This window comes from Flavobacterium chungangensis, assembly GCF_042654045.1.
Lineage (GTDB): Bacteria > Bacteroidota > Bacteroidia > Flavobacteriales > Flavobacteriaceae > Flavobacterium > Flavobacterium chungangensis.
The window spans coordinates 1-57,671 of the sequence record NZ_JBHSFY010000011.1 but is presented as its reverse complement, the minus strand read 5'-3'; the positions used below and the strand labels follow the sequence as shown (position 1 = coordinate 57,671).

The 57,671-nt window shown below is 34.3% G+C and carries 51 protein-coding genes (1 of these 51 running past the window's edge); 33 read left to right on the top strand and 18 right to left on the bottom strand.

Going from position 1 to position 57,671, the window contains the following annotated elements:
* Both ACFO3N_RS16880 and ACFO3N_RS16875 read left to right on the top strand, forming a co-directional pair.
* On the top strand, positions 1 to 1,530 hold the 3' portion of the coding sequence (locus ACFO3N_RS16880) for a hypothetical protein (RefSeq protein ID WP_379799645.1). It extends 807 nt beyond the left edge of the window; only the last 1,530 of its 2,337 coding nucleotides appear in the window; the start codon falls outside the window, past its left edge; the stop codon is at positions 1,528 to 1,530.
* 476 nt (positions 1,531 to 2,006) lie between these two features.
* The gene (locus ACFO3N_RS16875; protein ID WP_379799643.1) at positions 2,007 to 4,412 is read left to right on the top strand and encodes a histidine kinase dimerization/phosphoacceptor domain -containing protein; all 2,406 of its coding nucleotides are present in this window, start codon (positions 2,007 to 2,009) and stop codon (positions 4,410 to 4,412) included.
* Positions 4,413 to 4,415: 3 nt separating this feature from the next.
* Here ACFO3N_RS16875 and ACFO3N_RS16870 read toward each other — a convergent pair whose 3' ends face one another.
* The 8 genes from ACFO3N_RS16870 to ACFO3N_RS16835 all read right to left on the bottom strand — a co-directional run bounded on the left by ACFO3N_RS16870 (position 4,416) and on the right by ACFO3N_RS16835 (position 15,870).
* Positions 4,416 to 5,198, bottom strand: coding sequence for a hypothetical protein (locus ACFO3N_RS16870; RefSeq protein ID WP_379799641.1), 783 nt, complete (start codon positions 5,196 to 5,198; stop codon positions 4,416 to 4,418).
* A gap of 82 nt (positions 5,199 to 5,280) precedes the next feature.
* Positions 5,281 to 6,690: an efflux transporter outer membrane subunit gene (locus tag ACFO3N_RS16865; RefSeq protein WP_379799639.1), complete on the bottom strand. Its 1,410-nt coding sequence runs from the start codon at positions 6,688 to 6,690 to the stop codon at positions 5,281 to 5,283.
* 2 nt (positions 6,691 to 6,692) lie between these two features.
* Entirely contained in the window at positions 6,693 to 9,848 is a 3,156-nt protein-coding gene (locus ACFO3N_RS16860) for an efflux RND transporter permease subunit (RefSeq protein WP_379799637.1), read from the bottom strand.
* A 27-nt stretch (positions 9,849 to 9,875) separates the two neighbouring features.
* Positions 9,876 to 11,009: an efflux RND transporter periplasmic adaptor subunit gene (locus ACFO3N_RS16855; protein WP_379799635.1), complete on the bottom strand. Its 1,134-nt coding sequence runs from the start codon at positions 11,007 to 11,009 to the stop codon at positions 9,876 to 9,878.
* Between the two features lie 482 nt (positions 11,010 to 11,491).
* Complete coding sequence (locus ACFO3N_RS16850) at positions 11,492 to 12,247, bottom strand: LytR/AlgR family response regulator transcription factor (protein WP_379799633.1); 756 nt, start codon at positions 12,245 to 12,247, stop codon at positions 11,492 to 11,494.
* A 5-nt stretch (positions 12,248 to 12,252) separates the two neighbouring features.
* Positions 12,253 to 13,347 carry a sensor histidine kinase gene (locus tag ACFO3N_RS16845; RefSeq protein ID WP_379799631.1) on the bottom strand — a complete coding sequence of 365 codons (1,095 nt, stop codon included), beginning with the start codon at positions 13,345 to 13,347 and terminating at the stop codon, positions 12,253 to 12,255.
* Between the two features lie 38 nt (positions 13,348 to 13,385).
* A complete protein-coding gene (locus ACFO3N_RS16840) occupies positions 13,386 to 14,432 on the bottom strand; it encodes a beta-ketoacyl-ACP synthase III (RefSeq protein ID WP_095929132.1) in 1,047 nt (348 codons plus the stop codon).
* Positions 14,433 to 15,036: 604 nt separating this feature from the next.
* Positions 15,037 to 15,870, bottom strand: coding sequence for a universal stress protein (locus ACFO3N_RS16835; RefSeq protein ID WP_250835919.1), 834 nt, complete (start codon positions 15,868 to 15,870; stop codon positions 15,037 to 15,039).
* Between the two features lie 215 nt (positions 15,871 to 16,085).
* Here ACFO3N_RS16835 and ACFO3N_RS16830 point away from each other — a divergent pair, with 215 nt between their 5' ends.
* The 7 genes from ACFO3N_RS16830 (at position 16,086) to ACFO3N_RS16800 (ending at position 20,633) form a co-directional block, all read left to right on the top strand.
* Positions 16,086 to 16,670, top strand: a complete 585-nt coding sequence (locus ACFO3N_RS16830; protein WP_379799628.1) for a Crp/Fnr family transcriptional regulator — start codon at positions 16,086 to 16,088, stop codon at positions 16,668 to 16,670.
* A gap of 85 nt (positions 16,671 to 16,755) precedes the next feature.
* On the top strand, positions 16,756 to 17,289 hold the full coding sequence (locus ACFO3N_RS16825; RefSeq protein WP_379799626.1) for a YceI family protein: 534 nt from the start codon (positions 16,756 to 16,758) through the stop codon (positions 17,287 to 17,289).
* A 12-nt stretch (positions 17,290 to 17,301) separates the two neighbouring features.
* On the top strand, positions 17,302 to 17,520 hold the full coding sequence (locus tag ACFO3N_RS16820) for a tautomerase family protein (protein ID WP_379799624.1): 219 nt from the start codon (positions 17,302 to 17,304) through the stop codon (positions 17,518 to 17,520).
* Between the two features lie 19 nt (positions 17,521 to 17,539).
* On the top strand, positions 17,540 to 18,277 hold the full coding sequence (locus ACFO3N_RS16815; protein WP_379799622.1) for an SDR family NAD(P)-dependent oxidoreductase: 738 nt from the start codon (positions 17,540 to 17,542) through the stop codon (positions 18,275 to 18,277).
* Between the two features lie 20 nt (positions 18,278 to 18,297).
* Complete coding sequence (locus ACFO3N_RS16810; RefSeq protein ID WP_111290579.1) at positions 18,298 to 18,672, top strand: nuclear transport factor 2 family protein; 375 nt, start codon at positions 18,298 to 18,300, stop codon at positions 18,670 to 18,672.
* Between the two features lie 6 nt (positions 18,673 to 18,678).
* A complete protein-coding gene (locus ACFO3N_RS16805; protein WP_379799620.1) occupies positions 18,679 to 19,740 on the top strand; it encodes an NAD(P)H-dependent flavin oxidoreductase in 1,062 nt (353 codons plus the stop codon).
* Positions 19,741 to 20,237: 497 nt separating this feature from the next.
* Positions 20,238 to 20,633 carry a DoxX family protein gene (locus ACFO3N_RS16800; protein ID WP_379799618.1) on the top strand — a complete coding sequence of 132 codons (396 nt, stop codon included), beginning with the start codon at positions 20,238 to 20,240 and terminating at the stop codon, positions 20,631 to 20,633.
* Positions 20,634 to 20,841: 208 nt separating this feature from the next.
* On the opposite strand, the gene ACFO3N_RS16795 is transcribed toward ACFO3N_RS16800, so the two are convergent.
* The 7 genes from ACFO3N_RS16795 to ACFO3N_RS16765 all read right to left on the bottom strand — a co-directional run bounded on the left by ACFO3N_RS16795 (position 20,842) and on the right by ACFO3N_RS16765 (position 29,167).
* On the bottom strand, positions 20,842 to 21,609 hold the full coding sequence (locus ACFO3N_RS16795; protein WP_095929122.1) for a LytR/AlgR family response regulator transcription factor: 768 nt from the start codon (positions 21,607 to 21,609) through the stop codon (positions 20,842 to 20,844).
* Positions 21,590 to 22,606 (bottom strand): sensor histidine kinase, encoded by a 1,017-nt coding sequence (locus ACFO3N_RS16790; RefSeq protein ID WP_379799615.1) that lies wholly within the window; start codon positions 22,604 to 22,606, stop codon positions 21,590 to 21,592. The genes ACFO3N_RS16795 and ACFO3N_RS16790 overlap by 20 nt, the downstream gene beginning before the upstream one ends.
* 261 nt (positions 22,607 to 22,867) lie before the next feature.
* Positions 22,868 to 23,602: a DUF1223 domain-containing protein gene (locus ACFO3N_RS16785; RefSeq protein WP_379799613.1), complete on the bottom strand. Its 735-nt coding sequence runs from the start codon at positions 23,600 to 23,602 to the stop codon at positions 22,868 to 22,870.
* A 90-nt stretch (positions 23,603 to 23,692) separates the two neighbouring features.
* Positions 23,693 to 24,103: an organic hydroperoxide resistance protein gene (locus ACFO3N_RS16780; RefSeq protein WP_379799611.1), complete on the bottom strand. Its 411-nt coding sequence runs from the start codon at positions 24,101 to 24,103 to the stop codon at positions 23,693 to 23,695.
* Positions 24,104 to 24,219: 116 nt separating this feature from the next.
* On the bottom strand, positions 24,220 to 25,206 hold the full coding sequence (locus ACFO3N_RS16775) for an alpha/beta fold hydrolase (RefSeq protein ID WP_379799609.1): 987 nt from the start codon (positions 25,204 to 25,206) through the stop codon (positions 24,220 to 24,222).
* Between the two features lie 567 nt (positions 25,207 to 25,773).
* Positions 25,774 to 26,184, bottom strand: coding sequence for a cupin domain-containing protein (locus tag ACFO3N_RS16770; protein WP_379799606.1), 411 nt, complete (start codon positions 26,182 to 26,184; stop codon positions 25,774 to 25,776).
* A 451-nt stretch (positions 26,185 to 26,635) separates the two neighbouring features.
* Positions 26,636 to 29,167 (bottom strand): hypothetical protein, encoded by a 2,532-nt coding sequence (locus ACFO3N_RS16765; RefSeq protein ID WP_379799604.1) that lies wholly within the window; start codon positions 29,165 to 29,167, stop codon positions 26,636 to 26,638.
* A 521-nt stretch (positions 29,168 to 29,688) separates the two neighbouring features.
* Here ACFO3N_RS16765 and ACFO3N_RS16760 point away from each other — a divergent pair.
* Both ACFO3N_RS16760 and ACFO3N_RS16755 read left to right on the top strand, forming a co-directional pair.
* A complete protein-coding gene (locus ACFO3N_RS16760; protein ID WP_379799602.1) occupies positions 29,689 to 30,105 on the top strand; it encodes an OsmC family protein in 417 nt (138 codons plus the stop codon).
* A 180-nt stretch (positions 30,106 to 30,285) separates the two neighbouring features.
* Positions 30,286 to 31,047 (top strand): alpha/beta hydrolase, encoded by a 762-nt coding sequence (locus ACFO3N_RS16755; RefSeq protein WP_379799600.1) that lies wholly within the window; start codon positions 30,286 to 30,288, stop codon positions 31,045 to 31,047.
* Between the two features lie 238 nt (positions 31,048 to 31,285).
* On the opposite strand, the gene ACFO3N_RS16750 is transcribed toward ACFO3N_RS16755, so the two are convergent.
* Entirely contained in the window at positions 31,286 to 32,254 is a 969-nt protein-coding gene (locus ACFO3N_RS16750) for a hydrogen peroxide-inducible genes activator (RefSeq protein ID WP_379799598.1), read from the bottom strand.
* 484 nt (positions 32,255 to 32,738) lie between these two features.
* On the opposite strand from ACFO3N_RS16750, the gene ACFO3N_RS16745 reads away from it, so the two are divergent.
* The 11 genes from ACFO3N_RS16745 (at position 32,739) to ACFO3N_RS16695 (ending at position 42,465) form a co-directional block, all read left to right on the top strand.
* Positions 32,739 to 32,996 carry a hypothetical protein gene (locus ACFO3N_RS16745; RefSeq protein ID WP_379799595.1) on the top strand — a complete coding sequence of 86 codons (258 nt, stop codon included), beginning with the start codon at positions 32,739 to 32,741 and terminating at the stop codon, positions 32,994 to 32,996.
* 189 nt (positions 32,997 to 33,185) lie between these two features.
* Complete coding sequence (locus ACFO3N_RS16740; protein WP_379799593.1) at positions 33,186 to 34,988, top strand: type VI secretion system Vgr family protein; 1,803 nt, start codon at positions 33,186 to 33,188, stop codon at positions 34,986 to 34,988.
* Positions 34,989 to 35,000: 12 nt separating this feature from the next.
* Positions 35,001 to 35,171, top strand: a complete 171-nt coding sequence (locus tag ACFO3N_RS16735; RefSeq protein ID WP_379799591.1) for a hypothetical protein — start codon at positions 35,001 to 35,003, stop codon at positions 35,169 to 35,171.
* A complete protein-coding gene (locus tag ACFO3N_RS16730; protein ID WP_379799589.1) occupies positions 35,155 to 36,033 on the top strand; it encodes a hypothetical protein in 879 nt (292 codons plus the stop codon). Before ACFO3N_RS16735 ends, ACFO3N_RS16730 begins: the two co-directional genes overlap by 17 nt.
* A 7-nt stretch (positions 36,034 to 36,040) precedes the next feature.
* Positions 36,041 to 36,718 (top strand): hypothetical protein, encoded by a 678-nt coding sequence (locus ACFO3N_RS16725; protein ID WP_379799587.1) that lies wholly within the window; start codon positions 36,041 to 36,043, stop codon positions 36,716 to 36,718.
* A 40-nt stretch (positions 36,719 to 36,758) separates the two neighbouring features.
* Entirely contained in the window at positions 36,759 to 37,475 is a 717-nt protein-coding gene (locus tag ACFO3N_RS16720) for a hypothetical protein (protein ID WP_379799585.1), read from the top strand.
* Positions 37,476 to 37,489: 14 nt separating this feature from the next.
* Positions 37,490 to 37,897, top strand: a complete 408-nt coding sequence (locus ACFO3N_RS16715) for a hypothetical protein (RefSeq protein WP_379799583.1) — start codon at positions 37,490 to 37,492, stop codon at positions 37,895 to 37,897.
* An 84-nt stretch (positions 37,898 to 37,981) separates the two neighbouring features.
* Positions 37,982 to 38,449, top strand: coding sequence for a hypothetical protein (locus ACFO3N_RS16710; protein WP_379799581.1), 468 nt, complete (start codon positions 37,982 to 37,984; stop codon positions 38,447 to 38,449).
* 372 nt (positions 38,450 to 38,821) lie between these two features.
* Positions 38,822 to 39,055 carry a hypothetical protein gene (locus tag ACFO3N_RS16705; RefSeq protein WP_095931884.1) on the top strand — a complete coding sequence of 78 codons (234 nt, stop codon included), beginning with the start codon at positions 38,822 to 38,824 and terminating at the stop codon, positions 39,053 to 39,055.
* 264 nt (positions 39,056 to 39,319) lie between these two features.
* Positions 39,320 to 41,416, top strand: coding sequence for an AAA family ATPase (locus tag ACFO3N_RS16700; RefSeq protein WP_379799579.1), 2,097 nt, complete (start codon positions 39,320 to 39,322; stop codon positions 41,414 to 41,416).
* Positions 41,413 to 42,465, top strand: a complete 1,053-nt coding sequence (locus ACFO3N_RS16695; RefSeq protein WP_379799576.1) for a hypothetical protein — start codon at positions 41,413 to 41,415, stop codon at positions 42,463 to 42,465. The genes ACFO3N_RS16700 and ACFO3N_RS16695 overlap by 4 nt, the downstream gene beginning before the upstream one ends.
* Positions 42,466 to 42,553: 88 nt before the next feature.
* On the opposite strand, the gene ACFO3N_RS16690 is transcribed toward ACFO3N_RS16695, so the two are convergent.
* Entirely contained in the window at positions 42,554 to 43,297 is a 744-nt protein-coding gene (locus ACFO3N_RS16690; protein WP_379799574.1) for an SDR family oxidoreductase, read from the bottom strand.
* A 326-nt stretch (positions 43,298 to 43,623) separates the two neighbouring features.
* Between ACFO3N_RS16690 and kaiC the strand changes: the two genes are divergently transcribed.
* The 7 genes from kaiC to ACFO3N_RS16655 all read left to right on the top strand — a co-directional run bounded on the left by kaiC (position 43,624) and on the right by ACFO3N_RS16655 (position 49,592).
* Positions 43,624 to 45,297: a circadian clock protein KaiC gene (gene kaiC / locus ACFO3N_RS16685; protein ID WP_379799572.1), complete on the top strand. Its 1,674-nt coding sequence runs from the start codon at positions 43,624 to 43,626 to the stop codon at positions 45,295 to 45,297.
* A 5-nt stretch (positions 45,298 to 45,302) separates the two neighbouring features.
* Positions 45,303 to 45,596 (top strand): circadian clock KaiB family protein, encoded by a 294-nt coding sequence (locus ACFO3N_RS16680; RefSeq protein WP_095927489.1) that lies wholly within the window; start codon positions 45,303 to 45,305, stop codon positions 45,594 to 45,596.
* A gap of 2 nt (positions 45,597 to 45,598) precedes the next feature.
* Positions 45,599 to 45,898, top strand: coding sequence for a circadian clock KaiB family protein (locus ACFO3N_RS16675; protein WP_379799570.1), 300 nt, complete (start codon positions 45,599 to 45,601; stop codon positions 45,896 to 45,898).
* Between the two features lies 1 nt (position 45,899).
* On the top strand, positions 45,900 to 47,153 hold the full coding sequence (locus ACFO3N_RS16670; RefSeq protein WP_379799568.1) for a sensor histidine kinase: 1,254 nt from the start codon (positions 45,900 to 45,902) through the stop codon (positions 47,151 to 47,153).
* 1 nt (position 47,154) lies between these two features.
* Positions 47,155 to 47,559, top strand: a complete 405-nt coding sequence (locus ACFO3N_RS16665) for a response regulator (protein WP_379799566.1) — start codon at positions 47,155 to 47,157, stop codon at positions 47,557 to 47,559.
* A 91-nt stretch (positions 47,560 to 47,650) separates the two neighbouring features.
* The gene (locus ACFO3N_RS16660; RefSeq protein WP_379799564.1) at positions 47,651 to 47,986 is read left to right on the top strand and encodes a winged helix-turn-helix transcriptional regulator; all 336 of its coding nucleotides are present in this window, start codon (positions 47,651 to 47,653) and stop codon (positions 47,984 to 47,986) included.
* Between the two features lie 529 nt (positions 47,987 to 48,515).
* Positions 48,516 to 49,592 carry a calcium:cation antiporter gene (locus tag ACFO3N_RS16655; protein ID WP_379799562.1) on the top strand — a complete coding sequence of 359 codons (1,077 nt, stop codon included), beginning with the start codon at positions 48,516 to 48,518 and terminating at the stop codon, positions 49,590 to 49,592.
* Positions 49,593 to 49,692: 100 nt separating this feature from the next.
* Here the strand turns inward: ACFO3N_RS16655 and ACFO3N_RS16650 are convergent, their stop codons facing one another.
* Positions 49,693 to 51,456, bottom strand: coding sequence for a hypothetical protein (locus ACFO3N_RS16650; RefSeq protein ID WP_379799560.1), 1,764 nt, complete (start codon positions 51,454 to 51,456; stop codon positions 49,693 to 49,695).
* Positions 51,457 to 51,888: 432 nt separating this feature from the next.
* Between ACFO3N_RS16650 and gndA the strand changes: the two genes are divergently transcribed.
* The 4 genes from gndA to ACFO3N_RS16630 all read left to right on the top strand — a co-directional run bounded on the left by gndA (position 51,889) and on the right by ACFO3N_RS16630 (position 57,567).
* Positions 51,889 to 53,298, top strand: coding sequence for an NADP-dependent phosphogluconate dehydrogenase (gene gndA / locus ACFO3N_RS16645; protein ID WP_379799558.1), 1,410 nt, complete (start codon positions 51,889 to 51,891; stop codon positions 53,296 to 53,298).
* Between the two features lie 27 nt (positions 53,299 to 53,325).
* Positions 53,326 to 54,858, top strand: coding sequence for a glucose-6-phosphate dehydrogenase (gene zwf, locus ACFO3N_RS16640; protein ID WP_379799556.1), 1,533 nt, complete (start codon positions 53,326 to 53,328; stop codon positions 54,856 to 54,858).
* Positions 54,839 to 55,555, top strand: a complete 717-nt coding sequence (pgl, locus tag ACFO3N_RS16635) for a 6-phosphogluconolactonase (RefSeq protein ID WP_379799554.1) — start codon at positions 54,839 to 54,841, stop codon at positions 55,553 to 55,555. The genes zwf and pgl overlap by 20 nt, the downstream gene beginning before the upstream one ends.
* A 338-nt stretch (positions 55,556 to 55,893) precedes the next feature.
* Positions 55,894 to 57,567: a tetratricopeptide repeat protein gene (locus ACFO3N_RS16630; RefSeq protein WP_379799552.1), complete on the top strand. Its 1,674-nt coding sequence runs from the start codon at positions 55,894 to 55,896 to the stop codon at positions 57,565 to 57,567.
* Positions 57,568 to 57,671: the final 104 nt, after the last annotated feature.

The following is a 57,671-nucleotide window of genomic DNA, read 5'->3' as shown; positions in this document are numbered from 1 at the left end:
GAAAAAATCTGGCAAATGGTTGGAAAAAAAGTAACAAATTTAAAAGGAATGCTTTTAGAACATTCTGATTATTTTCTAACAGAAATATTTAGTCATAATTCCAATGAAATATATAATCACATTTCGAAAAAAATTCCAGAAAAGGAAATATCAAACATTCTTGATAAAATAAGCTACAACTTTGGTGATCTTTCCGATTTTAATAAAGATTATATTTTTCTTGATAATCCAATACATTCAAAACCTTTCATTAAAATTGAAGAGAATACATATTTTTCAATAATTGCACATATGTTCAGTCATTTAGGAGTTAATTTATTGGAAAAATTCATACAAAATGATATTGATCTTAATAAGGAATATACACTGCAAAAAGGTAAATATCTTGAGAATAAAGTTGAAAAACTCTTTAAAGATGCATTTGCAAATGCCCAGGTATTATCTGGTAGCTTATGGAGATGCCCTATTTTACAGAAGGATTTTGAAAATGATTTAATTGTATTAATTGAAGACTTTGCAATAATTATAGAATGCAAATCAGGTATAGTTTCTTCTCCTGCAAAACGAGGGGCAACTGATCGATTATTCAAAACTTTAAAAGAATTAATTGTAGAGCCTTCTGAACAAGCAATTAGGTTTGAGAATTATCTAAAAAATGAAAAGAGAACACATCAATTTCAAACTAAATCAAAAAACATAAATGTTATTAATAGCAACAAAATTAAATATTATGTCCCAATTGGAATAACCCTATCTAATTTGGGTTCAATAGGTTGTAACCTAAAAAAATTAATTAACTCAAAAATAATATCACACAAACTAAATGAATTAGCCCCTTCTATCAGTTTAACAGATTTAGAAATTATATTTGAATTACTTCCTTTTGAAGCTGAAAAAATTCACTATTTATCAAGGAGGCGCGAATTTGAAGCTCATTTAGATTTTCAAGGTGATGAAATGGACTTGTTTGGATTTTATTTAGATAATGGATTTAATATTGGAGAAGTAGAATATAATGGTTCAAATTATATCAATATGACGCTAAAATCGAAAGAAATTGATCCGTATATTATTGGAAAACATAGGGGGGTAAAAGTTAAAAAACCATATTTACAAAAAACAAAATATTGGAACGACATCTTAACAAAATTAGAAAACAAAGGCAATAATTGGTTAGTTTCATCATATATTTTATTGAATCTTCCTAAAGAAGATCAAATTAAGTATGAAAAAAACTTAAAAATACTCATGAAAATGATAATTGAAGGCAAATGTGAAAAAAAACACAATTGGATGGAAATGTTTTGTGGTCCAGAAAGGAGAAAATATGTTATTGTTGGTTTTCCCTATTTAAATATTGATAAAACAACAAGAAATACAGTAATAAATGAAATAGTTGCTTCATTAGAAAATAAAAATGTTAGAGGTATTCTTATACTTGGATATGATTTAAATTCGTACAATTATCCATATTCAGTAATTGCTGGTAGCCTAAAAACAGAACTCTTTGATAGTTTAGAATTAAATTAACAAATCCCGTATCACCAACAACGCGCATTTGCAATCTGTACCCGTAAATTTTGTCTATTTTCTGTAAATACAAAAATTACATATTTAGTGTTGAGTTTGTTTTTGATAATTTGCATTATGTCTCACTGTTGCGGGTTACTCATGCCGAAATTGCAATAATTCAAAAATAGAAGAAGAGTGCTACTAGAATTTTCTATACTCCCTTTCTCTGCAATGTTCCTTCCGAAACGTTAGTCAAATCTCAAAGCTTTACAACATACAATTAAAAAATATCAATAGTAGAAAATTGCGCAAATAAAATCAAAAACAACAGATTTATCCCAAACACATAACACAATAAAGCTGTCTAAATTCTAGACAGCTTTTTTATGATTACTTTGTAACATAATTCTTCTTCGGAGCAATAAATTATCTATAAAAATGTTTTTTAAACACTTTTAAATCCCTTAGTTTTACTCCTCCAAACAATCCTAAACATGAAAAAAGTAATTTTCTTACTTTTACTAACTTTCTTTACCACAACCACTTTTTGCCAAAACGAAACCAATAAACTTAAGCTTCAGAAAGATAGATTGATGCTGCATAATGTCGCTATTTATCTTCGTAACGTTAATCAAGGTTCGATAGATATTGACAGCGCGATGATTTTGGCTAGCAAAGCGCACAAACTTCCGTACACGCTTGCCAATGATGAAGGTTTTAATGATGGATCTAACTTTCCGGGAAATAATTTAATTACCAATAATTACGCCCGCGGAGCAGAATTGCTATTGCCAAGATTAAATACAGTCGATCAAATTAGACTGTCCTTGCAAATTGGGAGTTTTTACCTTTTTAAAGCTGGCGCGAAAAAAGATGATCTAAAAAATGCGCTTTTGTATATTAATAAAGCCCAAAAACTGGCAGAAAAATCTAAAATTCAAAAGTGGAATTTTCAATCCAAATATCTTCTTGCCAAATATTATTACCAAGCAGACAAACCACAACTGAGCAGCACCATTTTTTCGCAACTGGTTAATGCCGCAAGAAAAACACAAAACGAACAAATATTAGCAGAAGCTATTGACAATCAAGGCACGTTTATGCCAGATAGCAACAAAGAAAAAGCAGTTATTCTAGCTGAGGCTTTGGCTATTTATAAAAAATTAGGCAACAAAGAAAAAGAGCTTGAAACCTATATGAAAATAATTCCGGTTCATTTTTGGACTGGTAAAATGAAATTGGCCAGACAAGAACTCCTTACAAGTCTTAATCTTCAGAAAAAAATTGGTTTTCTATATACACAATATACCGAAACGACTATTTCGTATATCGATTTATTCAACAATAATTTTAAAGATGCACTATATTACGCTTTAAGGAGCGTTAGCTCGATGGAGAAAACAAAAGATTATGCTTTTGCGGATAGTTTTTACATACGCCTCGGCAATATATACAACAGCACGGGCTATTATGACGATGCCATTAAATTTTATCAGAAAGGAATTGAGTACAATCAAAGAGAAATTAATGCGGGGACTTGGTACAAAAGTTTTTTTGGTTCTGTAAGGGCATTAATGGATAATTCTAAATACTCAGAAGCATTAAAATATCTGGAAAGCAACTCTAAAAAATACCCTCCAAAAAACGATTTGGACAATATGATCCTGAATCAGCTTAAGGCGCGCTGTTATGAAGAATTAGGAAAGTTAAAAGAAGCCGAAGCCTGTTATGAAAAACTTGATTTTTTTGCAAAAAAACTAAATTCAGCAGAAACACTCAAAGATGTCGCGACTTGTACTTCGATTATGGCGCTATTTTATGTCAAAATTCATAAGCCAGAAAAAGCAGAAGAAATAACCAATCGCATCCTTGCTACAACTCATCATACTGAGGGTTTTAACCGTTATGTTTTGGAGCTTACTTTATTCAAAATTGATTCCTTAAATGGAAAATATTTCTCTGCGATCGAACACATGAGAAATTATACTCGAATTCAAGATTCGATGGATAACATGCGTAAAAACCTTGATTATGAAAATTTGAAATTCAAGTTTGAAACAAGTGCCAAAATACAAAACATAAAATCTTTAAAAGAGCAGACCGATCTTCAGAAACGTGAATTGCATTCTTCCAAACTTTTAAATACAATCTCTGTAAGCAGTTTACTTTTATTACTGATTATCATCATTTTATTGTACAACAGAGCCAAAATAAAACAGCGCAGCACGAGCCGAATTCAGTTAAAAGAAAAAGAAATTAAGCTTAAAAATGTAAAATTGGAGCGTTTGGTCGAAGAAAAAGAATGGCTTTTGAAAGAAATTCATCATCGTGTAAAAAACAATCTTCAAACCATCATTAGCCTGCTTAATTCTCAATCTTCTTATTTAAAAGATGATTTGGCGATTTCTACCATAAAAAACAGCCAAAACAGAATTTATGCCATGTCATTGATCCATCAAAAATTATATAAGGAAGACAATGTTTCTATGATTGATATGCCCGATTATTGCAATGAATTGGTTGAGTATCTAAAAGAGTCTTTTAATGCCGAATACATTCATTTTGAAGTGAAAATTGATGCGATAGAATTGGATATTTCGCAAGCCATTGCATTGGGTTTAATTATCAACGAAGTAATTACCAATTCGATAAAATATGCTTTTAAGGATACGCAAAATTGCATTATCAGACTTTCATTATCTGAGATTTCAGAAAACTGCTATAAGTTATTTATTTCTGATAATGGAATCGGCATACAGGATATTGTAGAGTTGCAAAATAGCAATTCGTTCGGAATGACACTTATAAATGGCTTAAGCAATACGCTTGAAGGAGATTTAGCGATTAAAAATGAAAATGGACTTAGCTTTGAGTTAGTATTTAAAAAGGAATTTAGATAAAAACTAATCTTCGGCGCCCATTAATTCTATTTTAGCCATAATTAATGCAAGATTATTTTCTAAAGTAATCTTGCCATCGCGCCATTCTTTTTTATTAGATCCTCTTGAAATTCTAAAAATGAAATCGCCTGTAAAAATGTAGCCAGAAGTTTCTCTTAAACCTGTTTTGGTTATTCTTTTCTGGGCTTCTCTTAAATCGATTTTTATTTCATTTTGATTTCTAAAGACGATGGTATCCAAACCATCAAGACCTTTTCTAAATTCATGACCGCGATATTGAATCAGTTTGATTAAAGCATTCATAAACAGCAAAGCACGATTCAGGTTTTCTTTAGAAACATTTAAATCTAAAATCTCCAATTTATCTGGCCGAATATCTTGATTTAAAGTTTTGTCTTCCCAATATTGCTTGGTTGCCGTAATAATCTCAAACGGATTTTCTAGCTTATCGCTAATGGTCAACGGAGCATCGACATCGTTTTTGATGCTTTGAGCCAAATCAAGCAAAGGTGTAGATTTTGAAGGAACTCTAAGTTGCATTTCGTACGTCTTTTTTAAAATGGCAATTTCATTATTTCCTTTAAAATCCGATGAAAGTTGAGGAACATTTTTCCTCTTATATGCGGGTCCAATCCAGTGTCTGCTTTTAGGAAGCGGAATATTCATTTTTTCGCAAGCATTTTTAATTCCCATACTAGAAACTTCATAATGTTTTGCAATCTGTGGAATTGGAAATTTCCAAACCAAGCTATAAAGTTCTGATCGGGTAAAAGTAATTTTGTCCATAAATCAGATAAAATCAATTCAAAAGAAAATTCACCATCTCTATAATTTCTTATAGCAATGGTGAATTAAGAAAAATTAAGTACTACTCTACTCCGCCTCCTAAAGCACGGTACAGGTTAATTGCTGCATTCAGTTTTTCGAGTTTTATGGTTACCAGATCCAATTCGTTTTGAAGCGAACTGTTCTGCGCTGCGATTACTTCAAGATAATTGGCCATTCCGCTTTTATAAAGCAAAGAAGCATCTGAAGTCGCTTTATCTAGAGATTCTGCTTTATCTTTTGCTAAAACAATGCGTTCGTCTGCATACTTCAATCTAGACATGGCATCATTTACTTCGCCAACTGCTGTTATAAAAGACTGTTTGAATTGTACAACCGCTTTTTCTTGTTCTAAAACCGCTACTTCATAAGCTGTTCGCAAGGCTTTTTTTCTAAAAATAGGCTGCGCTAAATTGGCCGCAATTGTTTTGGTAACAGAACCTGGAAAATTAAACCAGTTTTCAAATTCAAAAGAGTTCAAACCAATCGACGGACTCAGACTTAAAGTCGGATACATCGTTGCTTTTGCTAATCCCGTTTTAGCATTGGCAGACATTACCGCATATTCGCTCGCTTTTACATCTGGCCTTCTGCTTAAAAGTGAAGCTGGAATTCCTGTTGGAAAAAGTACCGAAACTTCGGCAGCATCAATATTCCCAGCTCTTTCAATCTTATCTGGATATTCTCCGCATAAAATCTGCAAAGCATTTTCTTGAACTGCAATATTCGCTTTCGCTAAAGGCACTAGCAATTCGGCCGTTTTTTTCTGAGCCTCAGTTTGGTTTACTGCCAAAGAACTAATAGAACCTGATTTGTATTGCAATTGCATCATGCTCAACGTATTCGTGCTCAACTCGATGTTTTTTTCTGCAATTTTCAGCTGTTCATCTAAACCTAAAAGATTATAATAAGACTGCGCTACCTGAACAATAATTCGAGTCTTTAATGCCGAAAGGTTTTCTTTTTGAGCAAAATAAGCCGCTTTAGCATCTCTTTTCTGCATGGCTGCCTTTCCCCAAATATCGACTTCCCAAGAAAGGCGAAGATTAGCGCTGTAGTCATCCATATAATCTTTACCAATAAACTGTTGGCTCAAAGATCCATTCAAAGAATTTTTTGATGGATAAGAACGGCTCGCTCCAGCATCGAAATCTAGTGTGGGTAATAACGATAATTTGGCTTGTTTATAACTGAGGTCGAGCTGTTCCATGCTTTTCATGGCAATGATAACTTCATTGTTTTTGACTAAAGCTTTTTCAATCAAAGCAACCAGCAAAGGATCTTTGTAATAGTTTTTCCACGGAAGCAAAACTGTATCTCCAGTAACCGCGACTTCTTCGCGGTACTTTTCTGGAGCATTTAAATCTGTACGAGAATATTTTTTGCCTACCACACACGATGTCATGATCGCTCCGGTAAGTAAAACCATTCCGATTTTATATAATGTTTTCATTCTTATTCTTTTATCGTTTGAACTTGAGTTGCGATCTTTTTTCTAGATACTTTTTCCTGTAAATATTGAAATACAATGAAAAGTAACGGAATCACAAAAACGCCCAGTACAACACCGCTAAACATTCCGACAGCCGCACTCACACTGATTGATCGGTTTCCAACTGCAGTTCCTCCAGAAGCAAACATTAGCGGAATCATACCGACAATAAAAGCTAGCGAAGTCATGATAATTGGTCGTAATCTTGATCGTGAACCTTCAATTGCAGCTTCAACTATCGTTAATCCGGCCAGACGTCTCTGCAAAGCAAACTCCACAATCAAAATGGCATTTTTAGCTAGAAGTCCGACAAGCATGATTAATCCGACCTGAACATAAATATTGTTATCTAAACCAACCGCTTTAATTCCCGCGAAAGCGCCTAAAATTCCTGTAGGTATAGAAAGCAATACCGCAAGTGGCAATAAATAACTTTCGTATTGAGCAGCAAGCAGGAAGAATACAAACAATAAACACAACCCAAAAATGGCAACTGTCTGGCTTCCTCCTGCTTTTTCCTCCAAACTTAAACCTGTCCATTCGTACGTATAATCAGATGGAAGTTTATCTAAAACTTGTTCCAGATTTCCCATAATTTGTCCGTTACTATAACCTGGCAATGCCATCGCTGTAATGTTCACCGAATTATAAAGGTTATAACGGTTTACCGATTCTGGTCCGTATACTTTGTGGAACTTCACAATCGATTTTACTGGAACCATCTGCATATTTGCATTTCTTACGAAAATTTCATTAAATGCATCTTCATCCATTCTAAAAATACCATCGGCTTTTACATTCACACGGTAAAACTTACCAAATCGTGAAAAGTCAGCAGATTGATCTCCTGCAAAATACGTCTGGATATTTCCTAAAAGTTCTTTGATATTCACTCCCATTTGACGTGCTTTGTCTTCGTCAACTTCCAACTCCAATTGCGGATAATCGGCTCTAAAAGTTGTGTAAGCGTATTGCACTCCAGGTTGCTGCATAATCTGTCCGATTACTTTATCAGACATAGCTTTTAAAGTTTCTGGGCTTCTCGCCATTCTATCTTGCAACACAATCTCAGCACCACTCGTTACCCCAAAACCTTCAACTGGAGGCATTCTGAAAACCATAATCTGACCTTCTTTAATTTTAGCCAGTTTTCCACTTACGATATTCATGATTTCCTCAATATCCTTAACTGCTCCCCTGTCTTTTTTCGGCTTCAGTTTGATAAAACCTAAACCATAAGCGGGGCTGGCACTATTACTCAAAATATTGAATCCTGTAATACTCGTATTTACATCAATCGCTTCTATAGGAGCTAATTCTTTTTCTAATTTCTGAATGACAGCTGTTGTACGATCCAAAGCCGTTCCTGGTGGCATTGATAAACTGTACACCATGAAACCATCATCTTCTAAAGGCACAAAACTTTTTGGTGTCGATGTCATCATGTACACGGCAAATGCTGTAATTCCAGCCACTAAACCAGCCGCAATCCATTTTCTTCCAATTAAAAAACGTACACCTTTAATATATCTACCCGTTAAATTGTTGAAACTTGTATTGAATCCGACAAAAAAGCGGTCTTTAAAAGTAGTTTTGTGCTCGTGATCACCATGTTTAGATCCGTGATTCTTTAGCAAAAGCGCACATAATGCAGGCGTTAATGTTAAAGCATTTACTGCCGAAATAATAATCGCAATCGCCAGCGTATAAGCAAATTGTTTGTAGAAAATCCCCGAAGATCCCGTCATAAATCCGATCGGAATAAATACCGCCGACATGACCAAAGTAATCGAAATTACAGCTCCCGTGATTTCTGCCATGGCACTGTGTGTTGCTTCTTTGGCCGAAATTCCTTCGTCTTCTTCCATTTTACTGTGCACGGCTTCGACGACCACAATCGCATCATCGACCACAATTCCGATCGCCAATACCAAGGCAAAAAGCGTTAAGATGTTAATCGTAAATCCGAAAACCAAAAGGAAGAAAAACGTTCCCACAATCGCGACCGGAACTGCAATAGCTGGAATGATCGTCGAGCGAATGTCTTGAAGGAAAATAAATACTACTATAAATACCAGAATAAAGGCTTCAAAAAGAGTCGATTTTACCTGACCTGTGGCTTCATCCAATCTTTCTTTGGTACTCATTACGTTAACGTATTTAATACCTGGAGGAAAAGATTTAGACAATCGCTCTACTTCTTTGTTGATTCCGATTTCAATGTCATTCGCATTAGAACCCGAAGTTTGTAAAATCGCCATTGTAACAGCATTTTTACTATTCGATTTATTATCACCGCTATACGAAATAGAACCAAATTCTACTCTCGCTACATCTTTAAGTCTCAAAACATTGCTGCCAACGTTTTTAACCACAATATTTTCATACTGCTCAGGTTTGTTCTTTTTTCCTTTATAACGAATTACATATTCTAATGCCGCAGAAGATTCTTCTCCTAATTTACCTGGAGCCGATTCTAAACTCTGTTCTGCAATGGCCTGAGTAACATCTGACGGAACCAAACCTGCATTGGCCATTTTACGAGGATCCAGCCAGATTCTCATCGAATAATCTTTTTGCCCAAAAATCTGAACCTGTCCTACTCCCGGAACACGTTTCATTTGAGGCACTAAGTTGATATTGGCATAGTTCTGTAGAAACAACTCATCGTATTTGTTATTATCATCTGTATATAAGTTGAAGATAACAATCATACTATTTTGCTGCTTCGAAGTCGTTAATCCCATACGGATAACTTCCTGAGGCAATTTTGGAGTGGCTTGCTGCACTCTATTCTGCACGTTTACCGCAGCCTGATCTGGGTCTACACCTTGTTTAAAAATGACACTGATCGAGAAAGATCCATCATTACTTGCAGTAGATTTAATATACTGCATATTTTCAACTCCGTTAATTTGCTCTTCTAAAGGTGTTACTACCGAACGAATAACGGTTTCACTATTCCCTCCCGGATACGAACCACTCACCATAACTGTTGGTGGCGAAATATCTGGGAATCTCGTTACCGATAATCGGGTAAGACCTATAATCCCCAGTATAACTAGTACAATAGAGATAACTGTGGCCAATACTGGCCTGTCTATTATTTTCTTTAACATGGAAATGTTATTTTATTGAATGAAAAATTATTTACTGCTTGCGTTTTGAGCAGCGATTTTTGGAACGACTTCCATACCATCAAAAAGGACATCGATATTGTTGAGTGCCACTTTATCTCCAGATTTTAATCCAGATTTTACAAAATAATCTGCTCCTGCGCTTCCTGCAATCTCGATTGGAACCATGCCTACTTTGTTGCCTTCTTTTAGAACAAAAACAAAGAATTTATCCTGAATATCTTTTACGCTTGCCATTGGAACTGTAATGACAGATGACAAGCTTTTGTTCAAGACAATTCTTGCAGAACCTCCAGAACGCAATATCTTTTTCGGATTTGGAAAAATGGCTTTCAAAGCAATTGTTCCTGTTGCACGATCGATGTTCCCGCTGGCTACTTCTAGTTTTCCTTTTTGATCGTATTCGCTATCATCGGCCATAATTAAGCTTACGGTCTGATTGTTTTTTGCATCTTTTGAAAAAGCCAAATAATCTGCTTCTGTTAGAGAGAAATAAACAAATACACTGTTAATCTCTGAAAGTGTCGTTAACGGAACGGCATCATTTGGCGTAACCAAATTTCCGATACGGTTTGGAATACGGCTAATATAGCCGCTTACAGGAGCTTTAATCAAAGAGAAATCGGCATTTAACTGAGATGATCCTAAAGCGGCTTTAGCCTGTGCTACTTGTGCAGTCGCGGCCTCGTAATTGGCTTGTGCTGTTTTTAACTGCATGTCTGAGAAAACTTTCCCTTCAACCAAAGGTTTGATTTTCTCTACTTCTAGTTTTGAATTGGCCTGATTGGCCAAAGCGCTTTTGTAAGCTGCACGGCTATTGTTTACTTGCTCAGCGTAAACATCGCCTTTTATTTTAAAAAGAGATTGTCCTTTGGTTACGTAGTCTCCTTCTTTTACATAAATGGCTTCCAAATAACCAGATACTTGTGCTTTTATGTCAACGTTTACTGTACCTTCGACTGTTCCTGGATATTTCTTTTCTACTTCTCCTGTAGCCGAATTGGTCTGAAGAAAGTCTACTTCTGGCTTTGGAGGAGCCATTTGTGCCTCTCCGCTTTTTCCGCATGAAGAAAGGGAAATGGTTATTAATAAAATTGCAATCCTGCCAATTGCTTTATTATTTTTAAAAAACTGTTTTGTCATTTTACTTTTCATTTTTAAATGAATTACCTCAAATTTGGGCGCAAAATAACAGATCAAAACCCGTTTTTTAGGGAAGAACTTTACCCAAACGGCATTTTTTGATACTGAAACGTTGGCTTGGGTTTATGCCGCGAAGGCGCTAAGGCACAAAGTTTTTTTTTAAAAGAATAAATGAAAAGGAATCTCGCAAAGTCGCAGAGTCGCTAAGTTTTTTTATGCCACAGATTAAAGGATTAAAAAGGATTATTTCTCGCTGATTGAGCAGATTTTAACGCATTCTTTGTCATCCTGACGAAGGAAGGATCACACACGGAATTACGCAAAGTATGACGGACAATCTTTGTCGAGTTTCTAGTGTGATCCTTCCTCCGTCAGGATGACAAACTTGGTGTAAACCAGACTTTTCGAAGAAAAGAAGAACCTTTGAACCTTTGTCCCTCTGAACCTTTGCACCTAAAAAACTCAGAACCTTAGCATCTTTCTCACCTATCCATCCACTGTTTAAAGAAAGGTGTTTTTTCCCTGCTGATGATTACTTCGCGTTCGGGATCGAGTTTTAATTGGATTTTGAGTTTTGCGTTGAAGTAGTTCGCAATAGATTTGATGCTTTCTGCACGAATGAAAAACTGGCGGTTGGCACGAAAAAAGAGATTAGGATCCAATTCTTGTTCCAGTTCTTCCATAGTTTGTGGAATCGAAATAATTACACCCGATTTTAGGAATAAATTACTGGTTTTGAATTCCGAATATATAAAGTCGATATCGGAAACGTCTACGCTTTTGTATCCGTCACGATAGGTTACTAAAAAGCGCATTCTGAAAACTGGTTTTTCAATCAGTTCCTTTAGAATACCGGCGATATTAGTCACGCTGGTTTCGTTTTTATTTAAAGATTTAAATTTGGTTAAGGCAAACTCCAATTCGTTCTTTTCGATAGGTTTCATCAAATAATCGATGCTGTTTACCTTAAAAGCACGAATTGCATATTCGTCATACGCTGTGGTAAAAATTACGGGACAGGTAATACTAATTTCATCAAAAATGGCAAAACTCAATCCGTCTGCTAGACGAATATCCATTGTAATCAGATCTGGACAGGGGTTTGATTTTAACCATTCTACTGTATCCACAACTGTATCAATGATTCCTAAAATTTCACAGTTGGGTTCCAGTTCTTCGAGCAGCCTTTTTAGTCGGCTGGCGTTAATGCTTTCATCTTCTACAATTAAAATTTTCATAACTTTTAAATTAATGGCAGACGTACCTCATAATAGCTGCTTGATTCATTAAAAATCGGCATTCTCTCAGATAAAATTTTATAACGAAATTCGATGTTTTTATTTCCTATTCCTGTTGAAGCCAAGCTTTTTCCAGCGGTTCTCTGCAAGTTATTTCGAACGATAATATCACCAGAATCAGAAAAAACAGTAATCGTAAGCGGATTGGCCAAAGTTGCCATATTGTGTTTTACAGCATTTTCTACCAACAACTGCAAGGTTAATGGCGGTAAATGGAGTGCTAAAGAAGGAGAATCAACTTCAATTTTCAAATCGATTTTATCGCCTAATCTTTTCTTTAGCAAATAAAAATAAGCATTTAGAAATTCTATTTCTTCTTTTACAGTAATGGTGTCTTTATTTGAATTGGAAATCATATAACGATATACTCTCGTTATATTTTCTAAAAACGAAGCCGCTTCTTTCTGATCTTCATAAATCAGCTCTGTCAAAGTGCTGAAATTATTGAAAACAAAATGCGGATCTAACTGCATTTTAAGAGATTCTAATTTTGAACGTGTTACTGATTCTTGAAGTTCTGACGCTTTAATTTTTAATTCGGCCGTTTCAATAGCGTTTAAACGCCATCTGTTTAGCAAAAATATTCCGGTATGAATGGCACTAATGAAAAGCGAGATAATCGCCGCCATTATTTTAGACTGCCAAATAGTAACGAGATCATTTTCTTCCAGTGCTGTACAAGGATATAAATAATCCCAAAGGCAAGAAAAAAAGTAGTTTAAAAGTATATTTCCAGCAATAAGACAAATAAACTGTGCTATTGCTCTAAATGCTGGATTTTGTTCCCAACTTATGTAGTAGTTTAATTTTCGGCCAACAAACAAAGTTAACTCTGTAAGGATGGCGCAGTAAAGTAAAATGATGAAGATATCGAAGGTCTGGTCTAAATCGAGCAAACCTTCTTCTTCAAAATTCCTATATGGATTTAGAAAATAATAGGACGAAAGATAGACCAAAAAAACGGCTGGAATTACTATAACCCTGTAGTATTTATAGAAAAAATTCTTGCCCGATTTTTTATTTTGGTTCTTTCTACCCATTTATTCCCTCAACTGTAAAATTGAAAAATCCTATCTTATTAGTGTTCTACTAGAACACCTTCTTCTTTTTTGTCTGCTTTTATGGTAGCAGTTGGATTTTTCTCACGCATAACGCCCCATTTTAAGCACGTTGCACCCCAAGAAAATCCTGCACCAAAAGTAGTGATCAATACATTTTGTCCTTCTTTAAAATCGTCTTTGAAATCCCATAAACACAACGGAACTGTTGCAGATGTTGTATTTCCGTAACGATCAATATTTACTTTTACTTTATCAAAATCAATATTCAAGCTTTCGCTTACAGCATTAATGATTCTCAAATTTGCTTGATGTGGTACAACCCAATCAATTTTATCTGCTTCTAGTTCATTTTTTGCCAAAGCATCTTGCGAAACTTGGCTCATTGCTGCAACGGCTCTTTTAAATACAAAAGCACCGTCTTGTTTTAAATAATGTGTTCTGTGCAAAAGACTCTGCATAGAAGTTGGATTTCTAGAACCTCCAGCCGGTACAGCTAGAGAAGAAACTCCGCTTCCGTCTGTTTTTAGAATGGTTTTCATCAAACCAGCATCAGATTCTGTTTTTTCTAACAAAACTGCTCCTGCTCCATCTCCGAAAAGAATACAAGTATTACGGTCTTCATAATCTACGATAGAGCTCATTTTATCTGCTCCAACGATGATTAATTTTTTATAACGACCGCTTTCAATCATGTTTGCTCCCATTTCTAGAGCATACAAAAATCCGCTGCAAGCTGCATTCATATCAATTCCAAAAGCATTTGTAAGTCCGCTTTTATCGCAAACAATACTTGCTGTTGGCGCTAAAATGTGATCTGGAGTTGCCGTTGCTACTAACAACGCTTCTATTTCCTCGCGATCTACCTTATAGTTTTCGATAAGATTTTCAATCGCTGCTGCGGCAAGATCAGATGTTGCTGTGTCGTCGTCTGCGATTCTACGTTCTCTAATTCCAGTTCTTTTAATGATCCATTCCTCCGATGTATCAACAGTTTCTGAAATCTTTTTATTGGTCAAAATTGATGATGGCACGAAACCACCTATTGCTGTAATAACTGCGCTCATTGTTTTTTATTTTTTTTTAAGCTTTGTACTCTTAGAACGCAATGCTTAATACTTTTTCTCTTCTTTTTTCAACTCAGCTCAATTAAGAACTGATGCAGGAAACAGAGTGGTATTTCTTAAAAAGCCGATTAAATCTGCTAGCAATATCATTTACTGAGAAATATTGTTTTTAAAAAACCTGAACAAGCTGAAAACATTATACAAAATCCAATTAAAATAAATTAAAAATATACACCAAGTATTCTCTCGGTATTACTTTGGAATAAAATCTTTAATTTATCTTATTTTTAAAATCATACAATGCTATTTCAGTTTGCAGATAATTCCCAATTATAGCTGTTGCCATACTGATAAAAAAACCTATTGCATTTAAGTTTTTAGAGTGCCACAAAATTAATTTAAAAAAATCTGAAACTAGCAGACAATTAAGAATAATTAACAAAACTGCCTTAAATGTTAAAATATATTTTTGAAATTCGACATCAAACACTAAAAATTATAGAATCCCTAAAATCAAAAAAAATCTGTTAAAATTTATTTTGATAAAATTTCTTCAAAAAAACCTTGTAATTTTTATATCATTGTTTTTAAAACAAATTAATCTTTAATAATTTGGAAACGATAATAATGGAATATCTAACCCTGCTGCCAAAATTCTAGTTTTGCTTCTGTGAACCAAAGAATCCCAAAAACCGTATTTTTGAGGCACCATAATTAACAAATCGGCTTCATAATTCTTTATTTCCTTCTTAATTTCGTTAATCACCGCATTCGATCTTACGGTTTTATAAAGATATTTTACGTCTTCAAATTCTTTTTCGATATTCGAATTCATTAAAATCCTGTGCTGCTCTTCTTTTAAATCGTCCAATTTTTCATCTACGCTAAAAAATTCGATTTCTGCTCCAAAATCTCCTAAAGCATTTTTGATCCAGCTAAACTTTTTAATAGCCGAAAAACTCAAACTATCACAAGCGTATAATACTTTTTTGATATTCAAGAAACGGGCATTTTCAGGAACGGCCAAAACTGGAATTTGAAGATTCTTAATGGCTGTTGTAGTTGAATTTCCTAGCAATTCTTGTTCAAAAGAACGTTCTGCCATTCCCATTACCACAACATCTGCATTGGTTTCCTTGATAATTTTTGGAAGCTCATCTTCCAAAAAAGAATAGGTACAAATTGCTGCTGTTTCAATTTTAAACGAATCTGCTATTTCTTTGGCTAAATTTTCTAGTCTAGAAATTGCTTTATCAATCTGTTTCTGCATTGCGTCTGCAGTAATATGCGAGTTTGCACTGTGTACACTCAGCGAAAATGAATTAAATAAAACCAATTTTGCTCCCGTAGCTTTTGCAAGCCCAGCAGCATAATTAACTGCATTAGTGGCAATGGCAGAAAAATTTGTTGCGGCGATTATAGTAAGAGGTGAATTCATAGAATATAATTAAGCTTTTGCGCAAAATTGCTTAAATAAAGGCTTCAAGCATTTTTTATATAACTGAATGATCATTTTTAACGACTCAACCGTAAAATATCATTTCTGAAAAAACAGCCTTTCCTTTTTTGTTTCTTACTTTAAAAACCATAAAAAAATAATCGGCTCTGACCGTTTTAATATTTATTACTTTTACTTTTATTAAAACTTCAGCAATGGATGCCAAATCTTTATTAAAAGAACATGTTTATAAAATTGTCACCTTAACAGACGAACAGTTTGATTATTTCTTTTCGCATTTTAAAACAGAAACTTTTAAAAAAGGACAAACTATTATTAGTGAAAGTCAGGACGTTGACAAAGAATATTTTGTCATTTCGGGCTGTTTAAAGTCCTTTTATGTCAATGATGACGTAAAAATGTACATCCTACAGTTTGCTATGCCAACTTGGTGGGCTTCTGATTATGCGGCACTTTACAACAAAACTAAAGCTACAATTAGTGTAGATTGTGTGTCGGATGTTGAAATTCTTTCTCTTTCAAATCAGGATCGAGAGAAAATCTGTAGTGAAATACACGAAATAGAACATTTTTTTAGATGGAGAACCAATCGCGGTTATGTCGCTTCTCAGAAAAGATTGCTTTCTTTTATGAATAATGACACCAAAACGAGATACGAAGAATTGCTTGCTCTCTATCCTGCCTTGTACAATACTGTACCTAAACATTTAATCGCCGCTTATCTCGGTGTATCCAGAGAAACTTTAAGCCGATTGTACAACGCTTCTAAACCGCACTGACGAATGTGATCTACATCACGTAATCTATTTTGAATACCGCCATTACTTTGTACTATAAATTAATAACAATTTAAAATACAGAATAATGGAAACTAAAAATTTTAAAATTTCGAATACTGAAAGTCAAGTAAACTGGATTGGAAAAAAAGTTACTGGACAACACAATGGAACAATTAATATCGCGAATGGTAATTTTACTTTTTCTAATGACGAACTTACTGGCGGAAATGTCGTTATAGACACGACTTCTATCCTAATTCTTGATGTTACAGACTCTGCAACAAATCAGCAATTTGCGGGACATTTGGCATCTGAGGATTTCTTTTCTACAGACAAATTCAAAACTGCATCTTTAGACATTACGGCTGTTTCTAAACAATCTTCTTCAGCTTATTTTATCGAAGGCAATCTTACCATTAAAGCCATTACACATCCAATTGGTTTCAATTTGGAAGTAAAAAAAAATGAAAACGATCTCAAAGCTTCTGGTAAAATCATCATTGACCGTACCAAATATGATATGAAATTCCGTTCTGGAAATTTCTTCACCAATCTTGGAGATACTTTGATTTACAACGAATTTGAATTGGATGTAAACCTAACAGCAAAACTTGCTTAATACCTAGAAATCATGCCATATGTAAAAATTGAAGTAACTCGTGAAGGTGTTACAAGAGAACAAAAACAGCAGCTCATTTCTGGCATTACGCAATTAATAACAGATGTTTTAGACAAAGATCCCAGTCTTACACACATCGTGATTCAAGAAATAGAATTAGACGATTGGGGATTTGCAGGCGAACAGGTTTCTGTCTTACGTGAAAGAGGCACTACAGCTCAAAAAAAATAATCACTTTAAAATCAGAAAAATGAAAACAATTATAGTAACCGGTGCCTCAACAGGCATCGGTAAATCAATAGCTCAGTTATTTTTAGAAAAAGGCTACAATGTAGTGATCAATTCTGCGAATTTGCAGAATCTTGAAACTACTTTTAAAGAATTAGGACATGCAAATCAACTTGCAATGGTACACGGTGATGTAAGTCGTATTGCAACAGGAAAAGAATTAGTTCAAACTGCTTTAGACCGTTTTGGAAGTGTTGATGTATTGGTAAACAATGCAGGGATATTTGAGCCACAATCTTTCTTAGATGTTGAAGAACAAGACTTAGATCGTTTTTTAAACATTAATTTAAAGGGAACTTATTTTACAAGTCAAGCAGCTGTAAAACAAATGCTGCAACAACGTGAAGGATCAATTATCAACATCGGAACTGTTTTGGTAGATCATGCCATCGACGGATTTCCTGCAACTGCGCCTATTTCTAGCAAAGGCGGCGTTCATGCCTTTACAAGACAACTTGCTGCAGAATTCGGAAAAAACAATATTAGAGTAAATGCGATTGCTCCAGGGATTATTAGGAGTCCGCTTCAAGCTAAAACAGGTGTCGATAATGCAGATAGTTTGGCGGGATTACATTTATTGAAACGCATTGGAGAAACCCATGATGTGGCACAATTGGCTCTTTATTTGGCCGAAAGCAATTTTGTAACGGGCGAAATCATTAATTTAGATGGCGGACACGTTGCTGGACACAGTATCTGATAACTTCAAAACTTAAAATCATGGAAAATTTTGGCACTAATGCAGCTCTGATTACAGCTGTGCTTATGAATTATTTTAACGGAATTTATACTGGTGATGTTCCTTTATTGCGAAGTGTTTTTCATCAAGAGGCAATTGTTGGTTTTGATATTAATGGAGAAACTCATTTTAAAACCGTAAATCAATATCTGGAAGGCGTAAAAAACCGTAAAAGTCCACAGGAATTGGGAGAAGAATTCAAAATGAAAATCCTATCTTTAGAAATTATCAATAATACCGCTGTCGCGAAAGTTCAAGTTCCGATATTCGAGTATAATTATTATGACCTTTTAAGCCTTATCGTTGTTGATGGCAAATGGGTTATCAGTAACAAATTAGCAACTAAAGTAAATTAAAATACAATGTGGAATTCTACCAAAATAACACAATTACTAGGTATTGAGTATCCAATTTTACAAGGTCCAATGGGCGGTGGTTTTTCAACTGCCGCTTTATTGGCTTCTGTAAGCAATGCAGGCGGATTAGGCAGTTATGGCGCTTACACACTCACACCTGAAGAAATTAGAGAAGCTGGAAAACAAATTAAACTTGCTACTTCTAAACCTTACAATATCAATTTATGGGTTAATGATGTTGACAAAGAACTTCTAAATTATCCTCCAGAAAAACTGGAAAAGATAAAACAGAATTTTAAACCTTATTTTGATGAATTAGGGATTCCGCTTCCTGATTTATCTTCGAACATTCCTTCTAAATTTGAAAAACAAGTAGAAGTTTTATTCGAACTGAAACCCGCTGTTTTCAGTTTTATTTTCGGAATTCCATCAAAAGAAATACTGAAAGAAAGCAGAAAATTAGGCATAAAAACCATTGGAGCGGCAACAACTTTAGAAGAAGCGCTCGCGCTAGAAGATGCCGAAGTAGATGCGATTATCGCTGCAGGATTTGAAGCTGGCGGACACAGACCTTCTTTCTTAAAACCAGCACAAGATTCTTTTACTGGATTATTTACCCTTGTACAGCAATTAAAAGCTAAAACCAAAACACCAATTATTGCTGCGGGCGGAATTATTGATGCAAAAGGAATAAAAGCCGCAATGGCATTAGGAGCCGATGCTGTGCAACTGGGAACTGCTTTTATGGTTACAGATGAATCGGGCGCTGCGCCTGTTCATAAAGAAATGCTTTTTACTCATCCGAATGTTCCAACTACGGTTTCAAAATCGCTTACAGGAAGAATGGGACGAATGATTAGCAATAAAATCTCTGACGCTGTTCCCTTTGAAACGGAAGTACTTCCTTTTCCTCTTCAAACCAAATTAATCGCCCCTTTAAAAGTAGCCGCACTCGCCCAAGGAAGAACCGACATGATTAGTTTTTGGTCGGGACAAAATACAAGCAATTTAAAATACCACAAAGCCAGCGAATTGATGCAGGCTCTAATTGCTGAAATGTCGGTGTAGTTTTTTAACGCAAAGTTCGCGAAGGTTTTTTATATATAAATGCTGGAGATTTTAAGTTCGCAAAGGTCTTGCTAGCTGTTAAGCTTGTGCGTAATTTTTTTTAATCTCTCAAAGTCGCAGAGTCGCAAAGTTTTTTTACCTCTCGCAGATTTGGCAGATAGAGCAGGTTATATTTTTAATATTAAAAAAACCCAATGAATCTGGCAAATCTGCGAAAGATAAATCCTTTTAATCTGTTTAATCTGTGGCTTTAAAAAATAAAAAACTTTGCGCCTCTGCGACTTTGCTAGAATTTCATATTGTTTTCTTCACAAAGCTTTGCGAACTTAAAACACAATCTTAAGAAAAAAAATCTTAGCGAACTTTGCGTTAAAAAATACCAAGCCCAGCAGCGTCCAGTTCACCCCGAAGTTTGTCCGCTTCAACATAATTTCGATTTCGTTTTTAAGGCTTTCAACGCACATTTGTACCGTTAAATAACTTTAAATATCAAAATCATGAACTCAAAAACAACAAAAATTATCTATTGGACAGGCGCAGTATTAACTTCTTTATGGTTTGGCGCAAGCGGTTTTTTTGAATTAACAAATAATCCATTGGTTTGGGGCATTACACAGCAATTAGGTTATCCAGCACATTTCATTTACATCCTTGGCGTTTTTAAATTAGCTGGTGTCATTACGCTTTTAATTCCGAACAAATTATTGAGATTGAAAGAATGGGTTTTCGCAGGCGTATTTTTCGATATTATCTTTGCTTTCTTTTCCAAAATTGCGGTTTTAGGTTTTGGCGCAGCAACCGATGCCATTATTGCCTTTGTAATGGTAAGTGTTACGTATGCAATATATAGAAAATTATACACCGCAACTTATACTCCATCAGAAATAAACTAAAGAAAATATATCAAAATAAAATGCCTAATAATTGATATTAGGCATTTTATTTTTTTTTGTCTAATTCTCTACAATAAATCACAATGAAAAAGATCATTCTAATTCTCTGTTTTGTACTTTCAGCTTTGTTTTTTATAAGCTGTTTTATGTTTCCAGGATTATAAAATGAAGCCAGTTAATTATCTGATAAAAAGAGAGATTAACTGGTTTAACGGTTTTCTAACCAACTTAAAAATGCCGTTGCTTTTTCTTTTCCTACCAATAATTTTTCTTCTGTAGGAACACTTAGTTTTACAATTATTTTTCGTGAGAAATAATGTTCTGCTTCTCGTATAGCCGAAAAATTAACCAAATATTGTCTGTTGATTCTAAAGAACTGAATTGGAGATAAAAGTTTATGAATCTCATCTAAAGACTGTGTTAACGGATATTCGTTTTTGTCTAAAGTCATTATCGTTGGCGTTTCGTTTTTGATGAAGAAAAACGCAATATTCTCGGTTAAAACGGTTTGATATTTATTGTTTTTGAAAACCAGAAAACTGCTTTTCCCTTTATTTTCGCCATTTCTAGTCAATAAATAATCAAAATCGGGCATGGCTTTTTTATTTCTCTGAAAGAAGTTTTTCAATTCTCCCGCTTTCTTTAAAGCCTGCGAAATACTATCTCTTGAAAAAGGTTTTAGAACATAATCAATTCCGTTTGATTTGAAAGCTTCTATTGCATAATCGTCAAAAGCGGTACAGAAAATGACAGGCGACAAAACCTCAACATTCTTAAAAATCTCAAAACACTGACCGTCTGCCAGTTGAATATCCATAAAAATAAGATCTGGCTGATCGTTTTCTAAAAGATAATCTACTGCGCCGTCAATGCTTTGTATATAAGACAAAATCTGAACATCGGGTCTTATGCTCAGAATTAATTGACCAAGTGCTTTGGCCGTTTTTACTTCATCTTCAATTATTATGATAGTCATAATTTAGCGGTATTTTTACTTTAAAGGTAGTTTCGTCTTTGTCAATTTCAATTTCTTTATGAATCAGGTGCATAAAACGCTGGTTGATATTATCTAAACCAACACCTGTAGACACGGCGCCTCTTTTGAGTTGAATTTTATTTTCAACTACTAAAAATTCGTTCTCTGTATAAAGCTTTATTTTGAGAGGTTTATCTAAAGAAACAACATTGTGTTTGATACAGTTTTCGATTAATAACTGCAAAGTAAAAGGCGGAATTGCCGAATCGTACTGTTTTGGATCAATTTCATTTTCTAAAACAAATCCGTCTTCAAAACGCGCTTTCAGCAGATACACATACGAATCCAGAATCTGAATTTCTTCGCTCAGCGGAATCAAATCCATTTTTCGGCTTTCTAGCGTAAAACGGTAAAAATCGGATAATTTCAAGATAAAATCTGAACTCTGCGGATCTTGGATATCAACCATAGATTTTAGCGTATTCAGACTATTAAATAAAAAATGCGGATTTACCTGCTGTTTCAGTAATTCGTATTGAGCACCAAGATTTACTGCTTTTGTACGTTCTAGTTCGACTCCCATTTGCTGTGTCTGATAATTTTGAAAAAGCAAATGCAGAAACATATACACAATCAAGTTGATCAAAACTCCGCGTAGTTCGAACATGATTGGCGCATCCATTTTTGAAACTTGAAACAGTTCTTGATGTGCGATTACTAAAATCACCATTAAGACAATCCCTAGAATAACACTCAGTAAAAGTTTCCAGTTAAAAAGGCTTTTGTTGGCATGATTAGCAGAAAATTTTGGTAAACTATAAATGTTGTAATACCATATAAAAAGGGAGAACAACAACGTAATCGAAGAATTTATAATAAGGTCTCCAGGTGTAGAATCGGCATCAAATAATTTAGGTATTGAAGCCATAACCGCCAATGCAATCGAACTTCCCCAAATGACTTTGAGCGAAACCTGAAAACGTTTTGTTTTTTCCATATTGTAATTGGTTTGTTATGATCAAAGATAAGTTTATTTGAAAAAGATTTCACGCAGATTTTTACTGATTTTAGGAGATAAGCGCAGATAAATTTTAATCTCGCAAAGTCGCTAAGGCGCAAAGTTTTTTTATTCTCATTTTGTAGAGCTACTCGCGGAGATCCCTCGTTCCTCGGGATGACAAACAGGGCGGAAAACTAGAATCAAAAAAAATCTACAAAATCTGCTAAAATCACTTTAAATCTGCGTGAAACAAAAAATCTAAGCCTTCTTAACTCCCAAAATAGCACCTGAATTCATATCTTGAACAAAACCAATGATTTCGAAATCCTGCGCATTATAGTTTTTAGGAAGATGAACAGATGTTGTTCCTTTTTTGGATTTGTTTAAATCTACAGATTGCAAATTACGAACAATTTGATAATGCGATAAAACCCGATGCGCATTCTCGCCTCTTTTTACATTGCTTTTAGCTTCTTTCTGAACAACTGCAAGCAATAAACGACTGTTTTTTGAAGTGACTTCGACGTTATAATTTACTGCAAGCAAATTCTCATTTTGAATGCTTTCTAAACTTAAGCTCGTCGAAACTGGCTTTGAAAGTGCCGATTTAATTCCGTTTCGCAGACTCGTTTCCTGAGAACCTATATAATCGGTTTTTCCATTAATAATTACTTGAGGTGTGTAAATTGGTTCTTTTCCTAAAAATTGAGCATAATCGTATTGTCTTTTGGTAAAATCGGCATTACTGAAAATGTCTTTCCAGCCTTGCTTGTCCCAATAATCGACATGATAAGCCAATACATAAACGTTTTTATCTCGGTATTCATTCTGAATTTTTCCAAGCAATTCATCAGCAGGCGGACAGCTCGAACAGCCTTCGGAAGTATATAATTCTAAAAGTGCAAAACCTTTTGAGTTGTTTTGACTAAAAACGCTGTTTCCAATTAAAAAAAACAGCACTATAAATCCACTTAATATTTTTATCTTTTTCATAATTCTCATTTGTTAAACCTAACAGGTTTTAAAAACCTGTTAGGTTTGTTAAGAGTAGAATTTTCAAATCAACTCATAATTTATAATTCATTAAAGAATATTAATCTCAACGTTTATATTTCCTCTAGTCGCTTTAGAATACGGACAAGTCTGATGCGCTTGCGCCGCCAAAGCTTCAGCAGTTGAAGTGTCAATTCCAGGAAGACTTATATTTAATCTTGCCTGAAGCGAATATTCTCCTTCTGTTACGCATAAATCTACTTCGGCATCTACAGCGGTTTCTGCTGGAAGTCTAACCCCAAGTTTAGAAGCCGCAATTCCTAAAGCTCCAATAAAACAAGCCGACCATCCCGCAGCAAACAATTGCTCCGGATTTGTCCCCGGACGCGAAGATCCAGGTGCGCTTAATTTGATATTCAATTGTTCATCTGAACTTTGAGAAGCTCCTTCTCTACCGCCTGTTGTGTGTGTTTTTCCTGTGTATAAAATTTTTGTTTCCATGATTTTTTTGTGTAAAATGTTATTTGTAAAAAGTGAAATGTTTATTGATATTGATTTTTGCTATTGCAATTGCTATTGAATTTGGAATTTGGGATTTGGGATTTAAAAATTGGAATTTACTTAGAGACATCAATTATCGCTTGTGCAAACGCCTTTGGATCTTCTTGGGGAACGTTGTGTCCGATTCCCTTTAAAACTCTGTGTTCGTATTTTCCGGTGAATTTGTTGGCGTACGCTTTTCCATCCGCGAAAGCGCCGTCAAAATCACTTCCTATTGTAATGGTTGGCACTTTAATCTCTGGTTTTGCAGCAAGGCGTTTTTCTAGATTATCGTATTTTGTTTCTCCTCCTTCAAGAGATTGTCTCCATCTGTAATTGTGAATCACAATCGCTACATGATCTGGATTATCAAAAGATTGAGCCGTTTGATCGTACGTTGCTTTGTCGAAATTCCATAGCGGAGAAGCGATTTTCCAGATTAGTTTATTGAAATCGTAAGTGTTTTGTGTGTAACCTTGTTTCCCTCTTTCAGTTGCGAAATAATATTGGTACCACCATCCTAACTCAGCTGTTGGAGGAAGCGGTTTTAAGTTTGCTTCTAGATTCACCACCAAATAACCACTTACTGAAACCAAACCTTTTACGCGTTCTGGCCAAAGTGCTGATACTACAACTGCTGTTCTCGCTCCCCAATCGAAACCGCCAATTACAGCTTTGTCAATTTTTAGTGCATCCATAAAAGCAATAATATCACTGGCTAAAGCTGCTTGCTGACCGTTTCTAAAAGTTTCTTTTGATAGGAAAGTCGTTGTCCCGAATCCACGTAAATAAGGTGTAAAAACGTGGTATCCTTTTGCTACTAAAATCGGAACGACTTCATTGTAACTGTGAATATCGTAAGGCCAACCGTGAAGTAATATTACAGGCGTTCCGTTTGACGGACCTGCTTCGGTATAACCTACGTTTAATAATCCAGCGTTGATTTGTTTTAAAGTTCCGAGTGAACTACTTACTTCAATTGTTTTTTGTTTTGAAGTTTGTGCTTGAGTGAAAGCTGCATTCATAAAAAGAATAGCGATTAGAATATTGGATAGTGTTTTCATAATTTTTATTATTTTATTAGTTGATTATCAGTTAATTTCTTCGTCAAAGGTATTTTGACAATGTTTGTTTTAAAAGGCAAAAAAAGGTGAAGTGGACAAGGTTACGGTTGAAGTGGACAGACTTTGTTTTTGTATCGCAGAGTTCGCAAAGGATTTTCGCAAAGTGCACAAAGGTTTTTGAGTTGAAACTAAGTTTCTTTTAAGTTCACAAAGCTTTGTGTTAATATTGGACTTTATTAATCTCGCAAAGGCGCGAAGTCGCAAAGTTTTATTCTCACAAAGCTTTGTGAACTTAATGTCTATTGACATTCTCCTTAAACAGAACTTCGCGTCCTTTGCGAAAATCCTTTGTGTACTTTGCGTTAAAAACTTTACGCATTTCAACTCGAAACTATTTTTTCAAATGATTAAAATCTGTGAAAATCAATTTAATCTGTGGCAAAACTTTCAACACAAAGCTTTGCGAACTTAATGTCTATTTACATTTTCCTCAAACAAAACTTCGCGTCCTTTGCGAAAATCCTTTGCGCACTTTGCGTTAAAAACCATACGCATTTCAACTTGAAACTATTTTTTCATTACAAGTATCGGTTTTCCCTTTTCCACAATATAAGTCGCCAGTTCTGATGCTCTAGCATTTGTATTATTTTTAGCTGAATGCACTACGCCTGCTGGAATAAAAAGCACTTCACCTGCTTTTAGTGTCACTGGCTTTTCTCCTTCAATCTGATATTCCAACGAACCTTCAACCACATAAATCACTTCTTCGCCTGGATGAGAATGTTTCCCAAAAGCTGAATGTCCGTCAAAATCGATTCTTGCCTGAACCATCTCTTTTCCTGGAGTACTTAGATCATGTTTTTGCAAATCGATGCGTTTTACTCCTTGTGCCGCAATCTGATTCTGAACTAAAAAGGCAATGATTCCTAAAACAATTATTGCGATGATAACCCATGTTTTTTGTTTTTTCGTTTCCATAACTTCTGATTTAAATTGTTTGTTTTCGTTAATTTCTTTGTCAAAAGTATTTCGATAACCCTTCATACAAAATCAGAAAATAGGTGAAACGGACAAACTCTAAGGTGAAATGGACAGGCCGTGAGTTGTGAATTTTGAGAGTAAAATGTTTGAGAGATTAACCGCAAAGCACGCTAAGATTTTACGCAAGGTTCGCGAAGTTTTTAATCTCGCAAAGACGCGAAGTCGCAAAGTTTTATTCTCACAGCTTTGTGTTCTCAATACTTATAATAAGTTTGACTCTAAAAATATCTTTGTGCGCTTTGCGTCAACCTTTGCGCTCTTTGCGGTTAAATAAAAAGCATGTAAAACCTTTGTGACTTCGTGCCTTTGTGGCAAAATGAGCAAAAAAAAATCAGGATTAGCATTTTACCACCATCCTGATTTTCTGAATTAAATTTAACCTTCACTTTTATCTTCTGCCTCTAAAGCCTCCTCCGCCTCTAAAACCACCGCCGCCGAAGCCACCGCCATTAAAACCGCCTCCGCCTCTTTGGATGTTTTGGAAATTTCTGGTTTGCATTTCACCACGATCTCTTGACATAGCCGAACGATCAAGATCATTTGTAATGTCAGGACGTCCAGGTTCTCCAAGCGGTTTATTTGGCTGTCCGAGCGTTTGATCTGCTTTAGGAAAATTATCTCTCTGAATTCCGTCTCCCATTCGGGTTTCGCCTCCTAGGTTTTGACCAACTTTTGGCAAATTATCACGCTGAATTCTTTCTCCAGCACCATTTGCGCCAAGTCCTTCATTAGGTCTATCGCGCTGAATTCTCTCTCCCGATCCATTCGCTCCAAGTCCTTTATTCTCTCTATTCTGAATCCCTTCACCCGCTTTTTTGGATGAACCTAAAGTTCCCGCTTGCGTCCAACCACCGTTTCCGTTATTATAATGGCTCCAGTTTCCGTTGGCATCTCTTTTATATACATGTCCGTCGTGACCAGCATAGAGATTATTATTGGTATGAATCGTTGTTCCTCCACCTCTTCTGTGTGTAATCACACCTTTATTTCCGCCAGAAGTTTCATAACCAATTGCTGTTCCTCGTCGTGTAGTAATATGTCCTGTCTGCGCCCACTGATTTCCATTTGTAGCAGCCGAATGTCCCCATTGTGCATACGCATTATGCCCTTGATTCGTTCTAGCATAATTTCCCGTCCACGGATTGTATGTGCTTGCAGCCGTGCGTCCGCCATACCATCCTTGCACACTTGCAGAACGTCCGTATCTTCCCGTTGCAGGATTATACCATGCCGAAGTTCCTGCAGCGCCATAAGGTCCGTAAACGCGTCTTCCTGCCGCATAACCACCCGTCCATGGATTATAAACTGCTCCACCTCCGTACGCATAAGGCCACGGACGATAAATTGGATACAGTCCGCCGTAATACATATAAGGCGGATAATACCATCCCGTGCCATAAGTCAATATCGCGCCAAATGTAGCACCAATAATAAAAGCACCTAAATAACCCGCTGTCGAACTGCTTTCAACCGTTGTATCGGTTGTGGTTTGCGTTACATACGTTACATTGTATACTGGCGAACTTGGCGGAATCGTATATATCTCTTTCGGCACAGAATCGCATGTTTTCCATGGTCCGTTCGGACTTGTCGACATAAACCAAACCGCCTGAAAACACAAATAATACAAATCGCCCACTTTTATAATCTTCTCCTGCGTGTTGCTTGCGTATTGCATTTTCGTTCCATCAATAGGTTTAAACTGTGGCGTTCCTCCATCGTAGGTTACTTTTACTTTTGCCTCAGCATCCGATTTCTTTAAAATAGCCGTTGTCGGAACTTGCGATAACATTACCGCATCATTGGCTTCCTGCGTTCCTGGCACCGATGACAATACATTGGCTCGCGGAGAATCTTTCGGAATTTTAGCAAAATCAGCAGGAAGACTATTACTGGCATAACTCCAAGGTCCTGTTAACTCTTTAGACTTAAACCATCTTCCAGACAATAGTACATAATACTGACCTTTGTTTTCGTCGGCAAAAACATCATTTTCGGTATTATCAATGTATAACAATTTGGTTCCTGGAATTTTAACGAATTTCGGACTTCCGTTTATCGCAATCAATTCAGCAGGTTTATTACTGTAGAAAACCTCTGGAGCGTTTCCAGAAGAAGGCGGCGGAATCATTTTCTTAACATCATCAAAATTCTGTCCCGAAGGTAGACTGCTTAAACCCGAAGGTAATTTGGTTGTTTTTGTCCATTTGCCTTCGATATTTTTCGAAGTCAGCCAAATGTTCTCTACCAATAAATAATAATCTTTTGTGGTTTTATCAAAAAACAAATCCCAATTGGTATTTACCACATATTGAATATCCGATTTTTCTACAGGCACCAAAACCGGTTCGCCTTGCACAATAAGCAAAATCGACGGATTCGTACTGTAAAAAATCGCAGGAGGATCGTTTTTAGCCGCAATTCCCTTTGGCGGACTTTTGGTATGACTTAAATCTGCCAAAATACGATCTACCGAAATAGGATCTCCGCTCTGAGGCAACGTTTCTTTAAAAAGCTTTTCCATTTCAGGAACTTTCTTTTCATCAAGAGCTGGAAACCGGATATCGGTTACCTGAAGATTTTTAATAAAAGCGCTTCGATTGTCTTTGTCTACCAATGTTTCTGCCTTCAAAGAAGCCACTCCCAAAACCTGTTTTCCATCTTTTGGAGTCAGCGAAAAAGCTACTCTCGCTGTAAGTTCCTTAAAATCTTTCCAGTCGTCTACCTGAGGCTGATAATAAACCAGTTTTGTCCCGTTATTTTGGGATTCCCGAGGCCAGCCACGATCTGCAATTAATGTAGAGTCGGCAGTATCAGACTTTCCAGTTTCAGAACTTGACTGCTCCGTATTTTTATCTTTTTTGCAGGAGAACAAAATTGCACTCAAACAAACTCCAATTATTAGAAAAGCATTTCTCATAAATTTAAAAGTTAGATTATTCATTGAAAATTTATTTTCTCGATCGTCGTATAAAATTCTTTCGTATAAAATTAAATTCACCACATAAATAAAACTACAAATCAGCCGCTTACTTTGTTTCACATTATAATTTGAAACCAAATAAGTGCCTAAATGCTCTTTCTTTTCTCAAACCAAAAATTTTTAATCTGCTCCTAATAAGGTAAGCTAAAATGAAGCATTGATATTGATTAGGAGCTGTTTCCCGCTATCCGTTACAATCTTTTGTGCTGAACCCCAGCACAAAAGGATTTCCACTTCTATCGGGGCTAGGGCACTCATTTTCAAAAGGAAGTTTTACAAAAAATTATTATTTAAAGCCTTTTGTGTTCTAACCTCAATCTAATCAATGGTTATAAATTATATTTATAACAATAAAAAATTATTAATTTGATTAATAAACACCTTCCCTATACCTTTGTCTCATCAAAATCAAAGAAATGATTTGAACATCTTAAAAAATAACTTAAAAAATAGAAATCATGAAATTTACAAGAAGAGCAAACGCAAACTGGAAAGGTACAGGAATGGAAGGAAAAGGAACCATTAGTACACAAAGCACAACTTTAGATAATGCTCAATTATCATTCAAAACTCGTTTTGAGCAAGGTGTTGGAACCAATCCTGAAGAATTAATCGCAGCGGCACATTCTGGGTGTTTTACTATGCAGTTAAGCTTTTTATTATCTGAAGCGGGTTTCGTTCCAGAAGATTTAGATACAACAGCTAAAGTAACTTTTGAAGACGGAACTATAACCTTAATTCAGTTAGAATTGACTGGAAAAGTACCTGGAATTTCTGCAGAAGAGTTTCAGCAAACTGCTCAAAAAGCAAAAGAAATTTGTCCAATTTCTAAATTGCTGAATACTGAGATTACTTTACAAGTAGCACTTAATTAAATACCTATTTCAAACAAAGCTTTGTCCTCCTGAGCGAAGTCGAAGGACACGCCAGAAATTCCACATAGAATATCATCAATCTTTGTAGAGTTACTCGCGGAGATTCCTCGTTCCTCGGAATGACAAAACTGTGGGAAAACAGAATTTCAACAAATAATCAACAATCTAAAATTTTATAAAATGAAAACAATATTTAAAAGCTTTTTAGCATTAGCAATACTAATTTTTAGTCTGGCAACAGCAAACTTAAACGCACAAACTAATCCTAAAATTAAAAATGTCGTATTTGTTCACGGTGCATTTGCAGATGGCTCTGGATGGCAAGGTTTATACAAAGTTTTGACTAAAAAAGGCTATAATGTAACGATCGTTCAGAATCCGTTGAGTTCTTTGGAAGATGATGTTAAAGCCACAAATTTAGCTTTAGACAAACAAGACGGACCCACTATTTTAGTTGGACATTCTTGGGGAGGAACAGTAATTACAGAAGCTGGAAATCACCCAAAAGTAGCGGCTTTGGTTTATGTAGCGGCTTTACAGCCTGATAATGGCGAAAATTCTTTTCAGTGGTTGCAAACTGCTCCTCCAGCTCCAGAAAATGGTGTATTGCCTCCAGATGAAAAAGGAATTGCGTATTATGACAAAGCTAAATTTCACTCTGGTTTTGCGGGAGACTTGAGCAAAGAACAAGCCGATTTTATGTATGCTTCGCAAGGTGCTTTTCATGCGCAAGGTTTTTTAACTCCGATAACTAAAGCTGCTTGGAGAACTAAACCTTCTTACGGAATCGTAGCGACTGAAGATAAAAGTATTGTTCCAAGTATTCAGCACGCCATGTACAAACGTTCTAACACCAAAATCACTGAAATTAAAGGTAGCCACGTGGTTTTTATTTCTCAGCCAGAGAAAGTAGCGAATGTGATTATTGAAGCGTCAAAATAATTGTGAATGGTTAATTGTTAATTATAAATTCATACATAAGCTTGTCATTTCGACGGAGGAGAAATCTTCGCGAGAAACTCTACAAAGATTGGCGATTTTGATTGCGGAGTTACTTGCTTGGTCTTCGACTTCGCTCAGACTGACAAAACTAGATGTAATTCTTTTTTGAATAGATTCGTAAAAAATTCCAAATTCCAATTTATATAGTAATTGGAATTTGGAATTTTTATTTTGGAATTTAACTCGACTTACTGACAGCTTTTATAAAATAAGGCGAATCGTTCCAGCGGATTTTTTTATAATTGAAATCTTTTTTCAACGATTCGGGAAGGCAGTTCCAGATGGCTTCATTCATCTTCTCGAGTAATAATTTCTTAGAGAAGGAATCGGAAACTACTAGACTTATTTCTCTTACGGGAACAGGTTCCTTGAAAGGTTTAAAAAGTCCGCCTGATTCGTTTAAGGTAGAAAGTTTTGGAATAATTGCAAATCCTAAATGCGCTCGAACTAAGTTCTTTAAGGTTTCTATCGAATTAATATCGTACGTAAATTGTTCCTTTATTTTATCGGATGTTTTTAGTCCACAGATGTCTAGTAATTGTGCGTTGTAGCAATATTCGTGATGCAATAATAACAATTCGGTTTTGTCGCCAGGCTGCATTTCGTAAAATTCATCATTCGCCATAGGATGCGTCTGATTTAAATAGGCAACAAACGGTTCTTTAAAAACAACATGTTCGATTAAATTCGGACTTCCTGTTGGCGTAGCCATAATCGCAACGTCAATTGCGCCTGTTTCTAAATCGCGCATTAAATGTCCCGTATATCCTTCTTTAATAATAAAATGCACTTTTGGTGCCACTTCTTTCATGGCCTGAATAAACAGCGGAATCAAATAAGGCGATAAAGTGGAAATAATGCCAAGTTTCAACTCCCCTTCCAATAGATTTTTTTCGTTGATTACAAAATCACGAATTTCATCGACCTCACGAAGTATCTTTTTGGCTTTATTAATAATTTCAATTCCTAAAACGGTTGGTGTCAAAGGCACTTTATTTCGATCAAAAATCTTAATTCCGATTTCTTCTTCCAGATTTTTTAACTGAATGGTAAGTCCAGGCTGCGTTACCATACAAACTTCGGCAGCTCTTGCAAAATGCCGTTCTTCGTCTAAAGCAACTATATATTTTAACTGCTGAATGGTCATGTTTTCTAGTTTATAAGGTACTGAGATGCTAAGGTACTGAGTTGCTCTTTTTTATTGTTAGTTTTTTAAGAAAACTTTGCTTTTGTTTTTATTTAGCGATTCTTAAAATACCCTATTCTATTATTTTTTTGTCTTTTAGAGGTAGTCGCTATTATTTCTCCCTGTCTATATTTACCATAATACCGCACTAAAAATACTGCGCATATACCAGCAGTAAATCCAACTACATTTTAGAAATCCCACTATTCTCCTCTATATCAAAATAAAGGATCGCAAAACTATTGCATCAAATTAACCTTAAAACAAATAGCATGAGCTTTCTAGCAAACTAAAAATCAACGAAGAAGAATGTAACAGCATGAGCAAATTCTAATGCTCTCATCCATAGAACTGACTGCCAAAGAATCGGTTTTCGGCAATGCCAAGTTCTCTAAAAAATAGATTTCAATTTAACCAACTATCACCTTATTTAAATTTCTAAAAAATGTCAAAATTCTCCGAACAGGTACATATTACCATAGAAGGCTTTACCCAAAATGTTATCTACTACAATCTTGAGCTCTCTCAAAAAATGGCAGACCACCATCATTTTTCTTTCTTTTGGCAATACACAGGAAAACCTATTATTGCTCCGCAGGATCAGGAAAAAGCCTTTAGCAATTACATTGGCAGCGAAGTCATTTTTACCTTTAAGGTAAAAGGCATCCGACTGATGTCTAAAGGAAGAATTGCATCAAATTAACCTTAAAACAAATAGCATGAGCTTTCTAGCAAACTAAAAATCAACGAAGAAGAATGTAACAGCATGAGCAAATTCTAATGCTCTCATCCATAGAACTGACTGCCAAAGAATCGGTTTTCGGCAATGCCAAGTTCTCTAAAAAATAGATTTCAATTTAACCAACTATCACCTTATTTAAATTTCTAAAAAATGTCAAAATTCTCCGAACAGGTACATATTACCATAGAAGGCTTTACCCAAAATGTTATCTACTACAATCTTGAGCTCTCTCAAAAAATGGCAGACCACCATCATTTTTCTTTCTTTTGGCAATACACAGGAAAACCTATTATTGCTCCGCAGGATCAGGAAAAAGCCTTTAGCAATTACATTGGCAGCGAAGTCATTTTTACCTTTAAGGTAAAAGGCATCCGACTGATGTCTAAAGGAAGAATTACAAAACTAGGCTCTATCGATCTGCACGGAAGCCCAGCCGGACTGCATGTAACGGGAACAAGCCATACCATTGCTCTGGATGATATGCCAAAATCCAGAATCTTTCGCGAAAAAAGCCTCCAGCAGATTGGTCTCGAAATTTTTGCAGAAGAAAACTCGGGAGAATTCTATCAGAGAGAAGCCATTGCACCTACTTATACAAAAGAATTCAGTTTTAAAATCCAGTATAACGAAACAAGCTTTGATTTCCTTAAACGCCTTTCTGCACGCTATGCCCAATGGTTTTATTTTGACGGAATGCGCATGCAGTTTGGCCAGATTAAAAACACCGAAATAAAGCTTATAAACGAATCTTCGCTGCATAACTTTAGCATCGAGGCTAACTTGGTTTCGCACAAAACTTCGTTCAGCAGTTATGATTACAATAGCGCTTCCCGCATAAAAAATGGTGCAGAAAAAACCTCCGAAGGAAGCCGAGACCGTTTTGCATCCCTTGCCGTATTTAAGCAACCTTACATTGTAAGACCCGGACTCGAAAACGGCGCGTATACCAGTAATGCTCAAAATAAAGAAGAAATTGATGAAATGGTGAAAATGCAAACCGCCGGACGCGATGCCAACAGCATATTCTACAGCGGCACTTCTTATCTGCCTATAGGTTTGGGACAGACTTTTTCTATTGAAAACAAAAACGTAGAACACCATTTATTGGCTGTTGAAATTATTCACTGCTCTGAAGTAAACGGAAATTATACCTGCAAATTTAAAGCTATTCCTGCCGATGTGGCAGCGCCGCACTACACAGACGTAACGGCATTTGCTCCCGCCGAAAGCCAGCCCGCAATAGTAATTGACAATAATGACCCTGAAAAAATGGGACGCATAAAAGTGGAGTTCTTCTGGAACGGATGGACAAGCAAAAGCGATTGGATGCGTGTGGTTCAGCCTTATTCTGGTTCTGGAAAAGGGCTTTATTTCAGACCCGAAATTGGCGAAGAAGTTCAGGTGAGTTTTGAAGCCAACAATGCAGAACGCCCGTATGTTTCTGGAACCTACTACAACGGAAAAGAAATGCCTGATTTCTTTGATGACAAAAACCGAATTAAAGGCTGGAAACTCCCTTTTGGACAGCTTTTCAAGTTTATTGAAAAAGTGGGAATCTGGCTTTCTGACCCAAGTGGAAATGAAATTCAGCTAGATGAAGAAGGCAAAAATATTAATATGACCTCTCCTGAAACAGTTACTATACGCGCTAAAAATATTGTTTTTGAGGCAAGTGAAAGTATAACGTATACAGCTGGAACTAATATCGATGGTAAAGCAGATAACAATATAACACAAAGTGCAGGCAATGACATTACAATAAGTGCAGAGGGAAATCTTTTTGAAAAAGGTAATGAAAAGATGGAATTTATTGATGAAAAAATAACTATTAATTCAGCTGAACATATTGAAATGGCGGAGAAGATTAATATAAATGCTACAAATGGAGACATGACACTAAAAGCTTCTAAAACAATTCATGCCAATAGTGGTGAAAAAAGCAATTTCAACTAAATAGTAAAAATTATGGCTATTGTAAAGAATACTAAAAACAGCATTTTAAAAGTAAACAAAAAGCATTTTGTCTCAGCAAAAGAAGTAGAAAAAACCAGCGAAACTATAAAGTTAGTTGCCACATACGGAAATATCGAATTAAACAGTACACAAAAAATTATAAAAAATGGGAACATCAATTAGTTTAGGCAATTACGAACCAGACGAAGTGCCAGAGCCTTGGGAAGAATATCAATATAGAGAATTATCTAGTGCATATTACACACAGAGTGTAAATATGGCTTTTAAAAGTGGTGATATTAATTTAGTGCACTGTATTACAGCACTAACTTCATTAGAGTTAAATAAATGTTTTACAGATTCGGAAAAAAATATTGACATATATAAAGTTCCAAGAAAATGTTATTTAAGCGCTTTGACCATTTATATGGATAATAAAGGAAAAATCGTGAAAGGAGAAAAAGTGCTGACAGAATTTAAACTGATTTATGATCACTCCGAAAAGAGACATCTTCTGGATACTTCATATAAAATAAGAAAAGAAAAAGAAGCCTGTATAGATGCCAAAGAATTGCACAAGGATATTTTAGAAAATAAAACAGTGACCTTTAGAAGTGGGAAAATTTATATCCTAAAAAAATTTCATGAATATATTAAACAGGCATCACTGTGCAACCGTAGAACCGATGTTAATTACACAAATCTAAAGGTTGCAGAAAACCGTGATGAGCTAAATAAAACCTTAAGCTTATTAGGAATAACTACAGCAGCAGTTGGTTTTATACCAGGTAAAGCACCAGTAATTGCAGACACGGCAATGAAAATTCTAGGAATGGCTTTAAGTGCAGAGCCAAGATTCAGTCTTGCAGAATATACTTATCCTATAAAAGGACCAGTTTATCTTGATAATACTACAATAATTCAAAAATATAAAAGAGAAAATTCTAATGGATACATTTCTCCTCAGAGACCAAAAGGAGATCCTGATAAAGAAAATAGAGATTTATTAAAAGAACTAGAAGACTTTGGATTGGCACTAAAATAAATTGAAGATGAAAAATTTAGCTATATTATTAAACATGTTTTTATTTATATCATGTCATAAAGAAGACACTATAAATCACTTTTTAACTAAACCAATTACTCAAAAAGAGCTAGAACTTAATGGTTTTTACAAATATTCATATGAAATTATAATAGACGATAAAGATAAAGTAGATGATACTATTCGTTCTGTAATTAAATATGATATGTATTCTAATGTGAAGCCAGAAACAAATGAAAATGGAGATATTTATCCAACTAAATTATGGAAATTTTACAGTGAAGAGTCTATAAAAAACAGAAAAAACATAGATTATCTTAAAAATGAATTAGATAATAAAATTATTACTTATTTGTTTAGAAATGATTCTTTGTTTTACAAAGATGTATCCATTGAGTTTTTTGATAAAACTGAAAAAAAAGTTCCAAATCTTACAAGTAGAAAAAAGATTATTAATTATTATAAAAAAAATAAAATTCCAATAGAACCCAAAATAAAGAATGCTAATGAAGGAGAAAAATATGCTACACAATTTATAATTGACGGCTATTTTACTCGTTTTTTTTACTCTAACAAAGAAGATAATTTTGAGATGTTTACAAATTATTTAACCACTTCAACTGCCTACCCGATTAAAGAAGATTGGTATTCCGGTCACATTTATAAAGTATATTATTTTGACTAAATGAAAAAATTCAATTGTATTATTTGTAACATTTATATTGATGTCTTGTCATAAAAAAGATACAATTAACCACTATTTACCTGACCCAATAACACAGCAAGAATTATCGGATAATGGATTCTATAAATACTCATACACTGATACAATTGATGATGTTAAAAATAAAAGCACGAATAGATACATGACAAAATACAAAATGTATTCAAATGTGAGACCAGAAAATAAAGATAATCCATTTTATCCCATGCAATTAGTTGGGTTTTACAAATCAGATTCAGTTAAAAATAAACAAAGTATTCAATACATCAAAAATCAATTAAATAATAGAATTATTACCTATCTGTTTAGAAATGATTCTTTGTTTTATAAAAATGTAGTAGTATTTCCTCATGATCAAGAAATTGAAGAAATAGCTGATTTAAGTTCTGAAGAAAAAATCAAAAAGTATTATAGCGATCTGAAAATTCCAATAAGTATAATTATAGAAGGTAATAGGAGTAAAAAAAACTACCCCACTTTGTTTCGAATAAATAATTACAAAACGAGTATTTATCACTCAATAGAAGATAAATCCTATAACAACTTATCGAAAATTAGCCCCGATAGTGAAATTACCATGTTACTAAATGTTGATGATAGTTTTACAAAAATGACTATCATCTTAAAAAATGACTACAAACAAATCGAACTAAAAAAATGCAAAACTAAAATTTTCCTGATAGACAAAAGAGCAGAAGAAATTTTGAAGAATCAATAAACTAAATAAAGATTATGTATTCCGAAAAAATATTAGACGACATTCATATTATATTTCCATATCAAAGAAAGTATGAATATTATATAGTTATAAATAATCAAACAGAAGCAAAGTTTATATTCAATAGAAGTTTGAAGTTTGAAGATGAAATAATGGTAATGTATATAGATTCTTATGGTAATTTAATGTCAAACAATAAAAATTTAAAAGTTACAATTGACAAAAGTGAAACAGTACTATTTAAGAAATATAGAGAACAAGTCATCTTAAGTAATAACTTGACAGTTACAATATTGCCAATGAAAGACATTCAGGAAATTGCTAATAACACATTTTATCTTGATCATCAACGCCACATTGTAGATTTTGTTAATCTAATAGTAAAAGATAATGATAATATATTACCACTCTTTTTTGTTTAGAATTTAAATAGAACCCCCATAGCGCGGATTTCTAATCCGCACAATCACAAATAAAGGAAATATTAGCTAAAAAAAAAAGAACTTATGAAATCCATTAGTTTTATTGTTATAAAAAAATTATTATTCTTTACACCATTAATATTATTTGTGAGCTGCTCCTCTAATAAAATCGATAAAGATAAAATTATAGGTTCTTGGTATTTTGTGAGTTATACCGATAAATCTTTTTCAAAATCAGAATTATATGATTTTGAAGAAAAATTCGGAAATCCACCAGAAGGTTGGATAAATAATTTCAATTATACCTTCAAAGCAGATAACACGTATGAATATAAAATTTATGGTGTTTTAACCAACAAAGGAATATACTCAATTTATCAAGATAATCTAATAATATTAGATGATAAAATGGAATCAAAAAAAGATACTTTGAAGATAGAGTTTTTAGATGATAAGTTTTTACAAGTCGGTAAAAGTAATTATGGGACAGAAAGATTATCCATATACTTCAAAACGGATTACAAATTTCCTGAAATTAAAGTAAATAAATAAAACCCGATAGCGCGGATTTCCAATCCGTGCACTCAAAGATCGGTTTGGTTCTCTATTTTAAATACAAAATAAAAGCTGTATGATTCGTTGTAGCTTCTGTCTTGATAATTTGTGTTGTGTCTTATTGTTGCGGGCACGGTTGGAAAATGTGCACTATCAGGAAAATTAATACTTAAGAATTTTACTACTTTTAATACTATTAAACCAACTTCTTTTTTAATATATTTGCAGTCCTAAAAGTTAAGACATGATTACAGAAAAAAAGTTTGCCCGTGTGGTATGGTGGCGGTATTGGAAACAACTGCAACGCGTTCTTAACTGCGTAGGACACCTAACCTGCGCGGGTTTTATATTTCCCTAAAAGTTAAGATTATGAGTACCAAAACCCTTTCAAAAGAAGCCGAAATCGGTCTAATGAATTTCTTCAACGACAGAATTGACCCACTCGATATGGCGAGAGCCATAAGACAGGTAAATCTAACCCTCGCATTGGGCGTTCTAAACGATCAAGAAAACATTCAGTTAAACGCTGCCAAACTTGGAGACAGCTTCTATTGGCTCAATGAACTAGCCGAAATTTTAGATCCTTATCTGGATTTGGAGTAAAAGGTTTGTTTCTTTTTGAAAAAATTAAAACCCTTGGTCTTGGAAAAGATTGAGGGTTTTGTTTTGGAAAATACAGTAGAAATACTCTTTTGTTAATTAGTCATTATTGTTACACTTGTTGATAAATTTATTGCCTAAAGAAAACTTCATCAAAATAATTTTATTCCATTTCAGTATGTTTGTGTTACTCACAATTATTGAATCAGTCAGACACAAATTATATTATGATTCTAATCTGCATTTAATTTAAAGAATATTAAACCTATGGAAATATTATATCTCTGGATAAGAAACTACAAAAATATAAATCACAAAGGATTTAATTTATCAAGTAAAATTACGTTTGAAACTATTGTTGAGAGTCTATTACCTGAAGATACATTGGAAATTTCTATTAACGAATATGAAGGTGATTTATCATTTAATATTTTTCCAGATAATATAATTGATATAAAAGCAATAATAGGAGAAAATGGAAGTGGCAAAACTAATCTTATGTTTTCAATACTTGATTTTTTTTTAAGCAAAACAAGTAATCTAAAAGGTTTTTTAATTACAACTGAAAGCATTATTGTTAGAGATAAGATTAATTTTAAAAAAGTTCCAGAAAAAATTTTAAACAAAAAAATTAGCTACATATTTCCTGAAGATATTTTTAATTTCAATAATAATAGTTCTAAAAATAAACTTGAAAGAAAAGATGTTTTTTATAAATATAAAAGTAATTTAATGGAGACCTACTTCGAAAAAAATTACATTATTTATTATTCTCCCTTTTTAAACTTAGATAATGTTCATAATATTGATAATATTGAAAATGATTACTCAAAATGGGAAAATCAAAGAGCAAACTTTATAAACATCTCAACCGAAAGCACCATAATTAGTGATTATCAAACACTTAACAACAACGATAGTTATTTAATTACAGGTGAAAGTGAATTATTAGCATTTAAATATGAAGAGTCTAAAAGAATCTTAAATTTCTTAAAAGTTGTTAATGATTACAATTTTAAAATTAAATTTCCAATCTTCTCAATCGGTATTGAATTTACAAATTTCAGTAATCGATTTTGGAAAAGTATTGATAAAATAATCTCTCCTAATTCCTCAGGAAGTAAACATCAAATTGAAGAGATTTTAAACTTTGACTTGCAACAAGTAAAATCAGATCAAGAGTATTTTTTTAAATTTTTATCACAATCAATTACTTATTGTTTTTTAAGTTATGAATTAAAAACATATTACAATTTTTCAACCGAGGAAGAATTTCCTATTGTTAAATTAGTAAACAACCTGAAAACTAATTATGATTCAAAATTAGATAATTTTAAAGCATTATCTGATTATATATTAAAAACTGAAATTTATGGTGAAGCCAAAAATCTAATAGTCAATGATCTTACAAATATTAAAGAATATTTTGAAATAAAGTTCAAATCTAAAGAAATTATTTGTAACGGAATGTTTGGCTTTATAATACCAAAGTCAAGTATTAACAAATTGATTGAAGATTTTCTAAGCCCTCCCCTTAGTTATATACCAGTATCGAATGATCAAAGTGTAGTTCTTAATATGTTTGGATTTAATTTCAATGGATTAAGTTCTGGTGAACGTAACTTTCTATCTTTATTTTCAAGGATAAATATTTATAAAGAAAGATTTATAAAAAAAAATCGCAATATATTATTCCTTATCGATGAAGGAGAAATTGGATTTCATCCACAGTGGCAAAAAATGTATTTAAAAATACTTTTTGATTTTTTAGAAAATTTTTTCCCTAATAACAACATACAATTAATTATTAGTACACATTCTCCATTTCTGGTTTCTGATTTACCTAAAGAAAATATAATTTTCTTAAAAAAAGACAAGAACAAAATGACTGAAATAAGTGACATCAAAAATCATAAATTAACTTTTGGAGCCAATATTAATGATATTTTGGCTAATGATTTCTTTTTACAAAATGGATTTATGGGAGAATTTGCTAATGAAATTATTGAATCAATTATAGGTGTTTTAAACTATTTCAGATTTCTTATATTAAAAACTAATTTGGAGAAGGATGAAAACATGGATGAAAAAATTAAAGAAGAGGAGATAACCAAAATTAATCTAGAAATCAAATTATTAAAAAATAAAAATAGCCTTGAAGTTTCAATAAAAGATATTGAAAATGAGAAAAAAAATGGTAAAATTTTAAAAACTATAAATATAATTGGAGAGCCAATAATAAAATACAAACTTTTAGAAATGTATGATGAGATTTTTTTAGAAAACAGAAAAAATGTAAGAATAGAAAAAATAAAACGTCTGATGAGAGAAAATGGGGTAACGAACGAAGATTTAAGGTTATGATTTATATAAATCCATTAGATTCAAATATAGTTTTAGCACGAGAAAATCATTTTATGAAAATTAAATGTTTCATAAATAAAAAAATCGGTGGTACAAACTGTACCGACTCATCTTGTAATATTTGCAAATCTCAGATAGTTCCATTACAAAAAATAAATTTTAGAATTAAAAACTTTTTAATTGATCCTTTAAATTTAGAATTGCTTTTAACATCAAGTCCTGAAAATCTTTATGATTTGAATATATATTTCTGGAAAGAGATATTTCCTTTATTTAATTTTGATGACTTACTCGTCTATTTTAACAGAAAAAATATTTCAAAGAATTCAAGATCTCCATATAAACCCTTTTCAGAAATATTAATAAACTATTACTTGAAAGATTTAAACAGAATAATCAATTATGATTGGTTTATAGACAAGAATAATAAATATTATTCTGCTTATGATTTATCCAACAATCTTGATAGAAATACTTGTACATATTGCAATAGAGTTTATACTTCTACTATAATCAACAGACATGGAAAAAAAGTTATTAGACCTACTCTTGATCACTGGTTTCCTCAGAGTGATTTCCCTTTATTGGCCTTATCCTTTTATAATTTAATACCATCTTGTTCTAGTTGTAATAGTTCAATTAAGGGAGCAACAAACTTTAATCTAAATGATCACATTCATCCTTATGTTGATGAATTTCAAACAAATGATTTTATTTTTAAGTATAGATATAATTCTACATTAAACAATTACAGAATATATTTACAAGATGTAAACAATTTTAATAGTAAAGCTAGGAAAACTTTAGAGAAAATGTACGTTGATGATATGTATAATTCACATCAATCTGAGTTAAAAGATTTAATCAAAATAAAAAAAAATTATTCCAAATCATATATTGAGAGTATTGAAGACTTATTTGGCAATAAACTTTCTAAAGACGAAGTTTATCGAATTCTTTTTGGTGTTGAATTTAGTTTAACTGATTATCATAAATTACCTCTAAGTAAATTTAAAAATGATATTTTAAAAGATCTAGATATCATATAATATTATTTAAAATTGATTTTTTTTAAAGAATAACTAAATATAGAGAGTCTGCATAAAACAGACTCTTTTTCATTCATTCAAATTAAAATCACCCCAAACTCATCCCCCCATCCATAATAACATCCGCCCCAGTCATAAACACAGCAGCATCACTACTTAGATAGGAAACCATTTGAGCCACATCTTCTGCCCTTCCCATTTGTTTTAGCGGAACTTTTTCTACTACGACATCCATGATGCCTTTTACGGTGGTTTCGTCTAGACCTACTTTGTTCATGACTTCGGTTTGAGTTGGTCCTGGGCTAACTGAATTGACACGAATCTTTCTTGGCGCTAATTCTAAAGCCGCCGATCTCATAAACGAATTCAAAGCAGTTTTACTCGCCGAATAAACCGAAGATCCCGGACCCGGCATACTTGCAGTGTTCGAAGAAAGAAATACTACCGAAGCGCCATCTTTCAAAATCGGGATAAATTTGCTTAAAGTAAAAAAAGCACCTTTTAGATTCACATTCATAATGCTGTCGTACAATTCTTCCGTAGTTTGTTCAATTGTTCCTAAACCTGCAATTCCTGCATTGATAAACAAAATATCAACCGAACCAAAATCAGTTTTTACCTTTTCAGTCAGTTTTTCGATATCCGAAATATTAGATTGGTCTGCTGTAATGGCTGTAACGCCCAATTCTAAAGCTGCTTTTTCTATCGCCTCTTTTCTTCTTCCTGTAATAATTACTTCTGCACCCTGATTTTTTAATAATTGGGCTGTAGCATATCCTATTCCACTGTTTCCGCCAGTTATCACTGCCACTTTATTTTTTAAATTATCCATTTTATATGTGTTTTAAATTAATGAGACAAAGGTAAATTCAAAATGGTGTAACTTTGTAACCAGTATCATAGAGTATACCAGAAGTACATTTTAACATTAAAATAGTATTGAAAAATAAGTTTTAGTAAAAAGTCTCATTTTAATGTTAAATATTGAATTTGCATTCTTTACTTTTTTGGTTAAAATTCTTCGATTTATTTAGATTTTTAAATCAATTCTCTTAATTTATTTTTAAAACTTCATTAAACGCCTGTTAAATCTTAATCAGAATTCATTGAAAATTCTGCAGAAAAAGGTATATTTGAGTAATACAGAAATTCATTATCGTGCAAGAAAAAACAAAATCACATAGTTTTATATTTCCAAAAACTCCTACTGGAGTTGACGGATTAGATGAGATTACAGAAGGAGGATTTCCGCAAGGACGACCAACTTTAATCTGCGGTGGAGCGGGATGCGGTAAGACTTTATTGTCTATGCAGTTCCTTATAAAAGGAATTACAGAGTATAACGAACCAGGAGTTTTCATGTCTTTTGAAGAACCTTCAGACGACTTAACTCTAAATGTTAAATCATTAGGCTTTGACCTTGAACAGCTTAAAAAAGATAAAAAGCTTGTTGTAGATCATGTTCGCGTTGAAAGATCAGAAATTGAGGAAGCGGGCGAATACGATCTTGATGGCTTATTTATTCGTTTAGGACATGCTATAGATTCTATAAAAGCGACTCGTGTTGTATTGGATACCATCGAATCGCTGTTTGCTGGTCTGGACAATCAAGCCATTTTACGAGCAGAATTGCGAAGATTATTCCATTGGCTTAAAACCAAGGGCGTAACTGCCGTTATTACAGGAGAACGCGGCGAGGCTACATTAACCCGTCAAGGTCTTGAAGAATACGTTTCGGACTGCGTAATTGTTCTCGATCATCGTGTAATTGAACAGGTTTCGACTAGAAGGCTTCGAATTGTAAAATACAGAGGTTCAACACATGGAACAAATGAGTATCCGTTTTTAATTGACGAAGACGGAATTTCAGTTCTTCCTATTACTTCTCTGAAGTTGGATAACGAAGTTTCCTCAGATATTATCTCTACAGGTGTTCCCGGACTAAATGAAATGTTTCATGGCGGCGGTTTCTACAGAGGAAGTAATATTTTGGTTTCGGGAACGGCGGGAACGGCTAAAACGACAGTTGCCTGTTATTTTGCTAATGAACAATGCGAAAAGAACGAAAAAACCATTTATTTTGCTTTTGAGGAATCACCGCATCAATTGGTGCGCAACATGAAATCAATCGGAATTGATTTGGAAAAACACATCAAAAAAGGCATTTTGCAAATACATTCTTCCCGTCCGTCATTAAATGGTTTAGAACTGCATTTGCTTACGCTTAGAAAGTTAATCAAAGAGTTTGAACCTACTACCATTATTATTGACCCGATCAGTAATCTTATTTCGGTAGGAAGCGAACATGAAGTACGCTCTATGCTGGTACGATTAATTGACATGCTGAAAGCCAATAATATTACAGCCATGTTCACGTCATTAAACAAACAAACCGACACTGTTAGACCTGATCTGGCAGAAGAATCGGTTTCGTCATTGGTGGATACCTGGATTACGGTTCGCGATATGGAAGGCGTTGGCGAAAGAAACCGTGGTATTTTTATCATCAAAGCGCGCGGAATGGGGCATTCTAACCAAGTTAGAGAATTTGTCATAACGAGTAACGGAATCGAATTATTAGATGTAGAATTAGGTCCGCAGGGAATTTTGACGGGAGCAGCAAGACAGTCTTATCAATTCAAAAAAACCATCTCGGATATTAAGCTTCAAAACGAAATAAGCCGAAAAGACAGGGAGATTGAGCGTAAACGCAAAGTCCTTGAGGCGAATATTGAAGCATTGAGAACAGAATTTGAATCGGCTGAAGAAGAACTAAGCATCCTTAAAGCAACAGAAGAATTGCAGGAAAAACTGTCTTCTAAGAAAAAATAAATAAAATGAAAAAAGAAGTAGCCGAATGGCAATTATTGCTTTATATAGCAGGGCAAACGCCAAAATCGATCAAGGCGCTCGAAAACATAAAGAAGTATGCCGAGGAGCATCTAAAAGGAAAATACAGCATCGAGATTATCGATTTGCTGAAGAATCCGCAATTGGCAGAAGGCGATCAGATTTTGGCCGTACCTACTTTGGTGCGTAAATTTCCCGAGCCTATTCGTAAAATTATAGGTGACCTTTCTAATGAAGAAAGAGTGCTTGTAGGGCTGAACATCAAACCTATAAACTCTTAATCATGGAAGATTCATCTGATGGCACTAGTACAACCAAACATAAGTTTATGCTTTTTGTTTCAGGTATGTCTGTTAAATCAGGACATGCAATCGAAAATATACGCAAAATTTGCGATGCCTATCTCACCAACAATTATGAATTAGAAATTGTTGATATCAGCCGTGATAAAGAACTGGCTGTGATTCATCAAATTGTAGCCATTCCTACCTTGATCAAAACACATCCAGAACCTAAAAGAATCATTTTAGGAGATTTATCAGATAAAGAAAAAGTATTATACATACTTAATATAAGCAAATAAATTGAAGGAAGATAAAAAAAATATTGCCGCTCTATTAGCCGAAATTGAGTCATTGAAAGAAGAACTTTATGAGTCAAACAGTATTGTTAATGCTATAAAACAAGGAGATGTTGATGCGCTTGTGGTAACCAGTAACGGAGTTCCCGAGCTATATTCTCTAGAAACTGCCGATTATACGTATCGTCTTCTTATAGAGAAATTCGGTCAGGGCGCATTGAGTATTTCAAGAAATGGATTGATACTCTACTGCAATGAGCAATTTTCAAAATTAGTCGGTCTACCTTCAGAAAAAATAACAGGAACGTACATTTATGAATATTTTACAAACCAAACACAGTTTGTTTCTATTATAGAAGCACTGAGATATGGAATTACTAAACATGAAATACTTCTAAAATCGGAGAATGAAAAAACTTTTCCAGCTTATATCGCTTTAACTGATCTGGAACCTTCTGTAGAAGCTATTGGGGTTGTGATTACCGATTTGACCGAAAAGAAAAAGCATGAGGAAGCTCTAATTCGCCATCAGAAAGAATTGGAAGAAAAAATAAACGAACTGAATAAAATCAATCGTAATCTCGAGGAATTTATTCATGTGATCTCCCACGATTTAAAAGAACCGCTGCGGAAAATTGTCATGAATACCAGCAGAATTGACGGAAGCTATTTTAAAGAAGCCGATACAAAAGCTATAAATGTCATGAAATTATCGGCTTTAAGATTAAATTCGCTTGTAGACGATTTAGTGCAGTATTCTTCGCATACCGCGCAGGAAGAACGAACAGAAATAGATTTAAGAACCATCATTTCGGAAGTTATTGAGGATTTTGAAATTATAATTGCTGATAAAAAAGCCGTTATCAAAACAGGAAAACTTCCCATTATTAAAGCTTCTCGCGTACAGATGAGACAGCTTTTCTCTAATCTTATTTCAAACGCCATTAAATATAGCAAAACAGATATTGCTCCTATAATAGAAATTTCGCAGGAAGAAAATTTAGATAGTGAAATACCGAATCAAAATGCTAAATTTGTAAAGGTTCAGATAAAGGACAACGGTATTGGAATGGAAGAAAGCCATTTGCTTAAAATATTTGTCATTTTTCAGCGCCTGCATGCCAGAAACGAATACTCAGGAAACGGTATTGGCCTCGCGATCTGTAAAAAGATAATGGAAAATCATTCTGGAAATATTACCGTTGAAAGCACATTGAACAAAGGAACCATATTTAACCTTTACTTCCCGATTTTATAAAATGCCGGAAAAATATAATTTACATATCGTAATTGCTGAAGATGACATAGATGATGCAGATGTTATTACAGAAACTTTTACCAAAAATCCAAACTTTAGTAAAGTCAGTCTTGTTGCTAATGGCGAGGAACTGCTTAATTATCTAAAAAACGGTTCGAACGAAAATCCAGATGTTATTCTTACCGATATCAATATGCCCATTATTGACGGTATTGAAGCTTTGCAAGAAATCCTTAGCAATGATGAATTAAAAAAAATTCCGTGTTTTGTATATTCCACAAGCATTAATCCTTCTTACAAAGAAAAATGCGATGATATGGGTGTAAAAGCCTATTTGATTAAACCGTATTCTTTTGAAGCTTTCGCTGAAATTCCGAAAACTATTTTGAGCATTATTGAAGATTAAATTTTCGTTACATCTTTATTTTTTTTCATTATTTTAGATTTACGGTATAACTTTGTAACCAGTAAATTTTCTAAACTAATGCTGTTTTGTTATGGAAAGAAATCAGAAAGAAGAAGTACAAGCGCTTCAAGACACATTGCATGTTTTGGGCGGTAAATGGCGGTTGCCCATCATCAATTCCATCTGTAACGGAAATAACCGTTTCAGGGAAATCGAACGCAGTATTCCGGGAATTACGACACGTATGCTTTCGCGAGAACTCAAAGAAATGGAGATCAATATGCTGATCAAAAGAACTGAAGATCGTGATGCCGAAATTCAGGTTAAATACGAATCGACGCCGTATTGCAAATCTTTCGGTCCAGTAATCGAAGAAATGATTAGATGGGGAAAATTACATCGTAAAGAGATTATTCGAAACTCTTAAAATATTCTCCCGCAGATTTTGCAGATTATGCAAATCAAAAAAAAAAAAAAAATCTGCTTTATCAGCTAAATCTGCGAGAAAAAAAAATAGAGAAACTTTAATTTTTTTCTTAAACACATAGAAACATAGATTTTTTTATTTCAGAAAGAATTAAAAAAGAAACTAGTTTCTAACACATAGTCTCAGCACGAAACGAACTTTGTCAAAGTGCGAAACTTTAATAAAGTTTAAACCTATGTGAATTAATGTTAGTGAAACGCCTTTACCTAAAATCTAAAACTATGTTTTTATGTGTTTAGAAAGAAATCAACACGAAGCCAACTTTGTCAAAGTTCAAAACTTTGACAAAGTTTAAGCTATCAAGAGAAAATCACATAGAAAGAATCAAAACACTCTCAAATAAACTTAAAAAGCGCTTAAAAATGCTTTTTTTTATCATTTTTAGCTATAAAAGTTCTATCTTACAAAAAAGGCAAAAGCCGATTCTGTTGGCCCTATCGGCAGTATAAACTTTAAAAACTACAAAAAAATGAAACAACTATTACAGTGGACCATCATTATTCCAATCCTTTCGTGGGTTCTTTTATTTAGCGGACTGATCGCCGACAGCAGCTTATTTCAGATTGTTGCTAGTATATTGCTTATTCTGAGCGTGATGTCTGCCGTACATCATTCCGAAATCATTGCAGAACGCGTTGGAGAACCTTACGGAACCATAATTTTGGCTATTTCTATTACTGTAATTGAAGTTTCTATAATTGTATCTTTAATGCTTTCTGAAGGTTCTGAAGCCGCTTCTTTGGCCAGAGACACTGTTTATGCCGCCACGATGCTGATCCTGAACGGAATTATAGGCTTGTGTCTACTTATTGGGAGCATTAAACATTACGAACAGAATTTCTCTACTTCTTCGGTAACGATTGGTTTGGTTTCGCTTATTTCGATTATTGTATTTACACTGGTTTTCCCCACTTTTACAGAAAGTGTTCACGGTTCTTATTATTCAACGCCTCAATTAATCTTTGCTTCTATTGCCTGTCTGGTTATTTACGGTTCTTTTTTGTTCGCACAAACCAAAGGGTATCGCCAATATTTTTTAACCAATACTACGAGCGAAGACGAATCTAAAACACATCCAATCGAAATTAATAATAAAACATTTTATACAAGTCTTGTTTTTCTATTGGTGAGTTTAGGAATTGTGGTCTTACTAGCCAAAACCCTCTCGCCTACTATCGAAACTATTATTATAAGTCACAATCTTCCAAAATCTTTGGTTGGGGTTGTAATCGCCATCATTATTTTATTGCCAGAAGCGATCGCAGCGATAATTGCTGCCAAAAAGAACAGATTGCAAACGAGTCTAAACCTAGCTTTAGGTTCTGCGCTTGCCAGTATTGGCTTAACTATTCCAACTGTTGCGCTCGTTTGTATCTTATTAGGAATTCCAATTGTTTTAGGGCTTGATATTAAATCTATTGTCCTTTTGGCACTATCAGTATTTACCGTAATGCTTTCTCTTAGCAAAGGAAAATCGAATATCGTTTACGGTGTTGTGCTTTTAGTCAATTTGTTTGCTTATATGTTTTTGATGATTTATCCTTAAGCTTTCAATTGATTTTAGTCACTTAAATGTATACTCGGATTCGATTCCCGGCGACTCTAAACTGTAAAATCAATACTTACAGGCTTTTTTATCATTTTTTTTAAAACAGCGTCAATCCAAAACTCCATCCTATCCATCCCAGAATATCTTTGCTGTTATTGTTGATTATAGTATAGCGTTTGGTACGATCCTGAACAAATGTAGAAGTATTTACGTTCCCGTTTTTATCTTGTTTCTCAGACCAATAAAAATTTAAAGAAGGTCCTGCAGATAGCGCTACGCCTTTACACAATTGAAAAGAAAAGGAAGAATCAAATTTAGATAAGGAATTATAGATGTCCCAATTTCCTAAATGAAGATACTGCGTGCTAAATTCAGGATTATAAGTAAAACGTTTCCCTAACGGAATGTTCTTTCCTAGTCCGATTCCGAAAGAAAACAGCTTTTCTTCATCGTTTCTATCGCTTCTTCCCGCCATTAAAATAGTATACATTTTATGGTCTCCTGTTTTTACAGCAAGATTTATATCTGAAATTTCGTTGCTTGTAATGCTGATTTTTTTATAACCGCCTTTTTTAAAGTTTAAAAGACCAAAACTATAACCAGACGGTGAATCTGTAATGTTGACCAATCCAAATTGGACTCCATGTAATTCTTTGGCGTAATTAAAAAGACCTGTAATTTGAGCACCTCGCACGGTATCTTTTCCAATATTGTAAATTCCAGAAAGCTGTAATCCGTTTTGCGAACCCTTTACTGTATTACCAATTCCTGCAATTTGAAGTCCTTTAGAATCTTTATATACATTGTTATAAATACCACCCATTTGCAAACCGACTTGTGAACCTTTTACACTATTATGAATACCGCTTACTTGCAATCCTCTTAAATTTCCAAAAACATTATTATATATTCCGGCTAACTGAACTCCGTTTACAGATCCTCCAACGGTATTAAATATTCCGGCTATTTGAAGCGCGTCAACATTCATACGATTGATGTTGTAAAGTCCTGCCATTTCAAGCCCACGAACTCCAGCATTATAACCTCCTAATATATTTAGCGAAAAATTATTGACAATTTGCGTATTCAGCATTCCTCTTGTACTGATACTCGGAATTAAAGAAGCCTGCAAAGGAACCTTAGAAATAAATCCTCCTAGATTGAGCGCTTGTATTTTTTGTTTGGAAGAAATAAAGAAACGGCCAATTCCTGATCGTTCAATTGCAGAGAAATCTCCATCAATATAATCTGTTTTATTTTTTTTGTCTCCCATCTGAATTTTAATTTCAGAAAGAAAAACCATCGTCACCGTTTTATAATTCTCCTTAACGGCTGTAAGTTCTATAGCTTGAGGTGCATTTTTTAATCGAAGTTCAAAAAAACCATCTTTATTAGTTAAGGTAGACACTAGTGCATTCTTCTCTAATACACTCACATTTTCAATACGCATATTAGTTTGTGTATCTACAATATAACCAATTACAATTTGCTGTCCGTCACTCATAACAGTGTTTTTTTCTAACACAAGAGCAAGTTCTAAAGGCGCATAACGAACAATAACAAATCCTGGCGATTCTTTAAATTCATATTTGGCACCCAACAATTGATCCAGAACTCCTTTTATAGTATTATTATCGGTATGAATGCTAACGACGCTATCTTTTACAGCTAGTTTGCCATAATAAGCAAATCTAAAATTTCCTTTTTCTTCCATTAAGTCCAAAACGCTACCTAATGGCTTCTTATGTGCCTGAATAGAAATTTCATTTTCTAATACCGATTGTGCATTTGCTTTAAAAAAGATACCCGAAATAAGGGTTAAAAAGACGGCTGTAAAAACAAACTTTATGTTTCTTGGCATATAAAAGGGATATAATAATTTAATGAATTAAATCTTGGATCCAATGATTGGGTTTCCAAAATTACCTCAATTCCTATATTTTCAATAAACATTTTTATATTTTTTTACTTCTTTTTTCTTACGAACAGTAAACGGCTTCCAATAAAAGTAGTTCACAATTGACATTAGCAGTATTACAACGATATAGTTGAAAAACAGTCCTAATAAGCGTATTTTTTACACATAAAAAGTATCACAATAAAGACCAAAAGTGAACGATTTTACCCCTTATTTTTCAGCATTTTTCTCTAACTTAGCGCTCTACATTTTGAAATGTAAGATTAAAATAACCATTGTTTTGCTGCAAAACATTGAATGAAAAAGAATTACCATACTTTCTCTTACTTTTTGCTGCAAAAACATTTCTTCTAATAATTTAGTTAATTGAAAACTATGAGCAAATTTGATTTTGGAATTGTAGGACTCGGCGTAATGGGTCGTAACCTACTTTTAAATATCGCCAGCCATAACTTTGCGGCTGCAGGTTTAGACTTAGACACCGAAAAAGTCAATTCTCTTCAACAAGAAACCGATGCCGACCACACTATTGAAGCGACGACAGATGTAAAACATTTTGTAGAGCTTATTCAGCAGCCAAGAGCAATTATGTTATTGGTTCCTGCGGGAAAACCAGTTGACAGCGCTATCGCGAGTTTATTGCCTCACTTAGATAAAGGAGACATTATTATTGACGGTGGAAACACTTATTTTACAGATACGGACAGAAGATTCATTGAATTGTCTGAAAAAGGAATCCACTTCTTCGGAATGGGAATTTCGGGCGGTGAAAAAGGCGCTCGTTTCGGTCCTGCTATGATGCCAGGGGGAGATCAAAAAGCATACGAAAGATTACGTCCTATTTTTGAGGCAATTGCAGCAAAAGTAGATGGCGAACCTTGTGTAGAATATTTAGGAAATGGTTCTGCTGGAAACTATGTGAAAATGGTTCATAACGGAATAGAATACGGAATCATGCAATTGATCTCTGAGATTTATGACTTAATGAAAAGAGGTTATAACTTAGATGACGAAACGATTCAGAAAACTTTTGAAGAATGGAACCAAACTGATGATTTGAGATCGTACCTGATTGAAATCACTGGGAAAATCCTAAAACAAGAAGATACAGACGGAGGTCTTTTAATCAATAAAATTTCGGATTGGGCAAGATCTAAAGGAACAGGAAAATGGACTTCGCAAAATGCGATGGATTTACAAGTTCCAGTTCCGACAATCGACGCAGCGGTTAACATGCGTGATATGTCTAAAACAAAACCAGAAAGAATTGAAGCGGCTAAAAAATTAGTTTGGAACGCTAGCGAAACAAATGTTTCTCAAAGCGAAGCAATTGCGGCTTTAAAATCGGCTTTATACTTTTCTATCGTGGTGACTTATGCTCAAGGTTTAGCACAGCTTCACACAGCTTCTAAAGAATACAACTACGGATTAAATCTAGAAACAGTTGCTAAAATCTGGCGTGGAGGATGTATCATCCGTGCTACCATTTTAGAAGATTTCAGAAAAGCATACGTAGCAAAATCAGATTTGCCAAATTTACTTTTGGATGGCGGAATTGCTTCAAAATTAGTAGAAAACCAAGCAGGAATGAGAGTTGCAATTCAGTTTGCTGTTCAAAAAGGATTGCCTGTTTCAGGATTAATGAACTCGTTATCTTATTTTGATGCTTATAGATCTGCTAATCTTCCAACTAATTTGATTCAGGCACAGCGTGATTATTTTGGAGCGCATACTTACGAGCGTATCGACAAAGAAGGCGTTTTCCATACACAATGGGCTGAATAAACAATTAAAGCAACACAACTACACACAATGACTAAAAATAAACTAAAGAATCCAACCATCATTGTTATTTTTGGTGGAACTGGAGATCTAGCAAAAAGAAAGCTCTTCCCTGCTTTCCAAAATCTGTACCTTGACGGACGTATGTCTGAACAGTTTCAGATTATTGCTCTTGGTAGAGCTGAAAAAACCAATGAAGATTTTCGCGCTTATGTAGCAGAAAATCTAAATCTATTCTCAAGAAGAAAAGGGGTTGATGATCCAGAAACAGAAAAGTTTCTTTCGCACATCTCTTACCACAGTCTTGATATCGATAAAGAAGAATCGTACATTGGATTAAATGAAAAAATAAACAATTTTGACCTTGCTTTTGGCGAACGTTCTAATCGTCTTTTCTATCTTTCGATTACGCCTTCTTTCATTTCAACGATTTCAAGCAACATCAAGAAAATCGGACTTGCTGCAAATCCGAAACAAGATCGTATTATTATCGAAAAACCTTTTGGTTACGATAAAGCTTCTGCAATTGAGTTGAATGAAATGCTTTCGCAGACATTCAAAGAAGAGCAGATTTACAGAATTGATCACTATTTAGGAAAAGAAACGGTTCAAAATATTTTGGCTTTCCGTTTTGGAAACTCAATGTTCGAACCTTTATGGAGTCGTAATTTTATTGATTTCGTGCAAATTACCGTTGCAGAAGAAGTTGGCGTTGAAGAACGAGGCGGATTCTATGAAGGTGTTGGTGCATTGAAAGATATGATTCAGAACCACTTGTTTCAGATTTTATGTATGACAGCTATGGAAGCGCCTGCTTCTTTGAATGCTGATGATATTCGTAATCGAAAAGCAGATGTTTTAAAATCAATTCGACGTATTAAACCAGAAGAAGTTGATCATTATATTGTAAGAGGTCAGTATGATGCTGGAGAAATAAAAGGAGTTCCTGTTCCGGGTTACCGTCAAGATAAAGGCATTGCGCCAGATTCTAATACAGAAACTTATGTTGCCATGAAAATCTATTTGGACAACTGGAGATGGCAGGGAATTCCGTTCTACTTGCGTTCAGGAAAAAGAATGGAAGAAAAACAATCTTCGATTATTATTCAGTTTAAACCAGTGCCACATTCTTCATTTTCATACGGAAAAGAAGGCATGACACCAAACCGATTGATTATCAACATTCAACCTTCAATGGACATTAAACTGCAGTTTATGACCAAAAAACCAGGTTTATCCATGTCTTTAAGACCTGCAGAAATGGTTTTTGATTATTTTTCTTGTTCTACAATGTCACCAGAAGCTTATGAAACCCTAATTGCAGATGCATTATTGGGAGATCCTACCCTATTTATGCGTTGGGATCAGGTAGAAGAAGCTTGGGATGCAATTGAAACGATTCAGCAAGTTTGGAAAACAACGCCTCCAAAGAATTTCCCAAATTACAAAGCAGGAAGCTGGGGACCTGAAGAAGCAGATGAATTGTTAGCGCGCCAAGGCCATAAATGGATTCCGAATACACAAACAAAAGAAGAAGTTTTAAATGATACAGATACACAATAATACAGAAGAAATTAATACTGCAGCTGCAGATCTTTTCGTAGAATCAGCTCAAAAAGCAATTGCTGCAAAAGGCAAATTTACAGCTGTGCTGACAGGAGGTTCTTCTCCTGATGGGATTTACAGATTATTAGCTTCTGATGCTTACAAAAGCAAAATCGACTGGAATAAAGTTTATATTTTTTGGGGAGATGAAAGATGGGTTCCATTAAACGATGATTTGAGTAATGCTAAAATGTCTTACTCCACTTTATTGAGCCACGTTCCTATTCCGCAAGAAAACATTTTTGAAATGTACAAAGACGGTGTTACGCCAGAAGAATATGCTGCTGAATACGAAAAGTCTATTAGAACTGTTTTGGGCGAAGAAGGTAAATTTGACCTGATTCTTTTAGGAATGGGAGATGACGGACATACAGCTTCTCTTTTTCCAGGAGAAGCAGTTCTTGAAGAGCAAACTAAATGGGTTGATGCTTATTATTTAGCTCCTCAAAAAATGTATCGAATCACGCTTACTGCTCCAATAATCAATAAAGCAGAAAAAATTGTAGTGGTGGCTTTTGGAGAAAAGAAAATCAACGCTTTGAAAGAAGTGACAACTGGAGAATACAATCCGACTTTATACCCAATGCAATTGATTAAACCAGTTTCTGGTGAATTATTGTTTTTAGTGGATAAAGTTGCTGCTGGAACAAACTAAGAAATTATTTATTTCCATATAATTCAAGGTCTATACTGAAAAGTGTAGACCTTATTTTTTTGATATTTTTTTTCACGCAGATTTTGCAGATTTAGGCAGATCTAAACAAATCAATTAAAAAAAATCTGCGCGAATCTGCTTAAATCCTTTTTAATCTGCGTGAAACTCTAAAACCCAGCCAAACAAATACAAATCACTGAAAAACAAATATTTACACAAACTTATTTCTTTTTTAATTAATTTTGTCTTATACTCTCCGGATCAAACTATCATTATAAGCATTACCCTTCTTCTTTCGAGCTTTTACACTGATTATATAATTTCAAATCCATTTTGCGATGAAATATAATTACTTTCTAATTGCTGTTTTTTTTCTTTTTATTTCCTGTAAAGACAAAAACACAGAACCCAAATCAGTTAAAGTCAGTGCTTCGAAAGGGTGCTATATTCCGAAAACGAACGATAAAGATTGGTACACCCAAAACAAGAAAGCGCCAAAGTTTAAAGGTCTTAATGGTGTGAATTTTAAAATTACGACCAATAATCCAGAAGCGCAGGAATATTTCAACCAAGGAATGATGCTGGCGTACGGATTCAATCACGCCGAAGCTGCAAGATCTTTTTATGAAACTTCTCGTTTAGATCCGAATTGTGCCATGGCATATTGGGGATTTGCTTATGTTTTAGGTCCGAATTATAATGGCGGAATGGAAGAAGATAATTTTCAGCGTGCTTATGATGCGGCTCAAAAAGCTAAAAAGCTTTCTGGAAACTGTTCTCCAAAAGAAATCGCTATGATTGATGCTTTATTGGTGCGTTATGTTAAAAATCCTCCTGTGGATAGAAAACCACTTGACATTGCTTATGCCGAAGCTATGAAAAAAGTATATATTCAGTTTCCTGCAGATCCAGATATTGGCGCGCTTTACGCGGAATCCCAAATGAATCTCCATCCGTGGGATTTGTATGAAAAAGGCACTGGAATACCTAAAAAATGGACTCCAGAAATACTTGCCGTTTTAAACGAATTGATTACAAAAAATCCGAAGCATCCGGGCGCGCATCATTTTTTGGTTCATGCGGTTGAAGCTTCGGCACACCCAGAAAACGGACTTAAAAGTGCTAAATTACTAGAAACTTTAGTACCAGGTTCAGGACATTTGGTGCACATGCCATCTCATATTTACATTCGAACGGGAAATTACCATCAAGGGACGCTTTCAAATATTGAAGCTGTTCGAATTGATAGTTTGTATTCCACAGCCTGCAATGCGCAAGGCGCTTATCCTCTAGCATATTATCCGCACAATTATCATTTTTTGGTAGCTACAGCGGCCTTAGAAGGAAATTCAAAATTGGCTTGGAAATCGGCTCAAGTATTACAACAGCATATATCTCCCAAAATCATGCGTGAGGCCGGCTGGGGAACTCTACAGCATTATTACAGTATTCCGTATTATATAGCCGTAAAATTCTCGATGTGGGATAAAATTATGGAGATTCCACAACCTGAAAAAGATCTCGTTTATCCAAATGCGATTTGGCATTATGCCAGAGGAATGGCGCATCTCGGAAAAAATGATATTACCAATGCCGAAAAACAGCTTGCTTCTCTTAACCAATTAGCTCAAGATAAAACCTTAAAAGAGGTTACCATTTGGAATATTAATACCACTTACGATCTTGTTCAAATTGCTACCAATGTACTTTCAGCGGGAGTTGAAGCCAAAAGGAATAATTTGGATAAAGCAATTTCTCTTTTAAACAAAGCAATCGCAATCGAAGATCAGTTAAATTACAATGAACCACCAGATTGGTTTTTCTCCGTAAGACATTATTTAGGAGATGTTTTACTTAAAGCTGGAAAATATGCCGAAGCGGAAAAAATCTACAGACAAGATTTACAAACGCTCCCAAAAAACGGCTTCGCCTTAATCGGACTTTATAATGCTTTAACCGCACAGAAAAAAGAAAAAGAGGCTTTACAAATTGCACTGCCCCCAAAAAGTTAGACGCTATTTGGGGGCATTTTTATGGAAAGAAAAGTCAAGCACAGCTATGAATTCAAACTTGAGTGTGTAGAATTAGTAGTTGTTAAACATTATTCATTTGCATT

Coding starts and splice junctions, on each gene's coding strand:
- ACFO3N_RS16875 (WP_379799643.1), top strand. CDS start 2,007: ATGAAAAAAGTAATTTTCTTACTTTTACTAACTTTCTTTACCACAACC.
- ACFO3N_RS16870 (WP_379799641.1), bottom strand. CDS start 5,198: ATGGACAAAATTACTTTTACCCGATCAGAACTTTATAGCTTGGTTTGG.
- ACFO3N_RS16865 (WP_379799639.1), bottom strand. CDS start 6,690: ATGAAAACATTATATAAAATCGGAATGGTTTTACTTACCGGAGCGATC.
- ACFO3N_RS16860 (WP_379799637.1), bottom strand. CDS start 9,848: ATGTTAAAGAAAATAATAGACAGGCCAGTATTGGCCACAGTTATCTCT.
- ACFO3N_RS16855 (WP_379799635.1), bottom strand. CDS start 11,009: ATGACAAAACAGTTTTTTAAAAATAATAAAGCAATTGGCAGGATTGCA.
- ACFO3N_RS16850 (WP_379799633.1), bottom strand. CDS start 12,247: ATGAAAATTTTAATTGTAGAAGATGAAAGCATTAACGCCAGCCGACTA.
- ACFO3N_RS16845 (WP_379799631.1), bottom strand. CDS start 13,347: ATGGGTAGAAAGAACCAAAATAAAAAATCGGGCAAGAATTTTTTCTAT.
- ACFO3N_RS16840 (WP_095929132.1), bottom strand. CDS start 14,432: ATGAGCGCAGTTATTACAGCAATAGGTGGTTTCGTGCCATCATCAATT.
- ACFO3N_RS16835 (WP_250835919.1), bottom strand. CDS start 15,870: ATGAATTCACCTCTTACTATAATCGCCGCAACAAATTTTTCTGCCATT.
- ACFO3N_RS16830 (WP_379799628.1), top strand. CDS start 16,086: ATGGATGCCAAATCTTTATTAAAAGAACATGTTTATAAAATTGTCACC.
- ACFO3N_RS16825 (WP_379799626.1), top strand. CDS start 16,756: ATGGAAACTAAAAATTTTAAAATTTCGAATACTGAAAGTCAAGTAAAC.
- ACFO3N_RS16820 (WP_379799624.1), top strand. CDS start 17,302: ATGCCATATGTAAAAATTGAAGTAACTCGTGAAGGTGTTACAAGAGAA.
- ACFO3N_RS16815 (WP_379799622.1), top strand. CDS start 17,540: ATGAAAACAATTATAGTAACCGGTGCCTCAACAGGCATCGGTAAATCA.
- ACFO3N_RS16810 (WP_111290579.1), top strand. CDS start 18,298: ATGGAAAATTTTGGCACTAATGCAGCTCTGATTACAGCTGTGCTTATG.
- ACFO3N_RS16805 (WP_379799620.1), top strand. CDS start 18,679: ATGTGGAATTCTACCAAAATAACACAATTACTAGGTATTGAGTATCCA.
- ACFO3N_RS16800 (WP_379799618.1), top strand. CDS start 20,238: ATGAACTCAAAAACAACAAAAATTATCTATTGGACAGGCGCAGTATTA.
- ACFO3N_RS16795 (WP_095929122.1), bottom strand. CDS start 21,609: ATGACTATCATAATAATTGAAGATGAAGTAAAAACGGCCAAAGCACTT.
- ACFO3N_RS16790 (WP_379799615.1), bottom strand. CDS start 22,606: ATGGAAAAAACAAAACGTTTTCAGGTTTCGCTCAAAGTCATTTGGGGA.
- ACFO3N_RS16785 (WP_379799613.1), bottom strand. CDS start 23,602: ATGAAAAAGATAAAAATATTAAGTGGATTTATAGTGCTGTTTTTTTTA.
- ACFO3N_RS16780 (WP_379799611.1), bottom strand. CDS start 24,103: ATGGAAACAAAAATTTTATACACAGGAAAAACACACACAACAGGCGGT.
- ACFO3N_RS16775 (WP_379799609.1), bottom strand. CDS start 25,206: ATGAAAACACTATCCAATATTCTAATCGCTATTCTTTTTATGAATGCA.
- ACFO3N_RS16770 (WP_379799606.1), bottom strand. CDS start 26,184: ATGGAAACGAAAAAACAAAAAACATGGGTTATCATCGCAATAATTGTT.
- ACFO3N_RS16765 (WP_379799604.1), bottom strand. CDS start 29,167: ATGAGAAATGCTTTTCTAATAATTGGAGTTTGTTTGAGTGCAATTTTG.
- ACFO3N_RS16760 (WP_379799602.1), top strand. CDS start 29,689: ATGAAATTTACAAGAAGAGCAAACGCAAACTGGAAAGGTACAGGAATG.
- ACFO3N_RS16755 (WP_379799600.1), top strand. CDS start 30,286: ATGAAAACAATATTTAAAAGCTTTTTAGCATTAGCAATACTAATTTTT.
- ACFO3N_RS16750 (WP_379799598.1), bottom strand. CDS start 32,254: ATGACCATTCAGCAGTTAAAATATATAGTTGCTTTAGACGAAGAACGG.
- ACFO3N_RS16745 (WP_379799595.1), top strand. CDS start 32,739: ATGTCAAAATTCTCCGAACAGGTACATATTACCATAGAAGGCTTTACC.
- ACFO3N_RS16740 (WP_379799593.1), top strand. CDS start 33,186: ATGTCAAAATTCTCCGAACAGGTACATATTACCATAGAAGGCTTTACC.
- ACFO3N_RS16735 (WP_379799591.1), top strand. CDS start 35,001: ATGGCTATTGTAAAGAATACTAAAAACAGCATTTTAAAAGTAAACAAA.
- ACFO3N_RS16730 (WP_379799589.1), top strand. CDS start 35,155: ATGGGAACATCAATTAGTTTAGGCAATTACGAACCAGACGAAGTGCCA.
- ACFO3N_RS16725 (WP_379799587.1), top strand. CDS start 36,041: ATGAAAAATTTAGCTATATTATTAAACATGTTTTTATTTATATCATGT.
- ACFO3N_RS16720 (WP_379799585.1), top strand. CDS start 36,759: ATGTCTTGTCATAAAAAAGATACAATTAACCACTATTTACCTGACCCA.
- ACFO3N_RS16715 (WP_379799583.1), top strand. CDS start 37,490: ATGTATTCCGAAAAAATATTAGACGACATTCATATTATATTTCCATAT.
- ACFO3N_RS16710 (WP_379799581.1), top strand. CDS start 37,982: ATGAAATCCATTAGTTTTATTGTTATAAAAAAATTATTATTCTTTACA.
- ACFO3N_RS16705 (WP_095931884.1), top strand. CDS start 38,822: ATGAGTACCAAAACCCTTTCAAAAGAAGCCGAAATCGGTCTAATGAAT.
- ACFO3N_RS16700 (WP_379799579.1), top strand. CDS start 39,320: ATGGAAATATTATATCTCTGGATAAGAAACTACAAAAATATAAATCAC.
- ACFO3N_RS16695 (WP_379799576.1), top strand. CDS start 41,413: ATGATTTATATAAATCCATTAGATTCAAATATAGTTTTAGCACGAGAA.
- ACFO3N_RS16690 (WP_379799574.1), bottom strand. CDS start 43,297: ATGGATAATTTAAAAAATAAAGTGGCAGTGATAACTGGCGGAAACAGT.
- ACFO3N_RS16680 (WP_095927489.1), top strand. CDS start 45,303: ATGAAAAAAGAAGTAGCCGAATGGCAATTATTGCTTTATATAGCAGGG.
- ACFO3N_RS16675 (WP_379799570.1), top strand. CDS start 45,599: ATGGAAGATTCATCTGATGGCACTAGTACAACCAAACATAAGTTTATG.
- ACFO3N_RS16665 (WP_379799566.1), top strand. CDS start 47,155: ATGCCGGAAAAATATAATTTACATATCGTAATTGCTGAAGATGACATA.
- ACFO3N_RS16660 (WP_379799564.1), top strand. CDS start 47,651: ATGGAAAGAAATCAGAAAGAAGAAGTACAAGCGCTTCAAGACACATTG.
- ACFO3N_RS16655 (WP_379799562.1), top strand. CDS start 48,516: ATGAAACAACTATTACAGTGGACCATCATTATTCCAATCCTTTCGTGG.
- ACFO3N_RS16650 (WP_379799560.1), bottom strand. CDS start 51,456: ATGCCAAGAAACATAAAGTTTGTTTTTACAGCCGTCTTTTTAACCCTT.
- gndA (WP_379799558.1), top strand. CDS start 51,889: ATGAGCAAATTTGATTTTGGAATTGTAGGACTCGGCGTAATGGGTCGT.
- zwf (WP_379799556.1), top strand. CDS start 53,326: ATGACTAAAAATAAACTAAAGAATCCAACCATCATTGTTATTTTTGGT.
- pgl (WP_379799554.1), top strand. CDS start 54,839: ATGATACAGATACACAATAATACAGAAGAAATTAATACTGCAGCTGCA.
- ACFO3N_RS16630 (WP_379799552.1), top strand. CDS start 55,894: ATGAAATATAATTACTTTCTAATTGCTGTTTTTTTTCTTTTTATTTCC.